Annotated in this window: 48 protein-coding genes and 2 pseudogenes (1 of these 50 cut by a window edge); 38 read left to right on the top strand and 12 right to left on the bottom strand. The window is 73.5% G+C overall.

The genetic code is table 11. The features are described from left to right. On the top strand, window positions 1–375 hold the end of the coding sequence (locus tag LWC33_RS08505; RefSeq protein WP_233303700.1) for a class I adenylate-forming enzyme family protein. The gene continues 1191 nt to the left of window position 1, outside the view; 375 of the gene's 1566 nt are visible here — the last part of the coding sequence; the start codon falls outside the window, past its left edge; its stop codon occupies window positions 373–375. 3 nt (window positions 376–378) lie between these two features. Here the strand turns inward: LWC33_RS08505 and LWC33_RS08510 are convergent, their stop codons facing one another. Beyond that, entirely contained in the window at window positions 379–1602 is a 1224-nt protein-coding gene (locus tag LWC33_RS08510; RefSeq protein WP_233303701.1) for a beta-ketoacyl-[acyl-carrier-protein] synthase family protein, read from the bottom strand. Window positions 1603–1703: 101 nt separating this feature from the next. Between LWC33_RS08510 and LWC33_RS08515 the strand changes: the two genes are divergently transcribed. From LWC33_RS08515 to LWC33_RS08525, 3 genes are read left to right on the top strand one after another with little or no spacing between them, the layout of a single operon-like run. Next, window positions 1704–2624 carry an SDR family NAD(P)-dependent oxidoreductase gene (locus LWC33_RS08515; RefSeq protein WP_233303702.1) on the top strand — a complete coding sequence of 307 codons (921 nt, stop codon included), beginning with the start codon at window positions 1704–1706 and terminating at the stop codon, window positions 2622–2624. A gap of 43 nt (window positions 2625–2667) precedes the next feature. Next, entirely contained in the window at window positions 2668–4179 is a 1512-nt protein-coding gene (locus tag LWC33_RS08520) for a class I adenylate-forming enzyme family protein (protein ID WP_233303703.1), read from the top strand. Between the two features lie 13 nt (window positions 4180–4192). Then, window positions 4193–5455: a beta-ketoacyl-[acyl-carrier-protein] synthase family protein gene (locus LWC33_RS08525; protein WP_233303704.1), complete on the top strand. Its 1263-nt coding sequence runs from the start codon at window positions 4193–4195 to the stop codon at window positions 5453–5455. A 159-nt stretch (window positions 5456–5614) separates the two neighbouring features. Here LWC33_RS08525 and LWC33_RS08530 read toward each other — a convergent pair whose 3' ends face one another. Beyond that, entirely contained in the window at window positions 5615–6100 is a 486-nt protein-coding gene (locus tag LWC33_RS08530; protein WP_233303705.1) for a MarR family winged helix-turn-helix transcriptional regulator, read from the bottom strand. Window positions 6101–6158: 58 nt separating this feature from the next. Here LWC33_RS08530 and LWC33_RS08535 point away from each other — a divergent pair, with 58 nt between their 5' ends. The 9 genes from LWC33_RS08535 to LWC33_RS08575 all read left to right on the top strand — a co-directional run bounded on the left by LWC33_RS08535 (window position 6159) and on the right by LWC33_RS08575 (window position 14595). Beyond that, the gene (locus tag LWC33_RS08535) at window positions 6159–6635 is read left to right on the top strand and encodes a MarR family winged helix-turn-helix transcriptional regulator (RefSeq protein WP_233303706.1); all 477 of its coding nucleotides are present in this window, start codon (window positions 6159–6161) and stop codon (window positions 6633–6635) included. Between the two features lie 75 nt (window positions 6636–6710). After that, on the top strand, window positions 6711–7121 hold the full coding sequence (locus LWC33_RS08540) for a hypothetical protein (RefSeq protein ID WP_233303707.1): 411 nt from the start codon (window positions 6711–6713) through the stop codon (window positions 7119–7121). After that, complete coding sequence (locus tag LWC33_RS08545; RefSeq protein ID WP_233303708.1) at window positions 7118–8086, top strand: CobW family GTP-binding protein; 969 nt, start codon at window positions 7118–7120, stop codon at window positions 8084–8086. Before LWC33_RS08540 ends, LWC33_RS08545 begins: the two co-directional genes overlap by 4 nt. 236 nt (window positions 8087–8322) lie before the next feature. Then, complete coding sequence (locus LWC33_RS08550) at window positions 8323–9237, top strand: polysaccharide deacetylase family protein (RefSeq protein WP_233303709.1); 915 nt, start codon at window positions 8323–8325, stop codon at window positions 9235–9237. Between the two features lie 116 nt (window positions 9238–9353). Continuing rightward, window positions 9354–10352, top strand: coding sequence for an asparaginase (locus tag LWC33_RS08555; RefSeq protein ID WP_233303710.1), 999 nt, complete (start codon window positions 9354–9356; stop codon window positions 10350–10352). 149 nt (window positions 10353–10501) lie between these two features. After that, window positions 10502–11911: an MFS transporter gene (locus tag LWC33_RS08560; RefSeq protein WP_233303711.1), complete on the top strand. Its 1410-nt coding sequence runs from the start codon at window positions 10502–10504 to the stop codon at window positions 11909–11911. Further along, on the top strand, window positions 11911–12618 hold the full coding sequence (locus tag LWC33_RS08565) for an SDR family NAD(P)-dependent oxidoreductase (RefSeq protein ID WP_233303712.1): 708 nt from the start codon (window positions 11911–11913) through the stop codon (window positions 12616–12618). The genes LWC33_RS08560 and LWC33_RS08565 overlap by 1 nt, the downstream gene beginning before the upstream one ends. Before the next feature lie 71 nt (window positions 12619–12689). Then, window positions 12690–13490, top strand: a complete 801-nt coding sequence (locus LWC33_RS08570; protein ID WP_233303713.1) for an SDR family NAD(P)-dependent oxidoreductase — start codon at window positions 12690–12692, stop codon at window positions 13488–13490. 91 nt (window positions 13491–13581) lie between these two features. Next, window positions 13582–14595, top strand: a complete 1014-nt coding sequence (locus LWC33_RS08575; RefSeq protein WP_233303714.1) for a LacI family DNA-binding transcriptional regulator — start codon at window positions 13582–13584, stop codon at window positions 14593–14595. Here LWC33_RS08575 and LWC33_RS34955 read toward each other — a convergent pair. Both LWC33_RS34955 and LWC33_RS34960 read right to left on the bottom strand, forming a co-directional pair. Continuing rightward, the gene (locus LWC33_RS34955) at window positions 14585–15028 is read right to left on the bottom strand and encodes a LacI family DNA-binding transcriptional regulator (protein WP_308190922.1); all 444 of its coding nucleotides are present in this window, start codon (window positions 15026–15028) and stop codon (window positions 14585–14587) included. The genes LWC33_RS08575 and LWC33_RS34955 overlap by 11 nt on opposite strands. Window positions 15029–15123: 95 nt before the next feature. Then, window positions 15124–15693, bottom strand: a pseudogene (locus LWC33_RS34960) (LacI family DNA-binding transcriptional regulator); the annotation flags it as partial. A 50-nt stretch (window positions 15694–15743) separates the two neighbouring features. On the opposite strand from LWC33_RS34960, the gene iolG reads away from it, so the two are divergent. Next, window positions 15744–16742, top strand: a complete 999-nt coding sequence (gene iolG / locus LWC33_RS08585; RefSeq protein WP_233303715.1) for an inositol 2-dehydrogenase — start codon at window positions 15744–15746, stop codon at window positions 16740–16742. Between the two features lie 121 nt (window positions 16743–16863). On the opposite strand, the gene LWC33_RS34965 is transcribed toward iolG, so the two are convergent. Further along, entirely contained in the window at window positions 16864–16998 is a 135-nt protein-coding gene (locus tag LWC33_RS34965) for a hypothetical protein (protein ID WP_255691267.1), read from the bottom strand. Window positions 16999–17027: 29 nt separating this feature from the next. Here LWC33_RS34965 and LWC33_RS08590 point away from each other — a divergent pair, with 29 nt between their 5' ends. Both LWC33_RS08590 and LWC33_RS08595 read left to right on the top strand, forming a co-directional pair. Beyond that, a complete protein-coding gene (locus LWC33_RS08590; protein WP_233303716.1) occupies window positions 17028–18191 on the top strand; it encodes a Gfo/Idh/MocA family protein in 1164 nt (387 codons plus the stop codon). 2 nt (window positions 18192–18193) lie between these two features. Then, complete coding sequence (locus LWC33_RS08595; RefSeq protein WP_233303717.1) at window positions 18194–19141, top strand: sugar phosphate isomerase/epimerase family protein; 948 nt, start codon at window positions 18194–18196, stop codon at window positions 19139–19141. A gap of 96 nt (window positions 19142–19237) precedes the next feature. Here LWC33_RS08595 and LWC33_RS08600 read toward each other — a convergent pair whose 3' ends face one another. Continuing rightward, entirely contained in the window at window positions 19238–20617 is a 1380-nt protein-coding gene (locus LWC33_RS08600) for an MFS transporter (RefSeq protein ID WP_233303718.1), read from the bottom strand. A 203-nt stretch (window positions 20618–20820) separates the two neighbouring features. Between LWC33_RS08600 and LWC33_RS08605 the strand changes: the two genes are divergently transcribed. From LWC33_RS08605 to LWC33_RS08630, 6 genes are all read left to right on the top strand, one after another. Continuing rightward, a complete protein-coding gene (locus LWC33_RS08605; RefSeq protein WP_233303719.1) occupies window positions 20821–21600 on the top strand; it encodes an HpcH/HpaI aldolase family protein in 780 nt (259 codons plus the stop codon). Continuing rightward, entirely contained in the window at window positions 21597–22073 is a 477-nt protein-coding gene (locus tag LWC33_RS08610) for a Rieske (2Fe-2S) protein (protein ID WP_233303720.1), read from the top strand. Before LWC33_RS08605 ends, LWC33_RS08610 begins: the two co-directional genes overlap by 4 nt. Beyond that, window positions 22070–23161, top strand: coding sequence for an amidohydrolase family protein (locus LWC33_RS08615; RefSeq protein ID WP_233303721.1), 1092 nt, complete (start codon window positions 22070–22072; stop codon window positions 23159–23161). The genes LWC33_RS08610 and LWC33_RS08615 overlap by 4 nt, the downstream gene beginning before the upstream one ends. Before the next feature lie 170 nt (window positions 23162–23331). Further along, window positions 23332–24549, top strand: a complete 1218-nt coding sequence (locus LWC33_RS35875; protein WP_233303722.1) for a PucR family transcriptional regulator — start codon at window positions 23332–23334, stop codon at window positions 24547–24549. Between the two features lie 133 nt (window positions 24550–24682). Continuing rightward, window positions 24683–25834, top strand: a complete 1152-nt coding sequence (locus LWC33_RS08625) for an alpha-hydroxy acid oxidase (protein WP_233303723.1) — start codon at window positions 24683–24685, stop codon at window positions 25832–25834. After that, window positions 25831–26997, top strand: a complete 1167-nt coding sequence (locus tag LWC33_RS08630) for an amidohydrolase family protein (RefSeq protein ID WP_233303724.1) — start codon at window positions 25831–25833, stop codon at window positions 26995–26997. Before LWC33_RS08625 ends, LWC33_RS08630 begins: the two co-directional genes overlap by 4 nt. A gap of 71 nt (window positions 26998–27068) precedes the next feature. On the opposite strand, the gene LWC33_RS08635 is transcribed toward LWC33_RS08630, so the two are convergent. Beyond that, window positions 27069–28403: an MFS transporter gene (locus tag LWC33_RS08635; protein WP_233303725.1), complete on the bottom strand. Its 1335-nt coding sequence runs from the start codon at window positions 28401–28403 to the stop codon at window positions 27069–27071. 138 nt (window positions 28404–28541) lie between these two features. Further along, window positions 28542–29792 (bottom strand): LLM class flavin-dependent oxidoreductase, encoded by a 1251-nt coding sequence (locus LWC33_RS08640; RefSeq protein WP_233303726.1) that lies wholly within the window; start codon window positions 29790–29792, stop codon window positions 28542–28544. Window positions 29793–29901: 109 nt separating this feature from the next. Between LWC33_RS08640 and LWC33_RS08645 the strand changes: the two genes are divergently transcribed. The 4 genes and pseudogenes from LWC33_RS08645 to LWC33_RS08660 all read left to right on the top strand — a co-directional run bounded on the left by LWC33_RS08645 (window position 29902) and on the right by LWC33_RS08660 (window position 33045). Continuing rightward, window positions 29902–30684, top strand: coding sequence for an SGNH/GDSL hydrolase family protein (locus LWC33_RS08645; protein WP_233303727.1), 783 nt, complete (start codon window positions 29902–29904; stop codon window positions 30682–30684). 114 nt (window positions 30685–30798) lie between these two features. Beyond that, window positions 30799–32214 carry a proline--tRNA ligase gene (gene proS / locus LWC33_RS08650; RefSeq protein ID WP_233303728.1) on the top strand — a complete coding sequence of 472 codons (1416 nt, stop codon included), beginning with the start codon at window positions 30799–30801 and terminating at the stop codon, window positions 32212–32214. Window positions 32215–32368: 154 nt separating this feature from the next. Then, window positions 32369–32638, top strand: a pseudogene (locus tag LWC33_RS08655) (WCX domain-containing protein); the annotation flags it as partial. Between the two features lie 53 nt (window positions 32639–32691). Further along, window positions 32692–33045 (top strand): hypothetical protein, encoded by a 354-nt coding sequence (locus LWC33_RS08660; RefSeq protein WP_233303729.1) that lies wholly within the window; start codon window positions 32692–32694, stop codon window positions 33043–33045. On the opposite strand, the gene LWC33_RS08665 is transcribed toward LWC33_RS08660, so the two are convergent. Together LWC33_RS08665 and LWC33_RS08670 are read right to left on the bottom strand one after the other, a co-directional pair. Then, window positions 33014–35812 (bottom strand): FAD-binding and (Fe-S)-binding domain-containing protein, encoded by a 2799-nt coding sequence (locus LWC33_RS08665; protein WP_233303730.1) that lies wholly within the window; start codon window positions 35810–35812, stop codon window positions 33014–33016. The genes LWC33_RS08660 and LWC33_RS08665 overlap by 32 nt on opposite strands. A gap of 73 nt (window positions 35813–35885) precedes the next feature. Beyond that, window positions 35886–37130: a hypothetical protein gene (locus tag LWC33_RS08670; protein WP_233303731.1), complete on the bottom strand. Its 1245-nt coding sequence runs from the start codon at window positions 37128–37130 to the stop codon at window positions 35886–35888. Between the two features lie 165 nt (window positions 37131–37295). On the opposite strand from LWC33_RS08670, the gene LWC33_RS08675 reads away from it, so the two are divergent. The 11 genes from LWC33_RS08675 (at window position 37296) to LWC33_RS08735 (ending at window position 48468) form a co-directional block, all read left to right on the top strand. After that, complete coding sequence (locus tag LWC33_RS08675) at window positions 37296–37958, top strand: GntR family transcriptional regulator (protein WP_233303732.1); 663 nt, start codon at window positions 37296–37298, stop codon at window positions 37956–37958. A gap of 151 nt (window positions 37959–38109) precedes the next feature. Beyond that, a complete protein-coding gene (locus LWC33_RS08680; protein ID WP_233303733.1) occupies window positions 38110–39462 on the top strand; it encodes an MFS transporter in 1353 nt (450 codons plus the stop codon). An 11-nt stretch (window positions 39463–39473) separates the two neighbouring features. Beyond that, entirely contained in the window at window positions 39474–40325 is an 852-nt protein-coding gene (locus tag LWC33_RS08685; RefSeq protein ID WP_233303734.1) for a transketolase, read from the top strand. Then, window positions 40322–41311 (top strand): transketolase family protein, encoded by a 990-nt coding sequence (locus LWC33_RS08690; RefSeq protein ID WP_233303735.1) that lies wholly within the window; start codon window positions 40322–40324, stop codon window positions 41309–41311. Before LWC33_RS08685 ends, LWC33_RS08690 begins: the two co-directional genes overlap by 4 nt. Before the next feature lie 9 nt (window positions 41312–41320). After that, window positions 41321–42082: an SDR family NAD(P)-dependent oxidoreductase gene (locus tag LWC33_RS08695; protein ID WP_233303736.1), complete on the top strand. Its 762-nt coding sequence runs from the start codon at window positions 41321–41323 to the stop codon at window positions 42080–42082. A gap of 94 nt (window positions 42083–42176) precedes the next feature. Further along, window positions 42177–43454, top strand: coding sequence for an MFS transporter (locus tag LWC33_RS08700; RefSeq protein WP_233303737.1), 1278 nt, complete (start codon window positions 42177–42179; stop codon window positions 43452–43454). Window positions 43455–43467: 13 nt separating this feature from the next. Then, window positions 43468–45138, top strand: a complete 1671-nt coding sequence (locus tag LWC33_RS08710) for a UGSC family (seleno)protein (RefSeq protein ID WP_443719700.1) — start codon at window positions 43468–43470, stop codon at window positions 45136–45138. Continuing rightward, window positions 45135–45944, top strand: coding sequence for an NAD(P)/FAD-dependent oxidoreductase (locus LWC33_RS08715; protein WP_233303740.1), 810 nt, complete (start codon window positions 45135–45137; stop codon window positions 45942–45944). Before LWC33_RS08710 ends, LWC33_RS08715 begins: the two co-directional genes overlap by 4 nt. Continuing rightward, complete coding sequence (locus LWC33_RS36710; RefSeq protein ID WP_443719699.1) at window positions 45941–46486, top strand: UGSC family (seleno)protein; 546 nt, start codon at window positions 45941–45943, stop codon at window positions 46484–46486. The genes LWC33_RS08715 and LWC33_RS36710 overlap by 4 nt, the downstream gene beginning before the upstream one ends. A gap of 13 nt (window positions 46487–46499) precedes the next feature. Further along, window positions 46500–47516 (top strand): hypothetical protein, encoded by a 1017-nt coding sequence (locus LWC33_RS08730; protein WP_233303743.1) that lies wholly within the window; start codon window positions 46500–46502, stop codon window positions 47514–47516. Next, window positions 47503–48468 carry a hypothetical protein gene (locus LWC33_RS08735; RefSeq protein ID WP_233303744.1) on the top strand — a complete coding sequence of 322 codons (966 nt, stop codon included), beginning with the start codon at window positions 47503–47505 and terminating at the stop codon, window positions 48466–48468. The genes LWC33_RS08730 and LWC33_RS08735 overlap by 14 nt, the downstream gene beginning before the upstream one ends. Here LWC33_RS08735 and LWC33_RS08740 read toward each other — a convergent pair. Together LWC33_RS08740 and LWC33_RS08745 are read right to left on the bottom strand one after the other, a co-directional pair. After that, window positions 48465–49256, bottom strand: a complete 792-nt coding sequence (locus LWC33_RS08740) for a FadR/GntR family transcriptional regulator (protein WP_233303745.1) — start codon at window positions 49254–49256, stop codon at window positions 48465–48467. The two genes, LWC33_RS08735 and LWC33_RS08740, sit on opposite strands and share 4 nt — an antisense overlap. 103 nt (window positions 49257–49359) lie before the next feature. Next, window positions 49360–50304: an MBL fold metallo-hydrolase gene (locus tag LWC33_RS08745; protein ID WP_233303746.1), complete on the bottom strand. Its 945-nt coding sequence runs from the start codon at window positions 50302–50304 to the stop codon at window positions 49360–49362. Between the two features lie 590 nt (window positions 50305–50894). Here LWC33_RS08745 and LWC33_RS08750 point away from each other — a divergent pair. Next, window positions 50895–51440: DUF222 domain-containing protein (locus LWC33_RS08750; RefSeq protein WP_233303747.1), on the top strand; the 546-nt coding region annotated here is incomplete at its 3' end.

Genomic DNA, 51440 nt, shown 5'->3' on the forward strand with positions numbered 1-51440 from the left:
TGGCTGTACTCCGGCGACCTCGGCCGGATGGACGCCGAGGAGTACCTCTACGTCGTCGACCGCAAGAAGGACCTGATCATCACGGGCGGGGCCAACGTGGCCAGCACCGAGGTGGAGGCCGCGCTCTACGACCACCCGGCGGTACAGGAGGCGGCGGTGATCGGGCGCCCGGACCGCGAGTGGGGCGAGGCCGTGCACGCCGTGGTGTCGCTGCGGCCGGACGGCACGACCTCGCCCGCGGAGCTGATCGCCTGGTGCCGGGAACGGTTGGCGCACTTCAAGTGCCCGAAGTCCGTCGAGATCCGGGCCGAGCTGCCCCGCACGTCGACCGGCAAGCTGGCCAAGGCCGTGTTGCGGGCCGAGCTCACCGGGTGAGCGTCAGACGGGCGTGAGCACCAGCGACGCGTTCTGGCCGCCGAACCCGAAGGCGTTGACCTGGACCGCCGGGGCCGTGAGCCCGGCGGGTGCCTTGGTGACGATCTCGAACCCGGCGTCCGGGTCGGGCTCGGTGGTGCCGGCGTTCATCATCAGCGTCCCGGTCCGCAGGGCCTGGATGCCCGCGACCGCGGACATCACGGCCGCGGCGCCGGAGGAGTGCCCGACGTGCCCCTTGATCGACGCGACCTCGACCTGCGGGGCGTGCCCGCCGAGGTAGGCGTTGAGCGCGCGGATCTCGGACGTGTCGCCGATGCGCGTCGCGGTGCCGTGCGCGACGACCCCGCCGACGGCCTCGACGGCCAGTCCGGCGTCGTCGAGGGCCTGGCGCATGGCGAGGGCCTGCCACTCGCCGCTGGGGTCGGGGGAGGAGGGGTGGTAGGAGTCGGCGAGCGAGCCGTAGCCGGCGACGGCGGCCAGCGGGGTGGCTCCCCGCGCGGCGGCGTGTGCGCGGCTCTCCAGGACGAGCACGGCACCGCCCTCCCCGACGACCATGCCCGATCGGTGCACGTCGAACGGCAGCGAGGCGCGGGTCGGGTCCGGCTCGGTCGACCCGGCACCGAGCGCCCCGGCGGACAGCAGCACGAGGGGGCGGAGCTGGGCGTCGGACCCGCCGACGATCGCGACGTCGACGAGGCCGGACTCGACGAACCGGGCGCCGGTGCCGATCGCGTCGGCCGACGAGGCGCACGCGGTGCACAACGTGAGCTGCGGCCCGTGCAGCTTCCAGTGGTAGGCCAGCCGCGCGGCACCCATGTTGGGCCACATGGTGATCTGGACCTTGCGCGGCAACGCCTCCGGGCCGCCGCGGTCGTAGGCGGCCTGGGCGTCGATCACGGACTGGAGCCCGCCCATGCTCGTGCCGGTGACGACGGCGGTGCGCAGCGGGTCGAGCCCCTCGAGCCCCGCGTCGGCCACGGCGTCCTCGGCGGCGACCATGAGGATCTGGGCGAACCGGTCGGTGCCGGCCAGGGTGCGCGCGTCGAGCCGGGCGGCCGGGTCGAAGTCCGGCATCGGGGCCCACACGACCGGATCGTCCGTGCCGGCGTCCTCGCGCGGGGCGCGCCGCACGGCCACGGTCCCCGCGCAGAGCTGCTCCCAGAACGAGTCCGGGGTGTGCCCGAGAGCCGACACGACTCCCATCCCGGTGACCACGACGTCCCGCATCCCTGTCCTCCTCGACGATCGACCGCTGTGAGCCGGTTCACTCGGTTCGCAGTGCTGTGAAATATTGTCCGCACTGCGACTTCGCCTGTAGACCAGGATGCATGACCTTCGATCTGCAGGGCAGGGTCGCCCTGGTGACCGGTGGCGCCCGGGGCCTCGGGCGGGCGCACGTCCTGGCCCTCGCGAGCCGTGGCGCGGCGGTCGTCGTGGCCGACGACGGTGCCGCACTCGACGGCGCCACGGGTGACCCGGGTGCGGCCGCGGCGACGGTGGAGGAGGTCGCGGCCGCCGGCGGGCAAGCGGTCGCCTGCGTGGCCGACGTCGGCACCGAGGCCGGGGCGCGGATGGCGGTCGAGACCGCGCTCGCGGAGTTCGGCCGGCTCGACGCGCTCGTGGCGAACGCCGGGGTGCTGCGGGACCGCTCCGTGGCGAAGATGACGGCCGACGACGTCGACACCGTCCTGCGGGTGCACCTCGCCGGCAGCATGTACTGCGTCCTGCAGGCCTGGCCCGCGCTCAAGGAGTCCGGCAGCGGCCGGATCGTGCTCACCTCGTCGGCGTCGGGGCTCTACGGCAACTTCGGCCAGGCCAACTACGCCGCGGCCAAGTCCGGCATGCTCGGCCTCGGCTCCACGCTCGCCCTCGAGGGGGAGCGGTACGGGATCCGGGCCAACGTGATCGCGCCGGTGGCGCGGACCCGGATGACCGAGCCGCTGATGCCGCCGGAGCTGCTGGCGGGCCTCGACCCCGCCCGGGTGAGCGGGCTCGTCGCCTACCTGACCTCGGCCGAGTGCGGCGAGTCCGGCTCGGTGTTCGAGATCGGCGGCGGGCTGGTCGCGCGGGTGCGGATCGTCGAGTCCGACGCCGTCGCGCTGCCCGATCCCGCGGACCCGGCCGGCGACGCCGCGATCGTCGACGCCGTGGCGGCCCTGGCGGAGCTCCCGCCCGGCCGCGCCTACCCGTCGTCGTCGGCGGCCCTGGCCCGGATCATGGAGGCCGCCGGCTCCGTCCCGGCGTCCTGACCGGCCCGACCGCCCCTGATCGTCGCGACCGGATCGAGGACCCGTGTTCCAGACGTCGATCGTGAACGAGGTGGGCGTTCACGCCCGCCGGCACCCGGACCGGCCCGCGCTGGAAGTGGTCGACGGGCCCGCGCTCACCTACGCGCAGGTGTGGGACCGGATCCACGCCCTGGCCGCCGTGCTCGCCGACGTGCCGGAGCGCAACGGGCTGCGCCTGGTCACCTTCCTGCTGCCCAACGGCGTCGACGCGGCCCTGGTCTACCTCGCCTGCCAGCTCGCCGGGTGCGTCGCCATCCCGCTGAACTCCCGGCTCGCCCACGCCGAGCTGCGGTTCGTCCTGGAGGACTCGGGGGCGGAGGTGCTCCTGACCGGGGCACCCTTCCAGGACCGGGCGGCGGCGCTCGTCCGCGACCGCGGGCTGCGGACCATCGACTGTGACGCCGTGCCGACCGCGGCGAGGGTGCCGGCGGAACGGGTGGCCGTGGACGGGTCGACGCCCATGGTCGTCGGCTACACCTCCGGCACCACGGGCCTGCCGAAGGGCGGGCTCTACCGCGGCGACCTGCTGCTGTTCAGCTACCTGCAATGGGCCCGGTCGTACCGGCTCGACGAGTCCAGCACGGTGCTCACCCCCGGGCCGATGTTCCACCTCTCCTACGCGGGCCTGACCCTGACGGCGCTGATGCTCGGGGCGCGGGTGCGCATGATGACCGAGTTCGACGCGCCGCGCGCCTGCCGGGAGCTCGACCGCGAGGCCACCTTCGCGTTCCTGGTGCCGACGATGGCCGCGGCCGTGATCGCGCAGGCGCGGGCCGAGGGGCGCAGCGCGCTCGACACCGTCCGGTTCGTGCTGTCCTCCGGCGCACCGGTGTCCGCGGATCTGCTCGCGGACATGCTCGCCTTCTTCCCGCGGGCGACCATCGCCGAGGCCTACGGCTGGAGCGAGGCCGGGTGGATCACGTTCGAGACGAAGACCCCGGAGACGCTGCTCCCGCAGTGTGTCGGCAGGCCGGTCACCGGGAGCGACCTGGAGGTGCTGCGCGAGGACGGGACACCGTGCGCGGCGGGGGAGCCGGGCGAGATCGCCGTGCGTCCGGTGCTCCCCTTCGCCGGCTACCTCAACCACCCGGAGAAGACCGCCGAGGCGGTCCGGGACGGGTTCGTGCTCTCCGGCGACATCGGGATCTGGACGGACGACCACCGGCTGCTGGTCGTGGACCGCAAGAAGGACATGATCGTGACCGGTGGGGAGAACGTCTACTCGGCCGAGGTCGAGCAGGTGCTCGCGCGGCATCCCGCGGTCGTCGAGGTCGCGGTGATCGGCCGCCCGGACCCGCGGTGGGGCGAGGCGGTCACCGCCGTGGTCGTGGTGGACGGGCCGGGCCCGACCGCCGACGAGCTGCGGGCGTTCTGCCGCGAGTCGCTGGCCGGTTACAAGGTGCCCAAGACCGTCGAGTTCACGGACGCGTTGCCGCGCAACGCGATGGGCAAGCTCCAGAAGTTCCTCCTGCGCGACGCCGGCCGCCGCGCGGGGTCCACCGTCCCGGCGTCCTGAGGAGGAGGCGGACATGTCGCAGATCGTGGTGACCGGGGCGGGGATCGTGTCGCCCCTCGGGTCGAGCGTGGAGACGTTCCTCGCCGGGCTGGCCGACAACGAGGTGGCGACCCGGCCCTCGCCCTGGCGGGACGCCGAGGGCATGCCGTTGGGCTGGTGGGCGGGGGTCCCCGACTTCGATCCGGACGAGTGGGCCGACGCCCGGGTGCAGGCCGGCTCGGACCTGTTCACGCTCTACGCGCTGGCCGCGGCCCAGCAGGCGGTCACGCAGGCCGGACTGGCCGAGCTCGATCCGCTGCGCACCGCCGTGGTACACGGCAGCAGCATGGGCGGGATGCGGGCGCTGATGCGTGCCCAGCACGACCTGGAGCGCAGCGGGCCCGGCGCGATCGACCGCAAGACGATGATCAAGATCTGGCCGAACATGGCGGCGGCGCAGATCGCGATGCGCTGGGACCTGCACGGCCCCTCGCTCACGGTCTGCACCGCCTGCGCCTCCGCGCTCGACGCGATCGGCACGGCCACCGCGCTGTTGAAGGCCGGCCGCGCGGACGTCGCGATCGTCGGGGGGACCGAGGGTGGCATGCCGCTGGCCGACGGCCGGGCCGAGGGCGAGTTCGTCCCTGCGACGGTGCACGGGCAGACCGCCTACGGCATGTCCGACCCGACCGCGGCCGACCGGTTGCTCGCGAGCATCCCGTTCGACGTCCGCCGGTCGGGCATCGTGACGGGGGAGGGGTCGGCGATGGTGATCCTGGAGACCGCCGAGCACTCCCGGGCGCGCGGCGCGACCCCGCTCGCGGAGATCGCGGGGTTCGGCTCGCTGTCGGACAGCTACCACCCGTCGTCGCCCGAACCGACCGGGCGGTGGGAGGCGCTGGTGATGCGGCAGGCGCTCGACGACGCCGGGGAGACGCCCGACCGGGTCGACATGGTCGTCGCGCACGCGACCGCCACGCCCAAGGGCGACACCGCCGAGATCCACGCGCTCAACGACGTCCACGAGGGACGCACCCGGCCGTTGCCCGTCACCGCCCTGAAGGGCCACACCGGACACACCGGGGCGTCGTCGGGCGCGATGAACCTGATCGTCGCGATGAACGCCATGGACCGCGGCTGGCTGCCGAACGTCGCGGGCACGAGTCAGGTGGACCCCCTGTGCCGCTTCGACGTGGTGACCGGCAAGCCCGCGGACGTCACGGTGGACCTCGCCCAGGTCAACGCCTTCGGCTTCGGCGGCCAGGACGCCTCCCTGGTGGTGCGGCGCCTTCCCTAGTGCGGTGACCACAAACGTTCACCGGTCCTCGCGTGCCCGGGCGGCCCCTCGCGGCGTTGCCCCCGCACCCCGGTACGCCCGGTACAGGCGGTGCGGGGGCGCCTTGCGAGGAACCCCCCGGATCACGCGATCACCCGGCGAACGTTCGTGGTCACCGCACTAGGGACCGAGTCGCTCGGCCATCAGGTCGCGCATCCGCCGCACCTGCTCCGGGCCCCAGCCGGCGAGGCCGAACCCGATGACGGACAGCTCGTCCAGCGCGGCGTCGAGTGCCCGGGCGCCCCGCGGGCTCAGCACCGCGGTGACCACCCGGCGGTCGTGCGCGTCCCGGCTCCGACTGACGAGGCCGGCCTCCTCGAGCCGGTCCAGGGCCTTCTTGACGTTCGTCGGGTGCCGGGCGAGGCGACGCCCGAGCTGGGCGATCGGGGCGGCCCGCAGCTGCCGGAGCGCGACCATCAGCTGGACCTGCCCCCAGGTCAGGCCGAGCGGCTCGAGCCGCTCGTCGACCCGCGACCGCAGCAGCTGGTGGGCCTCGACCAGCGCGGTGGCGGCGAACACCTGGTCGCCGTCCGCGCCGAACAGGGCCCGCCCCGAGTCGCGCACCCGGGAGAGAAGATCCCGGTCGGGCGCGGGTACGCGGGCCATCGCGCCACGATATCGAGCGCCGGTCTCCTAGACTCGGCCCGTGCCGGGGGAACGTCCAGTGAGCGCCCCGGCCGGGCCGCGCCGGGGCGGCCGCGCCGACATCGACCGGGAGGCGCTGGCGGCGGCCATGGAGCTCTCGCGCCGCACGCGTCTCGCCACGACCGCGGTCAACCGGGCGCTCGCGCCGCACGGCCTGAGCTTCACCCGCTTCGGCATCCTCCTGCTGCTGTCGATGGCCGAGCCCGGCTCGTACTCGATGTCCCGGCTGGCCGGCTCGGTGCTGCTGCACCCGGGCGGGGTCACCAACGCGATCTCGCGGCTGGAGCGCGAGGGGCTCGTCCACCGCGTGCCGGCCGCCACCGAGGACCGGCGCGTGGTGATCGTGACCATCACCGACGAGGGCCGGCGGCGGGTCGACGCGGCCCGCGGCACCGTCTTCGCGGAGGTGGGACTGGGTGCCGGACCCGAGGACCTGGACGAGCTGTTCGAGCTGGTCCAGATGCTCCGCGACGCGGAGCACGACGAGGGCCCCTGACCCGGCGCCGGCGCTTGGCCTCGGGTTCCGGACGTCGTACGGTCGGCGCAAACGATTGTCCCTGGAGGTGTGCGCATGTGCGGACAGTGCCGCGCGCCGGGATCGCGGGAGGACTGGTTCGCCGCGGGGGCACCGGACTCGCTCGGCGGTCGCCGGCGGGCGCGGGCCGACCTGGCCCGGGCCGCGAGCGCGCTCCTCGCGCCGCTGGGCCTGCGCGTCGAGGCCCACCCGGGTTCGCTGTCGCTCGCGGTCCGCACCGCGACCGGGCGGACGGTGATGGTGTCGCGCCTGGACCAGCTCGCCGACGCCGCCCGCACGCTCACCGGGCGGGTGCCGGACCCGCTCGATCCCGCCCTGCTGGGGACCCCACCCGGCACCGTGCCCGCCACCGTGCCCGCCACCGTGCCCCCCACCGTGCCCGCCACCGTGCCCCCCACCGTGCCCGCCACCGTGCCCGCCACCGTGCCCCCCACTGTGCACGGATGATCGAGGCGACCCTGGTCTCCGGGTTCCTCGGCGCGGGGAAGACCACCTGGCTCGCCGCGCACCTCGGGTCCGCCGGGCCGGTCGACCTGGTCGTGGTGAACGACTTCGCCGACGAGGGCGTCGACCACCTCCTCCTGCGGGACGCGGCCGGCCGGGCCGGCGCGCGGATCGCGGCGGTGGTCGGGGGGTGCGCCTGCTGCGAGCGGCTCGAGGACCTGCGCCGGACCCTGCTCGACGCCGTCAACCGGCACCACCGCACCGGTGCCGGGCGCGCCGGGCACGTGATCGTCGAGACCTCCGGGCTCGCCGAGCCCCAGCGGATCGCCCGCCTGCTCGACCAGGACCCGGTTCTGCGGACGAACGTCGCCCTGCGCACGCTCGTGATCGTGGTCGACGGCCTCGACGGGCGTCGCCTGCTCCGCCACCGGGCGGCGGTGCGCGCCCAGGTCACCCTGGCCGACCGGATCGTGCTGACCCGCGCCGACCTCGCCCGCGACGACGAGCTCGGCGAGCTGGCGGCCACCGTCCGCCGGTTGAACCCGTCCGCCGGGACGGTGGCGTCGGGCCTGGGGCACGAGCGGCCGGTCGTCCCGGTCGAACCGCCGGTCCCGGACGTCTTCGACGACACCGGTCCCGAGGCCCGGGACCTCCGGTCCTGGAGCGTCCGGCTCGGGTCCGGCACGAGCTGGGCGGAGTACGCGCTCTGGCTCGACGCGGTCTGCCGCGCCCATCCACAGCGGCTGCTTCGCAGCAAGGGCCGGGTACCCACCGCCGACGGCCCGCTGCTGGTGCAGTCGATGGGGGCGGAGATCGCCCGGCCCGTGCCCGCCGACGATACCGCGGGCACCTCGATGGTCTACATCCTCGACGGTCTCGCGCCGGAGGTCCTCGAGCGGTCGCTGCGCACCTTCGTGCCCAGTGCCTTCCCCGCGCGACCGGAACCGGCCGCGGATCCCGTGGCCTGAGGGACGGAACCTGCACTGACGAACCTCCGCGGACAGCAAATGTTTGCGTGGGTTCTGCTCGGCGGGATCGGTCCAGTTCTCGCTGATCACGAAGCACGTCGTTGACGTGACGGCGACAACATGCCTACCGTTGCGCAATCGTTCGCGTGGTCGGCGTCACGCCGCCGCGGAGGGGCCCGAGGGGCCGCGGACGAGCGCACTCACGACGACCGCACTCACGACGTCAGGAGATCTGCATGCCCAAGGAGATCAAGGTCTGTGTCGGCGCCGACATCGACGCGGTGGCCGGGTGGCTCGGGTCGTACGGCGGCGAGGACTCCCCGGCCGACATCCAGCGCGGGATGTTCGCCGGTGAGGTCGGCGTCCCGCGGTTGCTGAACCTCTACCGCAAGTTCGACGTGACGACGACGTTCTTCGCCCCCGGGCACTCCATCGAGACGTTCCCGCACCGGATCGAGCAGATCGTCGCGGCCGGGCACGAGCTGGCCGCGCACGGCTACTCGCACGAGAACCCCATCCTGATGAGCCCGCAGCAGGAGGAGGACGTCCTCAACAGGTCGATGGACCTGATCGAGAAGTTCTCCGGGCGGCGCCCGCGCGGCTACATCGCCCCGTGGTGCGAGCTGTCCGCGGTCACCGCGGACCTGCTGCTGAAGAACGGTTTCCGCTACGACCACAGCCAGGCCTTCCACGACTTCCAGCCGTTCTACGCCCGCACCGGCGACACCTGGACCAAGATCGACCTGTCGGGTCCGGCCGGGAACTGGATGAAGCCGCTGGTCCGGGGCGAGGAGATCGACCTCGTCGAGATCAACTTCAGCTGGTACATCGACGACCTGCCCCCGATGATGTTCATCAAGGGCAGCCCCAACAGCCACGGGTTCGTGAACCCGCGCGACATCGAGCAGATGTGGCGCGACCAGTTCGACTGGGTCTACCGCGAGTACGACTACGCGATCTACCCGATCACCATCCACCCGGACGTCTCCGGCCGCCCGCAGGTGCTGCTGATGCTCGAGCGGCTCTTCGAGCACATCCTCGGGCACGAGGGCGTCAGCTTCGACACCTTCGAGAACATCGCCGAGGACTTCCGGCGCCGGTTCCCGTTCGCGGAGAACAAGCGCTACCCGTTCGACCGCGACCTGCCCTGATCCGCTCCCGCCCGCCCGGTCCCGGGACGGGCCGGCCGGCCCGTCGGCGACCTCGCCGCGGGCCGGCCGCCGCACACCGGCGTCGTGAGCCGACGTCCCGAGTCGAAGGAGACAGCGTGATCCCGCACCTCCCACGCGTGCTGGTCGTGACCATGGGGGGGACGATCGCGTCGGTCCCGGCGGCCGACGGCCGGGACGCGGTGCCGCGGCTGGGCCCGGCCGAGCTCCTCGCGTCGGTGCCCGGTGCGGAGCACGTCGCGGCCGTGCGGACCGAGTCGTTCCGGCAGTACCCGTCCGGTGACCTGAGCATCGCCGACGTCGTCGAGCTCGCCCAGCTGGTGCACAAGCGGTCCGGCGAGGTCGACGGGGTCGTGGTCACGCAGGGCACCGACACGCTGGAGGAGACCTCCTTCCTGCTCGACCTGCTGCTCGACGCGGAGGCCCCGCCGGTCGTGCTGACGGGGGCCATGCGCAACCCGGGCCTCGCCGGCCCGGACGGCCCCGCGAACCTGCTGGCGGCGCTGCGGGTCGCGGCGGCGCCACAGGCCCGCGGCCTCGGCCCGCTGGTCGTGTTCGCCGACGAGATCCACCTGCCGCGGTTCGTACGCAAGCTGCACAGCTCCAGCGTCCACGCGTTCGGCTCGCCGAACACCGGGCCCGTGGGCTGGGTGACCGAGGACCGGGTCCGGATCCCGCTCGTCCCGCGGCACCGCGAGCCCCTGTGTGCCCCCGCGTCGCTGCCGGCCCGGCTCCCGTCGGTCGGCATCGTCCGGATCGGCCTGGGGGCCGACCCGCTGCGGCCCGAACACGTCACGGGGCTGGACGGCCTGGTCGTGGAGGTCTTCGGCGGGGGGCACGTCCCCAGCGCCATCGTCGACTCGCTCGTCCAGATCACCACCCGGATCCCGGTCGTGATGGCGACCCGGACCGGAGCCGGTGAGCTGTACGAGTCGACCTACGCGTTCCCCGGATCCGAGCGTGACCTGCTCGACCGGGGGATACTCAGCGCCGGTGCGCTCGACGGCACGAAGGCCCGGCTGCTGCTCATCCTGCTGATCGCCGCCGAGGCCCGGACGGAGGTGATCCGCGAGCGGTTCACGGCAGCGACCGCCTGATCGGCCCCTGACCGACCGCTCGATCCGACCCCCTGGCCCGACCCGGGCGGATCACCTCGTACGGCCCGCCGGGTCCTCCCGGCACCGGTTCGGCCAGCTCGACCGCAGTCCACCGTCATGCAGTACGAGTACGCGAGGAGTCCTCCGACATGTCATCGCCCATGTCCCTGTCGCCCTCGGCCGAGGCGGAGCGGATCAATTCCGCCGTCTCCCTGGTCGACGTCCGGCGGGCCACCATCATCTGCTTCTTCGCGTGGACCTTCGCCGTCTACGACTTCGTCCTGTTCGCGAACCTGCTCCCGGTCATCGCGAAGGAGCTGGGATGGAGCGGCGCGGAGACCACCGGGGTCAACACCTGGGTCACCCTCGGCACCGCGATCGTCGCCTTCGCGATCGGCCCGTTCGTCGACCGGATCGGGCGCCGCACCGGCATCGTGGTGTGCGTGGTCGGGGCCGCGATCGCGTCCCTGCTGACCTGGCTGGGCGGGTACGCCGCCGGGGCGCTCGGCCTGGGCGGGCTGGTCCTGCTGATCCTGATCCGCTCGCTGGCCGGTCTCGGGTACAGCGAGCAGGCGGTCAACGCCACCTACCTCAACGAGATGTACGCGCACGTCTACACCGACGAGCGGTCGATCAGGCGGCGCGGGTTCATCTACTCCGTGGTCCAGGGCGGCTGGCCGATCGGGTCGGTGATCGCGGCCCTGTCGATCTACATCCTGCAGCCGATCGGCGGCTGGCAGCTGTGCTTCATCGTCGCCGTCTTCCCGGCGATCTTCATGTTGCTCGCGGCGCGCAAGCTCAAGGAGAGCCCGGTCTTCACGGCGCAGAAGCGCATCCACGCGCTGCGCGAGGAGGGCCGCACCACCGATGCCGAGGAGCTCGCCCGGCTCACCGGCCAGGACCACACCCCGCGCAAGGCCGGCTTCGGCGCGCTGTTCCACGGCGAGTCCCGCCGGGCGACCCTGGCCCTGTCCGCGGCCTTCCTGCTCAACTGGCTCGGCATCCTGGCCTTCGCCTTCCAGGGCACCCTCATCCTGGTCAACGGCAAGGAGGTCTCCTTCACCGGCGCCCTCGAGGTCCTGATCGTGTCCAACGTCGCCGGGTTCTTCGGCTACCTGTTCCACGGCTGGCTCGGCGACCGCATCAGCCGGCGCAACACCATCGCCATCGGGTGGACGATCTCCGCGCTCTGCTTCGGCGTCATGGTCCTCGGGCCGAACGGGAACTTCCCGCTGCTCGTGAGCGCCTACGCGCTGGGCACCTTCTTCCTGATCGGCCCGTACGCGGCCGTGCTGTTCTTCAACAGCGAGTCCTTCCCGGTCGAGACCCGCGCGACCGCCGGCACCCTGATCAACGCCCTCGGCCAGATCGGTGCGATCATCGGCGGCATCCTGTTCACCGCGACCCTGGCCGCCGCCGGGCAGACCGCCGGCGAGCAGGCCGCGGCCTGGATCCGGGCCGGCCTGTTCTGGGGCTGCCTGCCCATCCTGATCTCGGCCGGTGCCATCCTCTGCGCCCGCAAGGCCAAGCCGCTCACCAGCACCCGCGTCCTCGACTGATGAGGATCACGGGTAGGCGGGCCCTGGTCGTCGGCGGGGCCGGGGGCATCGGCGCCGCCATCGCCGACACCTTCGCCGACGCCGGCGCCACCGTCCTCGTGGCCGACCGGCGACCGCCGGGCCGACACCCGGGCATCACGCTCGACGTGACCGACGAGCAGTCCGTCGCCGACGGTGTCGCCGAGGCGGTGGCCCGCCTCGGCGGCATCGACGTCCTCGTCAACAGCGCCGGGGTCCTCGACCAGGCCGAGGTCGCGACGATGCCGACGGAGACCTGGCGGCGCACGATCGACGTCGACCTCACGGGGGTCTTCCTGGTCACCCGTGCGGTGCTGCCGCACATGACCGCGCAGCGGTGGGGGCGGATCATCACCATCGCCTCCCAGCTGGGCATCAAGGGATCGCCCTCGATGGCGCACTACGCCGCGGCCAAGGCCGGGGTCATCGGCTTCACCAAGTCGCTGGCCCAGGAGGTCGCCGGGGCCGGGGTCCTGGTCAACGCGATCGCGCCGGGCCCGGTGGAGACCGAGATGACCGCGGACCTCACCCCGGACTGGCGGGCCGGCAAGACCGCGGAGCTGCCCCTGGGCCGCTTCGGCGCCGCCGCCGAGGTCGCCCCCACCGCCCTGCTGCTGGCCAGCGAGCCCGGCGGGAACCTCTACGTCGGGCAGACCCTCCACCCCAACAGCGGCGACGTCATGCCCTGACGGGCACGAGCACGAGCACGGCCACGAGCACGGCCAGGTACCCACCCGTCGCTCCGAGGAAGGAAGGCACCATGTCTCGTTCCGACCCCACCCCCGGCCGCGACGACGGGCTGGCGGGAAAGGTCGCCGTCGTCACCGGTGGGGCCAGCGGCATCGGCCGCGCGTTGGCGGTCGCCTACGCCCGGGCCGGAACCCGCACCGTCGTCGGCTACTACCCGCGCGACCCGCACGACGTCTCCGAGACGGTCGCCGCCGTCGCCGCCGCGGGCGGTGAGTGCGTGCCGGTGGCGGTCGACGTCGCGCGACCCGCCGAGGTCGACGCGCTGGCCCGGGCGGCGGTGTCCGAGTTCGGGCGTCTCGACATCACGGTCGCGGGAGCCGGGATCCTGCGCCGGGCCGAACTCGCCGAGCTGACCGACGACGCATGGGAGGAGATGCTCGCCGTCGACCTCACCGGCGTCATGCGCACCTTCCGGGCCTGCGCCGCCCAGATGCGCGACGGCGGGGCGATGGTGGCGATCTCGTCGATCATGGGTGGCGTGTACGGCTGGGAGGACCACGCCCACTACACGGCCGCCAAGGCGGGTGTCGTCGGGCTGTGCCGCGCCCTGGCCGTCGAACTGGCCCCGCGCGGCATCCGGGTCAACGCGCTGTCGCCGGGCCTGATCGAGAGCCCGCAGTCGCTCGATCCCGTCAACTCGCTGGGACCGGAGGGGCTGGCCGAGGCCGCGAAGGCCATCCCGGCCGGGCGCGTCGGCCAGGTCGACGAGGCCGCTCGGGTCATCCGGTTCCTCACCGGCGACGACTCCAGCTACATCACGGGCCAGCACCTCGTCGCCGACGGCGGCCTGTCGATCCGCTACCCGGGCTGACGGCGGCACGCGAGGGCACGGACCGAGGGCCGGGGGCCGGTGCGTCCGGCCGACGATACGATGCTCCCGCCCAGTGCGACGAGGAGGCCAGTTGGCGGCACCAGAGCCGGTCACATTGGCCCAGATCGCCAAACGGGCCGGCGTCCACGTCTCGACCGTCTCCCGGGCCCTCGCCGACAACGCCACCGGTGTCGGCAGCGCCACGGCCTCCCGGATCCGCGCGCTGGCGGAGGAGATGGGCTACCACCCCGATCCGGCCGCGTCGGCCCTGCGCACGCGGCGCAGCGGAGCGTTGGGGATCATCATGCCGCGGCTCACGGACTACGTCCTGGCGCGCATCTACGAGGGCGCCGACGAGGCCGCCCACGACATCGGCTACACCACGCTGGTCGCGAACTCCAACGACGACCCCGCCCTGCGCATGGAGCGGCTGGACAAGATGCTCGCGCGCCGGGTGGAGGGCTTCCTCATCGGCGACGCCCGCCTCGACGGCGACGACCTGATCCAGGCCCTCAAGCGGCGGGGGATCCCGTACGTGCTGGTCAACCGGCGGTTGCGGGGGCACCCGTCCGTGACCACGGACGACGTCCGCGGCGGGCGGCTCGCGGGCGAGCACATCCTCGGGCTCGGGCACCGGGTCGTCGGCGTCGTCGCCGGGCCGGAGTACGCCAGCACCTGCGTCGAGCGGACCCACGGCTTCGTGGAGCGCTTCCTCTCGGCCGGGATCACCGTCCCGGACACCTGCATCCAGACCTCCGCGCCCGACGGCGAGGGGGGGCACGCCGCCGCCGACGCGCTGCTGCACCGGCACCCCGACATCACCGCGATCTTCGCCATCAACGACTTCGCGGCCATCGGCGCGATGGGCGCCGCCCGCGAGCACGGCCGCACGGTGGGCCGCGACATCGCCGTCATCGGCTACAACGACATCCCGCTGGCCAGCTGGCTGCCGGTGCCGATGAGCTCGATCAGGTCGCCCATGGTCGAGATGGGACGCGGCGGTTCCCGGGCGCTGCACGACATCATCGCGGGCGGCCGTCCCGGGCCGGTGCTCCTCGAGCCGACGCTCAGCGCGCGCGACTCGACGCTCGAGGTCAGCGTCTGACCGTCCGGTCCGTTCGGACGGACTCGGTGGCCGGGGCAGCGGCCGGGGCCCGTCCGGTTGTGCCGCGCTCCACGAGCCGGGGGGCGAGGGAGAGGTCGCGCGGGGGTGCCGCGCCGTCGCCCTCGAGCCGCGCGACGACCGCCTCCACGGCGAGGCGGGCCATCTCCCGGGTGTCCTGGGCGACGGTCGTGAGGTCCATGTGGGTGAGGCGGGCGAGCCGTGAGTCGTCGTAGCCCATCACGGAGATCTCCGTCGGCACCGCGACGCCCGCGCGGCGCAACGTGTCGAGGACGCCGACCGCGCACCGGTCGTTGCCGGCGAGCACCGCGGTGACCTCGCCGGGGGCGTCGAGGAGGGCGCGCGCGGCCTGCACCCCGGACTCCTCGGTGTGGTCGCCCGGGACGACGTCGGGGGTGAGGCCGTGGCGGCGCACGGCCGACCGGTAGCCGCGCCGCCGTCGACGTGCCGGATGTGGCGGTGCCCGAGGCCCACGAGCAGGTCCACCGCGGCCGCGGCGCCGCGGGTGTCGGCGGCCCGGACGGCGTCGACGCCCTCGGCGCGCCGGCCGACGACCGTGACCGGCAGCCGGCCGGCGAGCTCCCGGAGCCCGGCGGCCTCGGCCTCGGTCGCGATCAGCAGCAGCCCCTCGCACCGCGAGCGGACGAGCCCCTCGACGACGCGGTGCTCGGGGTGCGACGGCACCCGGGCGCCGAGGACGACCTCGTAGCCGTGGTGCTCCGCGGCCGGGTAGACGCCCTCCAGGAGATCGGCGTGGAAGGGGTCGCCTGCGTCGAACACCACGCCGAGCAACCGGGGCCGGTGTTCGCGCAGCATCCTGGCCGCGGGGTCGGGGCGGTAGCCCAGCTCCTCCGCGGCGCGCAGCACGGCCGCGCGCGAGGCCGCACCAGGACCGGGCGCCCCGCGGATCACCAGGGAGGCCAGCGACTTGGAGACGCCGGCCCGGGCCGCGACCTCGACGAGCGTGGCCCGGCGCGGGCCGGCCGGGCCGTCGGGGGCAGACACGGCGGCATCGTAGCCCGACTTGGACCGTTCCAAGAAGACCCTTGACGCAGGGCCGCGCCGCCCCCACACTCCCACACGGCGCTTGGACCGTTCCAAGTCGTCTTCCGTCGGCGAAGGAGCAGGGCATGGTGCGGGTCGGTGTGATCGGCTGCGGCCGGATCGGCAGGGTGCACGCGGACGCGATCGCGGTACACCCCCGCGCGGAGCTCGCCGCGGTGTACGACCCGGTCGAGCAGGCCGCCCTCGAGGTGGGCACGCAGTTCGGCGCCGCCTGGGGGACGGACGTCGACGCCATCCTCACGGACCCGGCGATCGACGCGGTCGTGGTCGCCTCGCCCACCCCCACGCACGTCGACCTGCTGACGCGGGCCGTGCGGGAGGGCAAGGCCGTGCTGTGCGAGAAGCCGATCGACCTCGACCTCGCTCGGGTCGACGCCTGCCGGGCCGAGATCGGCGCCCTGACCGACCGGGTGATGGTGGGCTTCAACCGCCGCTTCGACCCGTCGTTCCGCGACATCCGCACGCGGGTGGCGGCGGGGGAGATCGGCGGCCTCGAGCAGGTCGTGATCATCAGCCGGGACCCGTCCCCGCCGCCCGCGGGCTACGTCGCGACCTCCGGCGGGCTGTTCCGGGACATGACGATCCACGACTTCGACATGGCCCGCTTCTTCCTGGGCGAGGTCGTGGAGGTCACGGCCACCGGGTCGACCCTGGTCTCCGAGGAGATCGCCGCCGCGGGCGACATCGACGGGGCCGTCGTGGTGCTGCGGGGCGCGAGCGGTGCGCTGTGCTCGATCACGAACTCGCGCCGCTGCGCGTTCGGGTACGACCAGCGCCTGGAGGCGTTCGGCGAGCTGGGCATGCTCACCGCGGCCAACCAGCTCCCGACGAGCGTCCGTTTCTCCGGCGCGACGCAGACCGAGGTCGCCGCGCCGTACCACAACTTCTTCCTCGACCGGTACACCCCGGCCTACCGCGCCGAGATGGACCACTTCGTGACCGCCGTCGAGACGGGCTCGGTGCCCTCGCCGGGGTTCGGCGACGGCCGGGCCGCGCTGGTGCTGGCCGAGGCGGCGAACGAGAGCCTGCGCACCGGGTCGACCGTGAAGGTGGTCGAGGGATGACCGTGCGGTGGGGGATGCTGTCGACGGCCGGGATCGGCCGGGTCGTGGCGTCGTCGATCGCGGGCTCGGCGGAGGCCGAGCTCGTCGCGGTCGCGGGCCGGGACGGCGGGAAGGCCGCCGCTTACGCCGCCGAGCTGGGGGTGCCGCGCAGCGTCGGCTCCCGCGCCATCGCCACCGGCGCCGCGCCGGCGTTCGGCCGCACCGACGCCGTCGAGCAGGCCGCCGTGATCGAGGCCGTGCGCCAGGCTGCCGCCACCGGCGCCACCGTCTCCTCGGAGGGAACCAGTGACCACACCCCTACGGGTCGGCATCGTCGGGTGCGGCAATGTCGCCCTGAACTTCCACGTCCCGGCCTACCAGGCGCTGCCCGAGCGGTACGAGATCGTCGGGCTGGCCGACCCGACGCCCGAGCGACTGGAGCTGGGCCGCGAGACCGCGGGGCTGACGGCTGAGCAGGTGCACCTCGACGCCGCCGCGCTGCTGGCTCGCGAGGACGTCGACGTGATCGACGTCTGCACCCCGCAGCACCTGCACCGCGACCTCGTCGTGGCCGCCGCGGCGGCGGGCAAGCACGTGCTGTGCGAGAAGCCGATCGCGGCCCGTCCCGCGGACGCCGCCGCGATGGTCGAGGCGGCCCAGCAGGCCGGGGTGGTCCTCGGCGTCATGCACAACTACCTGTTCTTCCCCGAGGTCGTCGCGCTCACGGCACTGATCGGCTCCGGGGAGCTGGGCGAGGTCCGCACCGTCACGGTGAACATGCTCGGCGTGGTCGACTCGCCCGGCGCCGCCGGCTACCGGCCGCAGTGGCGCCACGACCCCGCCGCCGCGGGCGGCGGCGTGCTGATGGACATGCTGCACGGCGTCTACCTCGCCGAACACCTGCTCGGCGCCCCGGTGACCGGGGTGTCGGCGTTCGTCGACAGTGCCACGGACGGCGACGCCGTCGAGGGTCTCGCCCTGTGCCGGCTCGAGGCCGGCCGGCGCGCCGGCCTGGTCGACATCGGCTGGGGGATGGGGCAGGGCGGCATCGCCGTGCACGGCACCCTCGGCCGCGCGGTGGCGCACTACCGCGCCGACGGCACCATGCCGTGGGCACCGTTCGAACGGCTGACCGTCACCACCGCCGCGGGCACCCGGACCGCCGACCTGCCCGCGGGCCAGGAGCTGGGCCCGCTGATCGCCGACGCGATGCGGGACACAGTGGCCGACCTCGCCGAGGCGATCGAGGCCAAGCAGGACCCCGCGGCCGACGGAGCCGCCGCGCTGCACACGCTGGAGACCACCGTCGCCGCCTACGCCTCCGCCGCGCTCGGCCGCACCGTCGCCGTCCCGCTGCCCACGGACGGACCGCTTCACCAGGCCGGCGTGCTCGGCCTGCAGGACATCGACGTCCCCGCCGACTCCCCGCTGCGCCGCCGCGGGCTGTTCGGCCTCACCACCGGAGCCTGAGAATGCAGATCGGTCTGCTCACCGACAGCCTGTCCACCCTGACCCGGGCCGAGGCCCTCGACACCGCCGCCGAGCTGGGCGTGGAGACTGTCGAGATCGGACTCGGCGGGGAGCACGGTGGCTGGTCGCCCGCCCCGCACGCCGACCTGCCCGACCTGCTCGCCGACGCCGACGCGCGGGAGGCGCTGCGCCGGGACGTCACGAGCAGGGGCCTGCGGCTCGGGGCGTTCAACGCCGCGGGCAACCCGCTGCACCCCGTCGAGGGGGAGCGCGACGACCGGGTGCTGCGCGGCGCGCTGCAGCTGGCCGAGGAATTCGGGGTCGGGACCGTCGTCACGATGTCCGGGCTGCCCGCCAACCCGGGCGACACGTTCCCGGCCTGGATCACCACCGTGTGGCCGCCGGAGAACCTGCGGCTGCTCGAGCACCAGTGGAGCGTCGCCGTCGACTACTGGGGCGGGATCGCGGACGAGGCCCGCCGCCGCGGCGTGCGCATCGCCGTCGAGATGCACGCCAACCAGCTCGTCTACGGCGTCCCGGGCCTGCTGCGGCTGCGCGAGGCGGTCGGCGACGTCGTCGGGGCCAACTTCGACCCCAGCCACCTGTGGTGGATGGGTGCCGACCCGCTCGCCGCGATCGCGGCGCTCGACGGCGCGATCCACCACGTCCACGCCAAGGACACCCGCATCGAGGACCGCGCCGCCGTCGCCTCCCGGCTGGAGACGATCCCGAACGAGCGGACCGGCGAACGTGCCTGGAACTACGTCGCCGTCGGGACCGGCCACCCCGACGACTTCTGGGCCCGCTTCGCCGACGCCCTCCGCGCCGCCGGCTACGACGGTCCGCTGTCGATCGAGAACGAGGACTACACGCTGGGCCAGCGCGAGTCCGTGGCCCGTGCGGTGGGAACCCTCCGCAGCGCCCTGTCCGCGTCGGTGCCGGCGCGGTAGGGCGCCCGCCGAACAGTAGCGCCGACGGGAATGCCGACCGGCGGCCGCCCAGGTGAGGGCGGCCGCCGGAGAGCGTGCTCAGGGGGCTCGGATGGCTCAGGTGGCGATCGAGTCCAGCTGCTTGCCGGCGTAGTCCATCCGTGCGATCAGCAGGCCGATCAGCTGGATCACCAGGAGGACCGGGATCAGCATGAAGGCCGCGGTGAACGAACCGGTCGCGTTGCGGACCCACAGGGCGCCGTAGGGGACCAGCACGCCGAGGAAGCCCGCCACCATCCAGGTGAGCCCCATCCCCACCCCGCGCATGCGGGTCGGGTACAGCTCGGCGGTGTAGGTGAGGACGGTGCCCCAGACGCCGATCAGGCCGAAGTTCGAGGCCAGCCCGAACACCCAGAGCTGCCAGGACTCGGTGGCCAGCGCCCACGGGATCAGCGTGACGATGAAGATGACGTTGCCCGTGAGCATCGCGCGGAACCGGCTCCACCGGTCGGCGATCCACCCCATGAGGTAGTAGCCGAAGGCACCGGCGACGCCCCACCAGATGTACCAGTTGCTGTACTCGGCGGTGGACCAGCCGTGGGTCTCCTTGAGGTAGAAGGGCGCCCAGTACCCGAGGGTGTACCAGGACATGGTCGCGGTGGCGGCGACGAAGAGGGCGACGTAGGTCCGCTTGCGCTGGCCCGGCTCGAACAGCTGGCCGACCGACGCCTTGCGGGCGCGTTCCGCCCAGGTCGGCCGGTTCTCCGGGGGTGCGTCCTCGGTGCGCGCCAGGACGGCGTCGCGGTTGCGGATCCACGCCGGCGACTCGGGGCAGAGGAACCGGACGTAGATCGCCAGCAGGCCGATCGCGGCGGGCACCAGGAACGCCCACCGCCAGCCGTGCGGCGCGATGATGTAGGTGCCGGTCAGACCGGCGATGACCACGCCGTAGCCGTAGAGCGACCGGGCCGCGCTGAGGATCTTCGCGCGGTGCCGGGCGGGCCAGGTCTCCACCGTGAGCAGCGATCCGATCGCCCACTCGCCGGCGATCGTCACCCGCATCAGCGTGTAGAAGAGGATGAAGAACAACCAGTTCCGTGACACCACGATGAGCACCAGGAACACGCACGTCAGCGCCACGTTGACGATGAACGCGGTGCGGCGGCCGATGCGGTCGGCGAGCCACGGCCAGAAGTAGGCGGCGAACGCGGCCAGCACGCCGGTGATCGTGACCGCGAGGGTCAGCGAGTTCAGGCTGATCCCGAAGTCCTCCAGCAGGTACGGGACGATCAGCGCGTAGAGGGCGATGACGATCCCGTCGAGCATCCAGCCCAGGCCGAGCGCGGTCGCGATGTGCCAGTGCGTGGAGGTGAGCGTCTCCGACGCGTCGCCGTCGCTGACGTTGCGGAAGGACCGCGACCGCAGCTGGCGTTCTTCCAGCGGTCCGGGCGGGCCGACCACGCGTCCGCTGACGCTCACGGGTTCTTCGACGGTCACGGCGTCATCTCCTCGAGTCGCACCTCGTCGTGCGCGGATGTGAGCTGGGACACTGCGTTGCACGAAGTTAGGGCGGTTCGTCCGGCACTGTCGCTGTCGGAACCGCCAAGGGTCCCCGGCCCGGTTGTGGAGGTTCTGCCGATGCGTCGGCCGTCCGACTGAGCGAACGTTCAGCACGATTGTCGACGCTCCGGAGGTTGCCCATGCCGACCAACGCGATCCGTGACCGATGGGCGGCGGGCGAGGCCGCCGTGGACTGCTGGGTCTCCGGCTCCTCGGTGCTGTCCGTGGAGGCCGTCGGCCGGCTCGGCTACGACTCGGTCGTCATCGACATGCAGCACACGATGGCGGAGTACCGCGACGTCGTCACCGCCGTGATCGCCCTGGCGGCCACCCCGACCGTGCCCGTGGTGCGGGTGCCGGGCAACGACCCGATCCTCGTGGGGCGGGTGCTCGACGCCGGGGCCCGGGGCATGATGTGCCCGATGGTCAACACCCGCGAGCAGGCCGAACGCTTCGTCGCCGCCTGCCGCTACCCCCCGCAGGGGTCCCGCTCGTACGGGCCCTACCGGGCCGCCGACGGCGCGCGCTACTTCAGCGAGGCGAACGCCGACATCGTGACCTTCGTGCAGATCGAGACCCTCGAGGCCCTGGCCAACCTCGACGAGATCGCTGCCGTCCCGGGGCTGGACGTGCTGTTCGTCGGGCCGACGGACCTGTCGATCTCCGGGGGCGGCCGCCCGTCGATGTCCTACACGGACCCGCTGGTGGACGAGCGGCACCGGGCGATCGTCGACGCCGCGCACCGCGCGGGCAAGCGCGCCGGGATGCTGGCCCTCGGCCCGGGCGACCCGGAGATCGGCCGGGGCTGGGGGATGGACTTCCTCTCGGTCGCGATGGAGCAGCGGCTCGTCGCCACGGGCGCCGCGGCCGCGCTGAGGCACGGCCGCACGGTCGCCGGGCCGGCCCTCGCGCAGGCATGAGCGGCCGGTACGTCGTCGCCCGGGCCGCCGACATCCCCGAGGGCGGGCGGGTGCTCGTCGAGGTCGGCGGGCGGCAGGTCGGCGTGTTCAACGTCGGCGGGTCCTTCTACGGGCTGATCAACCGCTGCCCCCACAAGGGCGCCGAGATGTGCAAGGGCAACGTCGTGGCCGGGCTGACCTCGGCCCGGCCGGGCGAGTTCGACTACGACGAGGACACCGCGCTGCTGATGTGCCCGTGGCACGGCTGGGAGTTCGACGTCCGCACCGGACGGTCCTGGTTCGACCCGCGGACCCGGCTGCGGACCTACGACGTCGAGGTGACCGGCGCCGACCGGCTCGAGGGGGTGCCGCGGGCCGGCCGGGTGCCGGGCCCGTACACCGCCGAGACCGTGGAGGTCTGCGTGGAGGACGAGTACGTGGTGGTCGACCTGCGCAAGGCCCGGAAGGCGGCACAGACGGGGGAGGGTCGATGACGACCGCGCTGCTGGAGAACACGAGCCGGGACGAGCTGTGGCCGGGCCCGGTGATCGACTGCGACGTGCACGCGAACGTGCCGTCGCTGGAGGCGCTCTTCCCCTACATGTCCCGGCACTGGATCGCCTGGTGCACCGAGCGCGGCTGGCACGGGCCCGTCGGCGGGGTGAACCTGGCCTACCCGCCGGGCTCGGACCGCTCGTGCCGCCCCGAGTGGCGGCCCGCGGACCGCCCGCCGGCCTCGGACCTCGGGCTGCTGCAGCAGCACGTGCTCGACCCCTGGCGGGTCGAGCGCGCGATCCTGACCTGCTACTACGCCGTCGACGCGCTCCGGCACCCGGACTGGGCCGCGGCGCTGACGCGCGCCGTGAACGACTGGCTGGTCGCCGAGTGGCTGGACCGGGACCCGCGGCTGGTCGGCACGCTGGTGATCCCGGCGCGCGACCCCGCCGCGATGATCGAGGAGATCCACCGGGTCGGCGACCATCCCGGCTTCGTCCAGGTGCTGCTGCCCGTGCGGCACGCCGCGCTGTGGGGGCAGCGGCAGTTCCACCCGGTCTTCCAGGCCATGGCCGAACACGGCCTGGTGGCCGGGCTGCACTTCGGCGGGGTCACCACCGACGCGCCGTCGTCGAGCGGGTACTCCTCCTACTACGTCGAGGAGTACGCCGCGGAGTGGCAGTCCTTCACCGCCCAGGTCACGAGCCTGGTGTCGGAGGGCGTGTTCCAGGTCTGCCCGGAGCTGCGGGTCTCGGTGCTGGAGGGCGGGTTCGCCTGGCTGCCGGTGTGGGGCTGGCGGATGGACAAGGAGTGGAAGGGCCTGCGCCGCGAGGTCCCCTGGCTGGACCGGCGGCCGCTGGAGATCATCCGTGACCACATGCGGTTCTCCGTCGCCCCCGCGGACCTGGGCACCCGGGAGCAGACCGCCACGGTGCTGGAGTGGCTCGGCTCCGACGACATGCTGATGTTCGCCACCGACTACCCCCACGGCTACGACGACGACATCGCCGGGCTCCTCGCGGCGGCGCCGCCGTCGATGCGCCCGCGGCTGATGGCCGGGACCGCCCGCGACTGGTATCGCCTCTGAGTTCGGTATCGCCTCTGAGTTCGGTATCGCCTCTGAGTTCTGCTCGTCCGGTTCGTCGGCGGCGCCCGAACGGAGGTCGACGCCGTCAGTCATGCGGTTGCATCATCGAACGGTGCCCCGCCGGTTCGTGGCCGAGGCGGGCACGGGGCGAGGCACGAGGAGGTGCTTCCGTGGGCCGTCGCGACGCCGCGACACGGGACGTGACACGGGACGAGGCGTGGGACGCCCTGATGGCGCGGCTGCAGGAGACCGGGCTACTCGACGGGCACGGCCCGATCGCCGACCGGATGCACGCGCGGGTGTTCACGCACGCCGCGTACCGGCACGTCGACGAGGAGGTGCTGCGGGAGAGCTGGCGGCGCAACCTCTCGGTGTCCGTCGACGGGGTGCGGGCCCGCCGGCACCCGGGGCCGGAGGACGACGACGGCCCGCTGCGGGAGGTCGGCGAGGAGCGCGCCCGGCAGGGCGTCGGCGTGGCGGAGATGCTGCAGACCTCGATGCAGCACCAGAAGATCTTCGTGGACCTGGTGCGCGAGCTCGCGCCGCCGTCGCCGTACCGGGACAGCCTGCTGCTGGAGCTGTTCGCCATCAAGCAGGCGTGGTCGGCCTGGAGCATGGTCGCGCTCGCCGCGGGCCACCGCGAGGCCGAGCTGGAGATGCAGCGCCGCGCGCAGCAGCACCAGGACGGGTTCGTGCGGCGCATCATCTCGGGCTCGATGGCGGCGTCGGAGATCGGGAGCGGGGCGGCGGGGTACGGCCTGGACCGCGACCGGGACTACCGCGCCTTCCGGGCCCGGCCGGAACCGGGGCCGGACTCGTCCCGCGTCATGGAGCGCTATCTGCGCGTGGCGGCCACCCCGGAACGCCGCAACGGAATGATGACGGTGGTCGACGGCGACCTCTGCGGGTTCCTCGCGGTGCTCCCGGCCGAGCCGCCGCCGACCGCGGTCGGGGTCTCGCCGCCCGTCCCGCTGCACGAGCTGCCCGCCGTGTTCCGGCTGGCCACCCGCGCCCTGGAGACCGCGCTCGCGCTGGGCCGCACCGAGGTGGTGAGCGTGGCGGACCTGGGCCTGCACCCCGCCGTCGTCGCCGACCACGATCTCGGGGAGCTGATGCACGACCGTTTCGTGAAGCCCTTCGAGCGGTTCGGCGCCTCGGGCGCGGCCATCCTGGAGACCGTCGAGCGCTACCTGCGCAACGGCAGCCGCCTCGAGACGACCCGGCAGCAGCTCTTCCTGCACACCAACACCGTCCGGTACCGGCTCTCCCGCTTCGAGTCGATCACCGGCTGCTCCCTGCGCGACTACGACGACCTGGCGCAGGTGTGGTGGGCGCTGGCGTGGGACCGCCTGCACGGCAGCCGCGACGGGGCGACCGTGGCCTCCTGAGGGCCGAACTTTGTGGGGTCGTACAACGGCGGCGGACCGCAGTTCGGCAGCCGCGCCGTAGTCGCCCGGCACCCGCGCCGGGCAGCGTGGGAAGGGCGGGCACCGTCGCCCGCCCGGAAGGGGGACGTCGCGGATGAGGATGACCCGGGCCCACAGCGTCGAGGACCTGCGCCGCGCCGCCCGCAGGCGGATGCCGAAGGCGGTGTTCGACGTCGTCGACGGCGGCGCCGGCAACGAGCACACCCTGCGGTGGAACACCGAGTCGTTCGAGCGCATCCGGCTGCGGCCGCGGGCGCTGGTCGACGTGGGGCACGTCGACACGACCACCACCGTGCTGGGCGACCCGGTGTCCATGCCGCTGCTGCTCGCACCCTGCAGCTTCGCGCGGATGTGCCACAGCGACGCCGAGCCCGCCGTGGCCCGGGCCGCGGGGCGTGCGGGCACGATCTACGCCGTCCCCGGCGGAGCGGGGGAGCGGCCGGAGGTCGTGATCCGCTCGGCGAGCGGGCCGCTGTGGTACCAGCTCTACCTCAAGCCCGACCAGGCGCAGAACGACGAGCTCGTCGACCGGGTCGCCGGCGCCGGCTACCGGACCCTGTGTGTCACGATCGACACGCCGATCAAGCCGTACCGGGAGAAGGACCTGCGCAACGGCGTCACGCTGCCGGTGTCTCCGTCGCCGCGGCTCGCGCTGGCCGGCCTGGCGCACCCGCGCTGGTCGCGGGACTTCCTCTTCGGCACCGGCGGCGCCGGCCTGGACCTGTTCGCCGCCAAGCGGGCCTACGACAACTTCACCGACGCGATCATGCACAGCCGGTCCGTCACCGCCGGGGAGATCCGCCGGCTGCGGGAACGCTGGTCGGGCGCCCTGGTGGTGAAGGGGGTGCTGCGCGGCGACGAGGTCCGGGAGATGGCCGATCTCGGCGTCGACGGCGTCGTGGTGTCCAACCACGGCGGCCGCAACCTGGACGGGGCCCCGGCCACGATCGACGTGCTCGCCGAGGTCGTCGAGGCGGCCGCCGGTCGGCTCGAGGTCCTGCTGGACAGCGGGGTCCGGCGGGGGACCGACGTGGTCCGTGCGCTCGCCCTCGGCGCCCGCGCCGTGCTCGTCGGGCGGCCGTACATGTTCGCCCTGGCCGCGGGTGGGGAGGCCGGCGTCGACCGGGCCCTCGAGCTCCTGCACAACGAGATCATCCGGGCGATGTCGCTGGTCGGCGCCACGTCGGTCAAGGAGATCGACCGGTCGCTGATCGCGCTCGCCGACGAGCGGGGAGGGACGGCATGACGCTGGAGGCCACCGTCGCGACGGCCGCTGCTCCGGCACCGACCGGCGCGAAGCTGGGGATCATCGACGCGGACGTCCATCCGTCGATGAACCCCGCGATCCCCGGCGTGCTGCGGCACCTGCCGCAACGCTGGCAGGACTACCTGGTGCACACCGGCCTGCGGGCCGGCGCGCCCGGCGGGGACCGGCCGCGGCACCGGGAGTTCGCCAGCCGCTGGGACGCCGTGCCGCCAGGCGGCGGCGCGCCCGGGATCGACCCGGCCTTCGCGCGGGAGCAGCTGCTCGACGCCTACGACATGAGCGCCGCCGTGCTCAACGACATCGGCGGGTTCCCGATGAGCGGCGGCCTGCGCGTGCCCGCCGAGCTGTGCGCGGCCTTCTGCTCGGCGATCAACACCTACCGCGAGGAGACGTGGTTCGCCGACGACCCGCGCTGGTACGGCTCGATCAACCTGCCCTACGAGGTCCCGGACCTCGCCGTGGAGGAGATCGTCCGGCGCAAGGAGGGCCCTGCGGGCGACCGCTGGGTGCAGGTGATGCTCGCCCCGGACAACGAGCGGGGCATCGGGCACCGCCGGTACTGGCCGGTGCTGGAGGCCTGCGAGCACTACGGCCTGCCGGTCGGCTTCCACGTGCTCTCGGGCCGGCGGATCACGCCGTCGGGCCCGGCGAACTTCTACTTCGAGGAGCACTGCGACTTCGCCGGACTGAACTTCCCGGTGATCGCCAGCCTGGTCTTCGAGGGCACGTTCGACCGCTTCCCGGGCCTCAAGGTGGCGATGGTCGAGCTGGGCTGGTCCTGGGTCGTCCCGCTGGCCTGGCGGATGGACCACGCCTACCGGATGATGCCGCGCGAGGTGGACCTGCAGCGGCTGCCGTCGGAGTACATCCGCGACCACCTCTGGTTCACCACGCAGCCGATGGAGGAGCCGGAGAACCCCCGCTGGTTCGACGACGTCCTCACCCTCTTCGAGTCCTCCGGCATGGCCGACAAGCTGATGTTCTCCTCGGACTACCCGCACTGGGACTTCGACGAGCCGGACTCCTTCCCGCTCTCGGTGCGCCGCGACCACGACCGCTTCGGCCGGATCCTGGGCGAGAACGCCGGCGCGCTCTACGGCCTGCCGTTGCTCCCGGGGACCGGCTACGACCTGGACTACTAGGACCGGGTTCCGGGAGCACGGACGGCGCGAGGTCCCGGCCGGGTGGGCCGGGACCTCGTCGTGCGGTGCGTCTACTCGGCGGTGAGGGAGGTGTCACGCGTCTCCGGGAGGGCCCACAGGCACCCGACCGAGATCAGCAGCAGCGCCGCTGTGCAGACGCCGAGGGCGATCGGGCCCCAGGCGGAGGCGGCCAGCGGGGCGGCGGCCACCAGGATGCCCGCGCCACCGACGACCCCGCCGAGGTTGTAGCTCAGGCCGGCGCCGGTGTAGCGGTGCCGGGTGGAGAACATCTCGGGCAGGTAGGCGCCGAGCGGACCGTAGGCCAGGCCGATCAGGCCGAGCAGGACGACGATCCCGGTGCCGATCGCGAACGTCGAGCGCGTGTCGATGAGCGGGAAGAGCACCAGCGACCACACGGCCAGCGCGACGCATCCGGCCAGGACGAGCGGACGCCGTCCGAACCGGTCGGACAGGACGGCGGCGGTGGCGGTGATCGCGACCGTGGCGAGGGACCCGATGACATCGATCAGAAGGATGCCGGCCGTGCTCATCCCGAGGGTGCTCGTCGCGTAGCTCGTCAGGTAGACGGAGGCGATGGACATGGCGGCGAACACCCCGGTGGTGAGGCCGGTCGCCAGCAGCATCGTCCGGGGCTGGCGCCGCCACACCTCGAGGAACGGCACGCCGCGGTGCCGGGGCGCGCGGGCGGCGGCGGTGAAGACGGGCGTCTCCTCGGTGTGCAGCCGCACGTACAGCCCGACGCCGATCAGCAGCGCGCTGAGCAGGAACGGCACCCGCCAGCCCCAGCTGAGGAAGGCCTCGCTGGTCTCGCCGATCCCGAGGTCGACGGCGAGGAAAGTGGCGGCGGCGAGCGCGAAGGCGACGGTCGCGCCGACCTGCGGGTAGAGCGCGAAGCGCCCGCGCCGCCCGTCGGGAGCGTTCTCCGACGCGAACAGGGCGGCCCCGGCCCATTCCCCGCCCACGGCCAGGCCCTGCACGGCGCGCAGGACGACCAACAGGATCGGGGCGGCGACGCCGAGCGTCGCCGCGCCGGGCAACAACCCGACTGCGACGGTGCACAGGCCCATCGTCATCAGCGTGACGATCAGCGTGCGCTTGCGGCCGAGACGGTCGCCGATGTGCCCGAACAGGATGGACCCGACGGGCCGGAACACGAACGCCACGGCGAAGGTCCCGAACGCCGCGAGTGCGCCGACGACCGCGCCCATGTGGGGGAAGAAGACCTTGTTGAAGACGAGCGCGGCGGCCGTGCCGTAGATGAAGTAGTCGTAGTACTCGATCGTGGTGCCGGCCATGCTGGCGAGGTTGATCCGGCGGACGGCCCGGCGGTCGGGCGGCAGGCCGGCGGGCGCCGGGCCCGGCGGGGTGAGGACGGCGGTGGTCATGGTTCCCTCTTCCGGTCGGTGTGCAGCGGTGATCCACAGGGTCGTCCGGTGCGGACGCCGCCGGGATCGACCGGCCGACCGGGCCTCGGGGGGATCCGGGGCTCGGGTGACCAGGGGACGTGCCCGTCCCCCGGGAGGTCAGCCGAAGCTCGACTCCCGCCCCACCTCCGGGCGCGCGCCGTTGCCCGCCGGGCCGTCCGACGGGCCGTCCGATCCGTCGCCCGACCGGCTGCCCGACCGCTTCGCGGCCCACTCGGCCTCGTGCTTGTCGAACATCGCCCGGGCCGCGGCGGTGCGCTTCTCCGTGAGCTCGGCCTGGTGTTGCGTGACCCATCGGTAGGAGGCCTGGCGGGGCGCGTTCGACCGCTCGAAGTGCGGGATGACGTAGCGGGCGTAGAGCTCGTAGGAGCGCTTCGTGTTCTCCCAGGTGGCCCAGTCGTGGGCGTTGAGGAGCAGGGCGCCGAATCCGGGCATCTTCTGCTGCAGGCGCTCGATCCGGGCGATCGCGTCGTCCGGCGTGCCGATCACGCCGGCCCCCTGCTCGGCGTACCACTCCACCAGGTCGACGCCCTCGGGGACGAAGATCCGCGGCATGTTGTTGTTCAGGTAGTCGACCTGGGCCTGCAGGCCGTGCCGGGCCTGCGCCATCGCCTCCTCGCGGGTCTCGGCGAGGTGCATCCCGACCACCAGCCGCAGCCGGCTCGGGTCCATCGTGCGGCCGTGCTCGGCGGCGACCTCGTTCGCCACCCGCCAGTTGACGTCGAGCGCGTCGAACCCGGCGTTCTCGCCCGCCGCGACGCACAACATGCCGAGGTCGTACCGGCCGGCCAGCCGGCCACCCGACGGCGTCACGGCGCTGGCCACGCACACCTCGGGGTGCGGGTCGGAGTAGGGCGGCAGGTGCAGGCGCGCCTCGACGAGCTCGTACCAGTCCGTCCGCTCGGTCACGACCTCGCCGCGGAACAGCCGGAGGATCACGTCGAGCGCCTCGGCCATCCGGTCGCGCTGGACCGCCGGGTCGATGCCCAGCATGAGCGCGTCCGACGCCAGCAGGCCCGGCCCGGCGCCGAACATCACCCGGCCCTGCGTCATGTGGTCGAGCTGCACGATCCGGTCGGCCACCATGAGCGGGTTGTGGTACGGCAACGACACCACCCCGGTGCCGAGCCGGAGGCGCCGCGTGCGCTCGGCCGCCGCCGCGATGAACAGCTCCGGGGACGCGATGGTCTCCATCCCCGCCGAGTGGTGCTCACCGATCCAGGCCTCCTGGAAGCCGAGGTCGTCGAGCAGCTCCATCAGCTGCAGGTCCTGCCGGAAGAGCAGGGTCGGGTTCTCGTCCGTCCGGTGGAAGGGGGCCATGAAGACGCCGTGCCGGAGCTTGACCGCCATCCGTTCCGCCTCCTGTCATCGGGGTGCTGACCGGGCATGACCCTACTTGACGAACGTTCGCTCAGCGAGGCCATTCGAGCGCTGATCGTGGCGCGAGGACAATGGGCCCGTGCGGTACGTAGCGATCGGGGACAGCTTCACGGAGGGCGTCGGGGACGAGCAGCCCGACGGGTCGACCAGGGGATGGGCCGACCGGGTGGCCGCGGGGCTCGCGGCGACCCGACCGGACGGCATCCACTACGCCAACCTCGCGGTCCGCGGGCGCCTGCTCGAACCGATCGTCTCCGACCAGCTCGACGCCGCGCTGGCGCTCGACCCGGCGCCCACGCTGATGACCCTCAACGGGGGCGGCAACGACATGCTGCGCCCGCGGGCCGACGTCGACAGCCTGGCCGCCCTGATCGAGCGCGCCCTGCGGCGGTGCGCCGACGGCGGGGTCCGGCTCGTCCTGCTCAGCGGCGCCGACCCCTCCGCCCAGCTCCCGTTCGGACGGGCCGTGCACGCCCGGGCCGAGCTGCTCACCACGCGCGTGACGGAGCTGGCCGCGCGGTACGGCGTCGAGCTCGTCGACGTCTTCCACGACACCGAGATCCGCAGGCCCGGGTACTGGTCCCCGGACCGGCTCCACCTCAACGCGGAGGGCCACCGGCGCGTCGCCGCGCTGGTCCTCGCCGCCCTCGGCGAGGGCGCCGCCCTGCAGGAGGTGCGCACCGACTCGCCGCGCAACCGCCGGCTGGCGACGGAGCTGCGGTACTACCGCGAGCACGTGCTGCCCTGGGTCGGGCGGCGGCTGCGCGGCCGCTCCTCCGGCGACGGCCGCACGGGCAAGTACGCGGGCTGGGTCCCGGTGGCGGCGCCGCGCCGGGAGGCCGGGGCGGACAGCCGCGCGTAGCCGTCGCCGGGGCGGCCGGGCCTCCGGTCCCGATAACCGATTGCCCTGCCTGGCTAGCGTTCGCGGTGTCCCCGTTCCCGACGTGCCGCGCGCGTCCGACCGGAAGTTCCCACCGTGGCCGAGGCAGTGCTCACCCCGCAGGCGGAGTTCCCCGCCTGGTACCAGGACGTCGTCGCCCTTGCCGAGCTGGCCGAGACCGGCCCGGTGCGCGGGAGCATGGTCGTCCGACCGTGGGGCTACGCGATCTGGGAGCTCGTGCAGGCCGACATGGACCGGCGGATCAAGGCGACCGGGGCCGTGAACGCGGCGTTCCCGATGTTCATCCCGATGAGCTTCCTGGAGAAGGAGCAGGAGCACGTCGAGGGCTTCTCGCCGGAGCTGGCCGTGGTCACCCACGGCGGTGGGGAGGAGCTCGCCGAGCCGCTGGCCGTGCGCCCGACCTCGGAGACGGTCGTCCACCACTACTTCGCGCGGTGGGTGCAGTCCCACCGGGACCTGCCGCTGCTGCTCAACCTGTGGAACAACGTGGTCCGCTGGGAGCTGCGCCCGCGGCTCTTCCTGCGCACCACCGAGTTCCTCTGGCAGGAGGGGCACACCGCCCATGCCACCCGGGACGAGGCGGCGGCGGAGACCCGGCGCATGCTCGAGGTCTACCGCCGGTTCATGGAGGAGACGCTGGCGATCTCGGTGGTGACCGGCGAGAAGTCGCCGGGCGAGCGGTTCGCCGGGGCCGAGCACACCTTCACGTGCGAGGCGCTGATGCGCGACGGCAAGGCACTGCAGATGGGCACCAGCCACGACCTGGGGCACAACTTCGCCCGGGCCTTCGACATCCGGTACTCCGACGCCGCGGGGGAACGCCGGCTCGCCGCCACCACCTCGTGGGGCACGTCGACCCGGATGGTCGGCGGCGTGATCATGGTCCACGGCGACGACCACGGGCTGCGCCTGCCCCCGGCGATCGCCCCGCACCAGGTGGTGGTCCTGCAGCTCGACGCGCGGGCCGAGGTCGCCGCGGCCGCCGCGCGGGTCGTGGCGGGGCTGCGTGCCGCGGGGGTCCGCGCGCACCTCGACGACCGGACCCACGCGTCGTTCGGCCGCCGCTCGGTCGAGTGGGAGATCAAGGGCGTCCCGGTGCGGATCGAGCTCGGCGCGCGGGAGATCGCGTCGGGGCGGGCCACGGTGGTCCGCCGGGACGACCGCACCACGAGCACGGCCCCGCTCGACGGCGCCGCGGGCGCCGCCGCCGGCCTGCTCGACGAGATCCAGCAGGCGCTGCTCGCGGAGTCGCGCGCCTTCCGCGAGGAGCACACCCACCCCGTCACCGACCTCGACGAGCTCGCCCGGCGCCTCTGCGACGGCGGGCTCTTCCTCGCCGCCTGGTCCGGCGCGGAGGGATCGGAGCAGGTGCTGGCGGAGCAGACCGGCGCCACGATCCGCTGCATGCTCGACGCCGACCCGCCCGCCCCGACCTGCCTGGTCACCGGGGAGCCGGCCCGGCACGCGGTGCTGATCGGCCGCGCCTACTGATCCCTGCCGGTCAGGGCGGCGCGCCACCCGGACCCGGTGATGCTCGGGGCCCGGGCGGAGAACGGGTCGTCAGCTCGCGGTACGGCCGTCGATCGCCCACTGCGGGTACTCGCGCGCGGTGCCCGCCGCGAAGTCCGCCCAGGTCACGCCCTCGGGGTCGACGGGCGACGGCGGCTGGCCCTGCCGCGGCGAGGTCGTCCTCGGCCGGCCGGCCGCCGACGTGGCGCCGTTCGCCGGCGACGGGATCGTCGAGGAGCTGGGTCCGGACCGCTGCCGGCTCGTCCTCGGAGCGTGGTCGTGGGTGGGGCTGGCCGCCACCCTCGGCCGGTTCGACGCGGGCGTCGAGGTCGTCGGGCCGCCCGAGCTGCGGGACGCCTTCGCCCGGCTCTCCCGCCGCTTCGCCCACGCCGCCCGTCCCCGCTGAGCTCCGGGGATCACGACGTGCGTCGGCCCTGCGGAACGGGTAGGACGGCCGCCGTGACCGTCCCTAGTTCGATCCTGCTGTGGTCGGCCGACGAGCTGTACGACCCGCCCGCCGCGCCCTGCTGCCTGCGGTCCACCCGCGCCGGGGACCGGGCGGCGGTCTACCGGACCGGGGCCGGCGGGGGCGTCGTCGCGCTGGTCGAGTTCACGACCGACGCCGAGCCGCGGGCGGAGGGCGGCTGGCACGCGGGCGCGGTCGTGCGCCCGCTGCCGCACCCGTTACCGCGACCTGTGCTGCTCGCCGACGAGCTCCTCGGTCCCGTCTTCCGCCACCTCCGGACCCGGCGACGACTGCCGGAGGCGGCGGGGGAGCGGCTCACGGCGTTGCTGGCACCGACGCCGCGCTGACCCGGTCGAGCACCTCCAGCACGTGCTCGTAGGGCCGGCCGGTGGCGCGGGTCATGCCGAGCTCGCAGGTCCGGTTGCAGGAGGCGTGGGCGTCGAACGACCGGCCGGCGAGCTCGGCGGCCTGCGGCGCGGTGGCGGCGGCGGTGAGCTCCGGGTGCAGCAGGCCGCGGTCGCCGGCGAAGCCGCAGCACCCCCAGGTGGCGGGGACGGTGACCGAGCGGGCGACGGCCGCGGCGACCGTCCGCAGCGGGCCGTCGAGGCCCATCCTTACCGCCGAGCACGTGGGGTGCAGGGCGAGCGAGTCGAGCGGGGTGATCGTCAGCCGGTCGAGCAGGTGCTCGGCGGTGAAGGCGACGGCGTCGACCACCCGGATCGCCTGGTAGCGCCGGTCCGTGGCCTCCTCGACCAGGTGCCGCAGGCCCTCGGTGCAGGACGCGGCGTCGCCGACGACGGGTAGTTCACCCCCGCGGCTGGCCTCCCACAGCGCAGGCAGCACGCGTCGGGCCATCTCGGTGTACCCCGCGGTGAGCCCCTTCGACTTCCACGGCGTGCCGCAGCAGAGCGAGGCCAGCCCGGCCGGACGGGTGAGGGTGACCCCGGCGCGGGCGCAGAGCCGTTCGAACGCCGCGGCCGCACCCTGCTCGCCGGACCGGTCCCCGCCCGCCGGGCCGAACATGGTCCCGGTGCAGGAGGCGAACAGGACGGCCTCGGCATGCCGCCGCGTGGTGTCGGACCGCGGACGCCCGCCGCCGGGCAGCTCGGGCGACCAGGCGGGCAGCACGTCCGGGTCGACGACCCGGCGACCGAGCGCCGTGGCGCCGGTGACGAGCCGGTCCGGGAGCGCATCGGCCACGGTCAGGGCGGTCGCGGCGGCGCGCGTCGTGCCCGCCCAGTGCTTCGCCGCCAGGGCCCAGCCCCGCTGCGCGAGCGGGCCCGCCTGCTCGGCGCGCAGCCGCTTCATCAGGTCCCCGGTGTTGATCAAGACCGGGCAGGCCGTCTGGCACATCCCGTCCGCGGCGCAGGTGTCGACGGCCGCGTAGTCGTAGTCCCGCTCCAGCTCGGCCAGCGTGGCGGTGTCGCCGGCCTCGCGCGCCCGCTGCATCTCCCGGCGCAGCACGATCCGTTGCCGCGGGGTAGTCGTGAGGTCCCGGCTCGGGCACACGGGCTCGCAGAACCCGCACTCCACACAGCGGTCGACCTCCTCCTCGACGGCCGGGGCGCTCTTGAGGTGCCGCAGGTGCCCCTCCGGGTCCTCGTCGATCAGCACGCCCGGGTTGAGCACGTTGCGCGGGTCGCACAGCCGCTTGATCTCGCGCATGACCTCGTAGAGCTCGTCGCCGTACTGGCGGCGGACGAACGGGGCCATCATGCGGCCGGTGCCGTGCTCGGCCTTGAGCGAGCCGCTGTGGCCGAGGACCAGGTCGACCATGTCGTCGGTGAACCGGGCGAAGCGGTCCAGCGGGACGTCGCCGCCGAGCCGCTCGGTGAGCATGAAGTGGATGTTGCCGTCCTTGGCGTGGCCGAACGTCACGGCGTGGTCGTAGCCGTGCTTGTCGAACAGCCGGGCCAGCGACTCGCAGGTCGGCAGCAGGGCCGGGACGGGGACGACCACGTCCTCCAGCAGCGCCGTGGTGCCGGTCGGGCGGGCCCCGGCGACGGTGGCGTAGAGGCCCTTGCGGATGTGCCACAGGGCGGCCCGGGCGGCGGGGTCTCCGGCCAGCGTGCGCGGCCCGATGACCGGTAGCGTGCCCAGCACGCCCGTGGCGCTCCCGGCGAGCTCGTCCGCCTCCTGCGCGCTCGCGGCCTGGTACTCGACGAGCAGGGCGGCGTGCCGGTCGACCTCGAGCGACCGCAGCGTGACGTCCGCCCGCGGGTCGGCCTGCCCGACCCGCAGGGACGTCGCGTCGAGCAGCTCGATGGTGGTCGCCCCGGTGCCGACGATCTCCGGCAGCGCACCCGTGGCGCCGGCGAGGTCCGAGAAGACCAGCAGCCCGGTGCGGGCGTGCGGGAGCAGCGGGACGGTGCGCAGCACGATCGACGCGATGAACGCGAGCGTGCCCTCGCTGCCCACCACGAGATGGGCCAGGACGTCGGCCGGGCGGGTGTGGTCGAGCAGCGAGTTCAGCCCGTAGCCCATGGTGTTCTTCATCGAGAACTGCTGCTCGACGCGGGCGCGCAGGGTCGCGTCGTCGCGGACCCGGTCACGGAGCCGGGCCAGCCCGGCGTGCAGCTCGGGCTCGAGGGCCCGCAGCCGGTCGTCGGCGTCGGGGGCGGCGGTGTCCAGCACGGTGCCCGACGGCAGCACCAGCACCAGCGAGTCCAGGGTCGCGTAGCTGTTGGCCGTGGTGCCGCAGGCCATCCCGCTGGAGTTGTTCGCGACGACCCCGCCGAGGGTGCAGGCGGACTCGCTCGCCGGGTCCGGGCCGATCTTGCGGCCGTACGGCGCGAGCCGGGCGTTGACCTGGCGGACCGTGGCCCCCGGCCCGGTGCGCAAGCGGGCCCCGTCGTCGAGCACCTCGATGCCGCGGAAGTGCCGGCGGGTGTCGACGAGGATCCCCTCGGTCCCGGCCTGTCCGGACAGACTGGTGCCGCCCGAGCGGAAGGTCAGGGGGACGCCGGTCAGGGCGGCGTCGGCGAACAGCGAGCCGACGGCGGCCGCGTCGGCGGGCACGGCCACGGCCTGTGGGACGAGCGCGAAGTGCGAGGCGTCCCGGGACCAGGCGAGCCGGTCGACGAGCCGGGTACGCAGTTCGGTGGTGGTGGGCACCGGCTCCTGCTCCTCGGGTGGATGCTGCGGGGGTCGCCGGAGACGCTAGCGCGCCGACCCCGGTCCCGAGGGCTCAGACCGCCTGACGGGCCTCGGCCGCAGCCGGGGCCTCGGCCTTCGCGGCGGTCTGCTCGACGATCTCCCGCATGAGGGCGCGGCGGATCTTGGGCTGCTGGGACAGGGCGACGGCGAAGACCGTCAGCAGGAACCACATGGCGAGGCTGCTGAGCACGACGAGCAGGACCGGGATGACCCACCCGCCCAGCCGGGCGGCGAGTCCCTGGGCGGCGAGGATGCGCCACAGGAGCATGAGGTTGACCAGGTAGCCGATGGCATAGGCGACCACGAAGGCGACGGCGAACTGCTTGAGGCTGCCGGACTGCTTGCGCCGGCGGATCGGCTCGTCGCGCACGGGCAGCAGCACCGACAGGACGTTGCCGACCCCGAGCCAGAGCAGGATGAAGCAGACGACCAGCGCACAGGCCTTGACCAGCGCGCCGAAGTCACCGGCCCGCCACGCGAGCAGGACGCTGAGCAGGAACCCGATCGGTGCGACGAGCGCCGCGACGGCGAGGTTCTTGATCACGAGCAGGTGCCAGAGCCGGGAGCCGCCCTCGAGCGCGGCCCGGACCCGCATGGCGTCGAAGCACATCGCGTTGATGCACACCGCGCCGCCCATCATCACCGAGATCACCCAGAGCCCCAGGTAGGGCAGCCACTTCTGATCCCGGTCCCATTCGAAGACGCGGATGAAGCCGAGGTAGAGCAGGCCCAGGGCCAGGCTCACCGCCAGGCTCTTGACCGCGGTGCGCGGGCGGCGCCGCAGGACGTACGCGATCTCGCCGCGCAGGCCGTGGGCCAGGGCGGGGCCGTGTCGGCTGACGGCATTGCGCCCCTGCAGCGGGAGGTGCCCGTCCACGGCCGCGGCCCCGGGTTCGTCCTCGCCGGCGTCGATGCGGGCGAGGCGGGCGTCGAGGACGGCGAGGTGGGCCTCGAGCAGGGCCAGCCGCGCGACGGCCACCGCCGCGGCCGCGTCCCGCTCGACGCGGGCGGCGTCGGCGTGGGTGGCCGGTTCCCCCTCGACCGTGGGCGGCGGATCGGAAGCGTCGAGGAACGCCTCCCGCTGGGCGGCGCGCCGGGGGGCGAGCCCGCTGCCGTCGGTACGCCGCTCGGCGGCGAGGTTCTCGTCGACGGCCCGCCGGACCTTCTGCCGCAGGGCGTCGACCTCCGGACGGTCCTTCCACTTCGAGGCGAGCGCGGCCCGTTCCGCCGCGCCCGCACGCTCGACCAGCTCGCTCAGGTCGTCCACCGCGGACATCGGTCACTCCTGCACCTCGACCGCCCCGGCGGGGCGTGTTCGTGTCGACCGTCGGCGAGTCGGGGCCGGCCGGCACCGCCCGGTGTGGGTGAGTCGGGCTTTCCGGGTCGTGCGCCGGTGATGCGGATGTCGGCAGGTAGTCTGTCGACAGTCGGAGGGAGCCCCGTGTCCGTCGAGCCGTTGCCGAACATCGACCGCAGCACGCTGCGGGAGCGCGTGTTGCGGGCCCTGCGCTCGGCGATCACCTCCGGGGCGTACCGGCCGGGTGACCACCTGGGCGAGGTCGAGCTCGCGGGCCGGCTCGGGGTGAGCCGGGGAACCGTGCGAGAGGCGCTTCGGCACCTTCAGCAGGAGGGCCTGGTGACGGCGGGCAACCGCGGGATGCTCCGGGTGAACTCCTTGTCCGCCGAGGAGATCCGAGGTCTGTTCCGGGTGCGGGCGGCGCTCGAGGGACTGGCGGTCACGGAGATCATCGCGCGGCCGGACCGCTCGGCGGCCGTGGCCGCGTTGCGGGCCGCGGTCGACGAGCTGGCCGGCGCGGGGGAGGACTTCGCGGCGAAGGTGGAGGCCGATCTCGGCTTCCACGTCCGGCTGTGCGAGCTGTCGGGCAATCCGATGCTGGTCGAGTCCTGGCGGCACCTGGAGGGCCGGATACGGGTCACGATCATGAACCGGGACCCGGAGGAGGCGCCGGCGATGATGACGCCGGGCCGCCACGCGCCGATCATCGAGGCGATCGAGCGGGGCGACCTCCCGGGCGCGCTGGCCGTGGTGGAGGAGCACATGGCCGCGGCAGCCGACCACTTCACGAGCACTCGCGCGTGCTGAGCCCCGGCTCGTCCGGATTCGGGAAAGTTCTGTCCGACTGTTGACAGTGGGCCCGTGAGGTCGCATGGTTTCTCCATCACTGCCGAGTGTTAACAGTCGGACTGTCGGGAGACATCCACTGCTCGGCCGACAACGGATCAGCGGAGATCACATGTCCGGAGAACACGCGGCCGCGCCGGCGGTCCGGGGAACACCGGCCCGCAGGCGGGTCGCCGTCGGGTCGTCGATCGGGGCGACGATCGAGACCTACGACTTCATCGGCTTCGGCACGGCCGCGGCCCTGTACTTCAACCACGTCTTCTTCCCGTCGACCGACCCGCTGTCGGGGACGTTGCTGTCCTTCGCGACGCTGGGGATCGGGTTCGCGGTGCGCCCGCTGGGCGGCATCATCGGCGGGCACCTCGGCGACCGGATCGGCCGCAAGCCGGTGCTGGTCGGGTCGCTGCTGCTGATGGGCGTCGCGACCGTCCTGATCGGTGTGCTGCCTACGTACGCGCAGGTCGGCGTGTGGGCGGGGATCCTGCTCGTCGCCGTCCGGGTCGTGCAGGGCCTGGCGTTCGGCGCCGAGTGGGGCGGTGCGATCCTGATGACCTTCGAGCACGCGCCGTGGCGCAAGCGGGGGCTCTACACCGGCATCACGCAGGCGGGCTTCCCGGTCGGGCTGCTGCTGGCCAACGCGGCGTTCCTGCTGTCGGTGCCGCTGGGTGACCAATGGGCCTGGCGGGTGCCGTTCCTGCTGTCGGCCGTGCTGATCGTCGTCGGGATCGTGATCCGGCTGAAGGTCGAGGAGTCCCCCGAGTTCGAGACCCTCCGGTCGGAGGGCGAGGTCGCGAAGAACCCGCTGCTCGAGGTGCTCCGTGACGACTGGCGCAACGTCGTGCGGGCGTTCTGCCTGCGGATCACCGAGACCGCCGGCTACGCCATCTCGGTCACCTTCGTGCTGTCCTATCTCGCGAGTGAGAAGCTGGCCGAGCGCTCGACGACCCTGTTCGGGCTGATGCTCGCCGCGGCCCTGGGGATCGTCGCGACCGTGCTGTGGGGTGCGCTGACCGACCGGATCGGCCGCCGCCCGGTCTACCTGATCGGCACCGTGATCTCGGTGGCCTGGGGCGTGCCGCTGTTCCTGCTGCTCAACACCGGGCAGGCCGTGGCGATCGTGCTGGCCTTCGTCGTGAGCTACGCGGTCTGTCAGAACTGCCTGGCGGGCGTGCAGGGCGCCTGGTTCTCCGAGCTGTTCAACGCTCGCACCCGTACCAGTGGCGCGTCGCTCGCCTACCAGCTCTCGGCCGTCGTCTCCGGGTTCACCCCGCTGATCACCACCGCGCTGTTCGTGAGCACCGGCTGGGTCGGCCCGGCGCTGCTGTTCAGCGCGTACGGCGTGCTCGGCCTCGTCGCGACGCTGCTGACCCGCGAGACCTGGGGCCGCACCGAGCGCGCCGAGGTGGCCGCCCTGGAGCAGACCCTCGCCACGTCCGAGACCGCGGCACAGCCCGCTCGCGCCTGAGAAGGAGAGGAATGACCACCACCATCGAGGTCACCAAGGCGGATCGGGTCCGCGCGGCCGCGACCCGCATCCGGCACCACGCCCTGACCATGGGGGAGGTGCAGGGGCAGGGCTACATCGGCCAGGCCCTCGGCGTCGCCGACGTGCTCGCCGCCTTCTACGCGAAGGGCGACGGCGAGCTGCGGCTGCGCCCCGAGGACCCCGAGTGGGACGGCCGCGACCGCTTCCTGCTCTCCATCGGGCACTACGCGATCGCGCTCTACGCCGCCCTCGCCGAGGCCGGGACGATCCCGCTCGCCGAGATCGACACCTACGGTTCGGACGACTCCCGGCTGCCGATGTCCGGTATGGCCTCCTACACCCCGGGCATGGAGATCTCCGGTGGCTCGCTGGGCCACGGCCTCGGCGTGGCCTGCGGGATGGGGCTCGGACTGCGCCACCGCGGCAACCCCGCGCGCGTCTTCAACCTGCTCTCCGACGGTGAGCTCGACGAGGGCTCGACCTGGGAGGCCGCCATGGCGTGCGCCCACCACGGCCTGACGAACGTGACCGCGATCGTCGACGTCAACGGGCTGCAGGCCGACGGCCCGACCCCCGGCGTGCTGAAGACCGAGCCGGTGACCGAGAAGTGGCGGGCCTTCGGCTGGCACGCCGTACGCGTCGACGGGAACGACGTCGACGCACTGCTGGTCGGCCTGGACGAGATCCGCGACCACACCACGGGCCCGTCCGTGCTGATCTGCGACACCCGCACCGGCCGCGGCGTCCCGTTCCTCGAGACCCGGGAGAAGGCCCACTTCATGCCGGTCGCCGAGCACGAATGGTCCGCCGCCCACGACGCACTGGACGGAGTTCAGCGATGAGCGCCCCTGTGAAGAAGCGCCTCACCACCTCGGCGATGATCGCCTCGTTCGCCGACCCCGGTCAGCGCACCGCGTCCGCACCGTTCGGGCACGCCCTGAACCGGCTCGCCGAGCAGCGCCCCGAGATCGTCGGGCTGTCCGCGGACCTGGCGAAGTACACCGACATGCACGTCTTCCGGGACGCGAACCCCGACCGGTTCTTCCAGATGGGCATGGCCGAGCAGGCGATGCTCGGCGCCGCCGCCGGACTGGCCGAGGTCGGGCTCGTCCCGTTCGCCTCGACCTACTCGGTGTTCGCCACCCGCCGGGCCTACGACTTCCTCTGCCTGGACATCGCCGAACCCGGGCTGAACGTCAACGTCGTCGGCGCGCTGCCCGGCCTCACCACCGGCTACGGGCCCAGCCACCAGGCCACCGAGGACCTCGCGATCCTGCGCGCCTGCCCGAACCTGACGATCGTCGACCCCTGCGACTCGGTCGACATCGAGCAGGCCGTGCCGCAGCTGGCCGATCACGCCGGGCCGACCTACCTGCGCCTGCTGCGCGGCAAGGTCCCCACCGTGCTCGACGAGTACGACTACCGCTTCGAGCTCGGCAAGGCGGCCCTGGTCCGCCCGGGCAAGGACGTCCTGTTCGTCTCCACCGGGCTGATGACCATGCGGACCCTGCAGGCCGCGGCCCGCCTCGAGGCCGACCACGTCGACGCGGCCGTCCTGCACGTGCCGACCATCAAGCCGCTGGACACCCAGACGATCGTGCGCGAGCTGCGCACCGACCGGCTCGTCATCACCGCGGAGAACCACACCGTGGTCGGCGGGCTGTCCGAGGCGGTCGCCGCCACCGCCGCCTACGCCGGGATCGCCACCCGGATCCAGCCCGCCGCGCTGCCGGACGAGTTCCTGGCCGCCGGTGCCCTGCCCACCCTCCACGACCGCTACGGCCTGTCGACCGACGCGCTCTGCGCGCGGGTCAAGGCCGCCCTCTAGGAGAGCTCCATGTCCGTCTCGAACCACACCGCCGTCGTCACCGGGGCCGCGTCGAAGCGCGGCATCGGCCGCGCCACCGCCCACGCCCTCGCCGCCGCGGGCTGGAACGTCGCCGTCCTCGACCTCGACGAGGCCGCGGCCAAGGCCACCGCCGACGAGATCGCCGGCGCCCACCCGGTCCAGGCGTTCGGCCTGGCCTGCGATGTGACCGACGAGGCCTCGGTCGCGACCGCCGTCGAGACCCTGGTCGCGGACGCCCCGCCGGTCGGGGCGCTGGTCAACAACGCCGGCATCACCTCGCCCACCCGGTTCCTCGACGTCGACGGTGCCGAGTGGGACCGCATCTTCGCGGTGAACGTCCGCGGCGCCTACAACATCACCCGCCGGCTCGCGCCCGCCATGGCCGAGCGCGGCTTCGGCCGGATCGTGTTCCTGTCCTCGGTGTCCGCCGAGCGCGGGGGCGGGGTGTTCGGCGGCGTCGCGTACTCCGCGGCGAAGGCCGCCCAGCTCGGGTTCTGCCGGGCGCTGGCCCGCGAGATCGGCGAGCACGGCGTCACCGTCAACTCCGTCGCACCGGGTCTGATCGACACCGACATCACCGGCGGTGCGCTGGAGGGCGAGCGCAAGCAGGCCCTCATCGCCGGGATCCCGGTGGGGCGCAACGGCCGGGTGGCCGACGTCGCCGACCTGATCACCTACCTCTGCCGCCCGGAGTCCGGCTACATCACCGGCGCCACCTACGACGTCAACGGCGGCTCGCACATCCACTGAGCTCCGTCGGAGCGTTCCGCCTCGCTCCTATGATTGTTACGGTGCGGTCATGCCAGGAGGCCGGGCAGGGACGCCCGGCCGCAGGGGGTGACCCATGACGACCGGCCAGGCACGATCCGCCGCCACCGGCTCGCTCGCCTACACACCGGGGGAGCGGCGCCGGGTCCTCGCCGCCGCGTGCCTCGGCTGGGGCATGGAGTACTTCGACTTCATGCTGCCGTCGCTGCTGGCGGCGCCGATCATGGCGGCGTACGGGATCGGACCCGGCACGTTCAGCGTGGCGATCCTGGTGCAGCTCATCGGGTCCGCCGTCGGCGGGCTGGCGTTCGGCTACCTCGGGGACCGGTTCGGCCGTCGTCGGACGCTGATCTGGTCGATCCTCATCTACTCGGTCGCCACGGGGCTGGTCTTCCTCGCCCCGAACTTCTGGGTGTTCGTGGTGCTGCGGTTCTTCACCGGCGTCGGCACCGGCGGCGAGTGGGCCGTCGGGTTCGCCTGGCTCAACGAGGCCTGGTCGCCGAAGCGCCGCGGGCTGGGCGGTGGGCTCGTCCAGTCCTCCCTCTGGCCGGCGTACGCCCTGGCGATCCTGGCCGCGCAGCTGCTGCCGGACTGGCGCTACGCCTTCCTGATCGGCGTGCTGCCCGCGCTGGCCTGCGTGTGGGTGCGGTACGCGACACCGGAGTCGAAGCAGTGGACGGAGCTGCAGCGGCGCAAGGCGGCGGGCGAGCTGTCGTCGGACGTCGCGGCGATGGCGCAGCGCTCCGGCTGGCGGCAGCTGTTCATGAAGGACAGCCTGCCGATCATCCTGGTCGGGCTGGTGGCGGCCTTCGGCGCCCAGTGGGTGCCGTACACCGCGACCACCTGGATGCCGTCGCTGCTCAAGAGCGACCTCGGGTTCGACGCGAACGCGGCCAGCCTGGTGCTCTACCTCGCCTCGGCGATCTCGTTCGTCGGGTTCATCCTGGCCGGCTGGCTGTCCGACAAGCTCGGCCGGCGCCCGGTGTTCCTCGTCTTCTCCGGGCTGCAGGCCGTGGTGTTCCTGGTGATGTTCGGGCTCGCCGTGGGCGGCACCGGCCTCGGCGCCTTCACCTGGATGTACCTGCTGAGCAGCCTGTTCCTGGGTTACTTCGGCATCTTCGGGGTGTGGTTCGGCGAGCTGTTCCCCACCCGGATCCGGTCGCTGGGCTCGGCGGCGGCGTACAACGTCGGGCGCGGGCTCTCCGGGTTCGGCACCTTGATCGGCGGGATCGTCGCGGCGGGCTCGGGGTACGGCATCGCCGTGTCCATCGCGGGCTTCGGCGCGGCGCTGGTGTTCCTGTCCGCGTTCTTCCTCAAGGACCGGGCGGGACGCGAGATCACGGCGGAGGACTGACGTGTTCGAGGCGGTGTGGCCCCTGGGCCGCAAGGTGCTGGAGGCGGTCGAGGCGGGGGAGCGCCCCGCGGAGCTCGGCGGCCGCACCGTGGCCTACCTGTGGGACGAGCTGTTCCGCGGGCCCGAGATGTTCGAGGTGATCAGCGAGGTCGCCCGCGAACGCCACGGTGACGTCTCCTTCGTCGGGTGGGAGGCCTTCGGCAACTTCCACGCCTCCGCCGCCGAGGAGAAGCGGGTCCTCGGCGAGCTGCCCGAGCTGCTCCGGGCCCACCGCGTCGACCTGGTGGTCGCCGCCGTCGGTGCTTGAGGCTCCTGCATGCCTGCCGTGATGCGGGCCGCAGCCGCCGCCGAGCGGGCCGGGGTCCCGGCCGTCGCGATCGGCGGAGCCTCGTTCGAGCCGATGGGCCGGGCCATCGGGAAGTCCCTGGGCATCCCGCACGTGCCGATCGTCAGCTACCCGGGCGTGATCCTCACCGACGAGTCCGACGTGTTCCGGGAGAAGATGCGCGAGATCGTCGCACCCGCCGTCGTCGACGCGCTGACCAGGACGTACCCCGCCGAGGCGGCGGCGACCGAGGCCGAGCCGGGGCCCCGGGACGTCGTCGTGCGCGGGGACCTCGACGCCGTGCTCGACGCCTTCGAGGAGCACGGCTGGTCGGACGGGCTGCCCATCGTGCCGCCCACCGTCGAGCGGGTCGAGGAGTTCCTGCGGCACACCCGCAGGGACCCGGACGAGGTGCTCGGCGTGCTCCCGCCGGACCTGCGCGAGGCCACCGTGTGGTCGGTCGCGGTCAACGGCGTCATGGCCGGCTGCCGCCCGGAGTACATGCCGGTGCTGCTGGGGATCGTCGAGTGCGTGGCCGCGCCGGAGTTCCGGGTCCAGGACGCCGGCTCGACGCCCGGGTGGGAGTCGCTGATCGTCCTGTCCGGACCCGTCGTCGAGCGGCTCGGGTTCAACTCGCGCACCGGCGCGCTGCGCGTGGGAAACCGGGCGAACACGTCCGTCGGCCGGTTCCTACGGCTCTACCTGCGCAATCTGGCGGGGCTGCGGATCCTGCCGGAACACACCGACCAGGGGGCGATCGGCGCGTCCTTCCACGTCGTCCTGGCCGAGAACGACGACGCCGTGCGCGAGCTGGGCTGGCCGTCGCACCGCGAGGACCTCGGGTTCGCCGCCGAGGACTCGGTGGTGTCGGTGCGCAGCTGCCTCACGGTGAGCGCGCCGATCTACACCGGCGGGGACTCCGTGGCGGACCACCTGGAGCCGCTGGCGCTGGTGTTCGGCAACGCGATGGGGCCGTGGTCGTACACGGGGATGGAGTTCGGGGCGTGGCACCCGCTGCTGGTGCTCGGCCCGTCCATCGCGGCGGCTCTTGCTCGCCACGGCTACGACAAGCCCGCGCTGCGCCGCTACCTCGCCGAGCACATGCTGATCTCCGTGGCGGAGCTGGAGCGGTGCGCGTGGGCCGTCGGGTCCACGAGCTTCCGGGTGTCGTCGCTGGTCGAGCGGGGGGAGCTGGACCCGCGCTACGCCGGGGACGATCCCGGGCGGCTCGTGCCGATGTGCCCGCGGGCCGAGGACATCGCGATCGTCCTGGCCGGGAACGAGGGCCGCAACCAGTCCCGCGGCTACGTCCAGAACCACGTACAGGGGGTGCCGGTGAGCCGGCGGATCGAGACATGAGCGCCCGAGAGGATCATGACTGGGATCTCGCGGTCGTCGGGGCCGGGATCGCGGGCCTGACGGCGGCGCGGGTGGCCGCGTCACGAGGCCTGCGGGTCTGCGCGTGGGACGCCCTCTCACCCGGCGGGCGGCTGGTCAACATCGGCGAGGTCGTGGGCTACCCGGGCGTGAAGACGACCGGACCGGACCTGATGAGCGCCCTGCTCGAGGAGGCGATGGCCGCCGGCGTGGAGATCGCGTACGGGGAGGTCACCGCGGTCGCCCCGGGGTTCGCGGTCACCTCCGCCGAGGGGGACGCGGCCGCACGGGCGGTGGTGGTGGCGACCGGGCTCACCGACGGCGGGCTGGACGTGCCGGGTGACTGGACCGGCCGTGGCGTCGCGACGTGCGCGACCTGCGACGGGCCGCTCCACGCCGGGAAGCCGGTCGTGGTCGTCGGCGACGACGAGTGGGCGGCCCACGAGGCCCGCGAGCTCACCGCGTTCGCCTCCCGGGTCACGATCGTCGCGCCCGGGGAGCCGCGGTGGTCGGCCGCGCCGGACGGGATCGAGGTCCGCAGGGGCACCGTCACCGGTGTGCTCGGCGAGGACCGGATGACCGGCCTCGCGCTGGCCGACGGCACCGAGCTCGACGCGGGCGGGGTGTTCGTCTACACCGGCGCCCGTCCGCGCGCGGAGCTGATCTCCGACGCCCCCGGCCTGTTCGCTGCGGGGGACGTCGCGGGCACCACCCCCTACCTCGTCGCCGCCGCGGCGGACGGCCTGCACGCGGGCCTCGCCGCCGTCGAGTACCTGGAGGAATCGTGAAGATCGTCGACCCCACCTCCGGCCTGCCCGGCGACGCCGAGATCGCGTCCGTCGCGCACGACGGGATCCCGGAGGACGCGCTCTGCCTGCTCTCCAACTCCAAGCCGGGGGCGACCGAGCTGCTCCGCGGGGTGGCGGCGCGGCTGGAGGCCGAGCGCGGGTTCACCGACATCGGGTTCGCGTCGAAGCCGCAGGCCGCGCACCCGACCGCGGAGGAGACCCTCGACCACCTCGCCGCCCAGTACCGGATGGCGATCGTCGCCATCGGCGATTGAGGCAGCTGCTCGTCGTGGAGTCTCCACGACTCGGTGGAACTGGAACGCCGTGGCGTCGTCCCGTTCCTGATCGTCACCTCGACGTTCCTGCCCTTGGTCCGCGCCCAGGCCAAGGCGCGCAAGGTGGAGCCGCGGGTGGTCGTCGTCGACCATCCGATCGGCGGGCTGGACGGGAGCGAGTTCGCCACCCGGATCGATGCCGCGTACGCCGGGGTCGCCCGCGCCCTCGACGAGATGAGAACGGACGAGATGAGACGGACGAGATGAGGACGGAGGACCCGTGACCGACGTGCTCGACGTCCCGGACCTGAGCCCCGCCGAGTGGTTCGGCTGGGCCGAGGAGAAGGGCTGGAGCGACGGGCTGCCCACCATCCCGCCGACCGAGGACCTGGTCGACGCGATGCTGGCCGCGTTCGGTGGCGACCCGCCGGAGTTCGCCCCGATCCCGCCCGCCCGGATGATCCCGACGCTCCGCTCGGTCGCCGCCAACGCCGTCATGGCCGGGTGCCGGCCCGCGGACCTGCCGGTGGTCGTGGCGGCGCTGCTCGGGACCATGGCCCCCGCCTACAACCTGCACGGATCGCTGGCGACCACGCACCCGTGCGCGCCGATGGTGCTGGTCAGCGGGCCGCTGCGGGAACGGCTGGACTTCAACTCCGGGGGCAACTGCTTCGGGCAGGGCACCCGGGCGAACGCCGTCGTGGGCCGGGCGTTGTCGCTCGTGCTGCGCAACGTGGGCGGTGCGATCCCGGGCACCATGGACCGCTCGACGCAGGGCTCGCCGGCGAAGTACACGTTCTGCTTCGCCGAGGCGGACTCGCCGTTCCCCTCGCTGGCGGTGCAGCGCGGGTTCGCCGCCGACGAGTCCGTGGTGTCGGTCATGGCCGCCGAGCCACCGCACAACGTCAACGACCACGGCAGCCGCACCGGCGAGGAGATCCTCGTGACGATCGCCGGGACCATGGCCGAGTCCGGCTCCAACAACGTCTACGTCCGCGGCCCGCACCTGCTGGTCCTCGGCCCGGAGCACGCGGACACCCTCGCCCGGGACGGCTGGACCGTCGAGACGATCCGGGAGCGGCTGTGGGAGCTGGCCCGGATCCCGCTCGAGCGGATCTCCGAGGGCAACCACGTGCAGTTCGACGAGTCCGGGATCAAGCCCGAGCAGGACGGCTACACGATCTCCGACGGCGCCGGGCAGCTGCACATCTGCGTCGCCGGTGGCCCGGGGAAGCACTCGGCATGGATCCCGTCCTTCGGGGCGACGGAGCTGGTCAGCACCCGTGTCGCCGGATGAGGTCGAGGCGCTCCTGGCCGAGGGGGTGGGGGACGGGCTGCCCGTCGTCGAACCGACCGAGGAGCGGCTCGCCGCGATGGGCGGCGACGACGTCGAGCTCGGGCCGGTCCCGCCCCTGTTCGGCGCGCTGACCAGCAGGAAGGTCGCGTACTACGCGGTCCTCGCCGGCTGCCGGCCCGCCGAGCTACCGGTCGTGGTCGCGGGACTGCGCGCGTGCCTCGAGCCGGAGTTCAACCTGCTCGGCGTCCAGACGACCACGGGCACGGCCGCGGTGTGCATCGTCGTCGGCGGTCCGGTTGTCGAGCGGCTCGGGTTCCACCCCGGGGCGAACGTCCTCGGACCCGGTAACCGGGTGAACGCCTGCGTGGGTCGGGCCGTGGCGCTCGCGCTGGCCGGGATCGGCGGGGCGCGCCCGGGCGAGACGGACATGGCGACGACCGGCCAGCCCGGCCGCTACACCTTCTGCCTGCCCGAACATCGCACCCCGTTCGGCGGCGTCGCCGGGCGCGGCGGCACCGGACGCGACGGATCCGGGCTCGACGGCAGCGGGTTCGACGGCAGCGCGGTCAGTGTGCTGGCCGTCGGCGGGACCGCCGAGGTGCTGCCGCGCGGCGGCGGCGGGACGGTCGCCGAGATCCTCGACCCCCTCGCCCACGCCCTGGCCGGCGCGGTGCGCGCGGCCGGTGACCCCACGCGGATGGCGTCCGGCGCGCAGGCCGTGGTGCTGCCCCCGGAGGTGGCCGGACGGCTGGCGGGTCTGGGGGAGACAGCCGGGTCGATCGCCCGCGCGCTGTACGAGGGCGGCACCGCGCGCGCCGGGCACCCGGTCGCTGCCTCTCCCGCCGACGTTCACGTGATCGTCTCCGGTGGACCGGGGATCAAGATGCTGCACCTGCCCGGCTGGATCGGCGGGTCCCGGGCCGTCCACCGCGTGCTCGACCGGCGCTCCTAGGGGGCGACGTCGCGCCAGCGCACCGGCCGCTCGTACACGCCTGGGAACTTGGTCTCGACGTAGCGCCGGAACTCGGCCATGTGCCGGCGCATCGCGGTGCGGGCACCGTCCGGGTCGCGCGCGAGCAGGGCGGCGTGGATCGCCTCGTGGGCCCGCAGGACCGCCGCCCGCCGCCGCGGTGGGTAGCTCACGCCGAGCGGCATACCGTCCGTGATCAGGTGCAACGACGAGATCAGCAGCTCGAACAGCTCGTTGCCGGCCGCGGCGGCGACGGCGAGGTGGAAGCGGTCGTTCTCGGCGAGGAAGTTCTCCTCGTCGTCGAGGAAGGCGCGCATGCCGGCGATCGAGTCGGCGATCGCGGCGGCCGCCTCGTCGTCCGCCCCGGTCGCTGCCAGAGCCGCCAGCTCCGGTTCGAGGAGCTCGCGGACCTGGATCACCGAGCGGAACGACACGGTCCGCAGCTGCAGGAACAGACCGAGCACGCCGGCCAGGTCGGTGCCGTCGGGCTGCATCACGACGGGGCCGCCGCGCGGGCCGGCCTTGACGGTGATCACCCCGGTGAGCTCGAGGAACCGCAGGGCCTCCCGGAGGGTGCCGCGGCCGGCGGCGAACCGGGCCATCATGTCCCGCTCGCCGGCGAGCCGGGTCCCGGGCTGGAGCGCGTCGCCCGTGATGTCGTCGACGATCCGCTGCGCGATCATCAGCGGCACCTTCTGCGGGCGGCGCAGGTCCGGCCGCCGACGCGGGGACCGGGGGTCGGCGCCGGGATCGGGCGACTCCGTCGTCATTGTTGCACCGCCTCCCGCTCCTACGATGCGCAGGATTGTAGGAGCAGGAGACCCTCCGTCGGCGGTGTCCTCCGTACTCGCTCGAGCCCGGTGGCGGGTCCTCTCAGGCCAGGCAGGTCAGGGGCCGCCCGCCGTTGTAGGCGACCATGTCGCCGAGCGCCGCGATCACGTCGATCGGCGCGCCCCGCTCGGCCCCGGCCAGCTCGGCGTAGGCGCGGTGGAGGTTGCCGACGATCCGCTCGGCGTCGGGCCAGTCGGCGAAGCGCCCGAGCTCGGTGTCCCGCGCGGCCTGCAGCGGCGCGACCCCGGCGGCGCGCCCGCGTTCGGCGAGGTCGAGGACGAACCGCAGATAGTCGAGCGTCGCGTCCAGCGGTGCGCGGTCGTGGAACACCGGACCGTGGCCGGGCACCGTGGTCGTCGCCCCGAGGGGCGCGACGACCGTCTCCAGTACCTCGACCGCCCCGACGACCGAGCCCATCAGCAGGAACGGCGTGCCCCCGTTGAAGACCAGGTCGCCGCAGAACAGGGTGGAGCGCCCGGGGAACCACACCAGCGAGTCGTTCGTGGTGTGCGCGGGCATTCCGACGTGCAGCACGTCGGCGCGCAGGTCCCCGAAGTGCAGCGCGATCCGGTCGGTGAAGGTGAGGAACGGCGGGTCGAGCGGCAGCGAGCCCCAGTCGGGGTTCTCCCAGAACGGCAGCTCCCGCGGCGGCCCGAACGCGATCATCTCCTCGCGGGCGCGCTCGTGCGCGACGATCGTCGCCGTGGTGAACAGCGCGTTGCCCCAGGTGTGGTCGCCGTGATGGTGGGTGTTGACCAGCGTCCGGACCGGCGCCGCGCTGACGGACGCGATCGCGGAGGCGAAGGCGCGGGTGCGCCGCTCGGTGGAGCAGGAGTCCACGGCGACCACACCCTGCGGGCCCACCGCGAACCCGGTGTTGTTGATCCACCAGGTGCCGTCGGGCTGGACGTAGGCCCAGATCCCGTCGGACACCTCCTCCAGCGTCGGCCGCCCGGGGATGGTGATGTCGTGGGGGTGGGCGCTCATGCGCGGGCCTCCGTTCTCGCTCCGTTCCCCCACCCTGGCAGGCGGGGAGCGGGTCGGCGGGTGGGAATGGGTGGCAGGTGCCTCGTCTGACGTTCTGATCGTTCCGGTGTCCGCGACCGGGCCGCGGTCGTGCCAGACGACGGTGGCGCTTCGTGACAGGGGAGGGACAGTTTGCTCAGGCTCGTCGTGCATCCGTGGCGCGATTGGCGAGCCGCATCGGAACGAGGCCTGCAGGACGATCTCGGCCGTGTCCAGGTACGGCGTGGCCTCCGCGGCCGACGTCTGGCCACCGGTGGTCTGAACGGTTGCCTGGTCGGCATAAGCGCTGACGCACCGAGAGGCCGGACGGCTTGGCGTGCTCACGGGCGTTTCCAGCCGGGCGGGCCGGAGTCTGCAACCAGAGCGGCCGGCTGATCGAGAAGGCTCGCCTTCGGTTGTAGCCGTTCGCGACGGAGCAGCGGCTCGGCTGACAACTCCGGCTGCTGTCGCGACGCCTTGGGTCGTCCAGGCGGCTCGGGCTGTACAAGCGAGGGCCTCTGAGCTGCAGACTTTACCTTGTGTTCGAAGAGATGTTCGAGTAAGGTCGGGGCATGCTCCCCAGCCCGATCGCCGACGCGTGGGGCCTGCTCGACCAGGCCGTCGACGCGCTGGTCGCCGCGACCGGACCGGGCGCGGCTGCGAGCGAGTTGGTGCAGACGCTGCGGGTGCGCGAATCGGTCACCCGGCGCCTGGAGCAGCTCGGCGTGCAGGTAGTGGCCGAACTGGACCGGCGCGGCACGTTCGCCGAACACGGCTACGCCTCCCCGACCCGGGCGCTGCAGGATCTGCTGTGCCTCGACCGTGGGGTGGCCGCGCAGCGGGTCGCCGTCGCCGACGCGGTCTGCCCGCGGATCGGGCTCGACGGCGCCGCGCTGCCCGCCCGGCTGCCCGCGACGGCGGAAGTGTTCGCCGCCGGGAACACCTCCCTGGCCCACGTCGCCGTGCTCACCCGGCTGCTGGCCTCCCCGCCCGCGGCCCGGTTGGCCCCGGAGATCTGGGCCGGCGCGGAGATCCAGCTCGCCGACGCCGCCACCAGCTACACCCCCCGCGAGCTGCAGCAGTGGGGCACCGCGCTGCTCGAGGCCCTCGACGAGGAC

It is taken from the genome of Pseudonocardia terrae, assembly GCF_021343995.1.
GTDB classification, from domain to species: domain Bacteria; phylum Actinomycetota; class Actinomycetes; order Mycobacteriales; family Pseudonocardiaceae; genus Pseudonocardia; species Pseudonocardia terrae.

Bases quoted from the DNA above. Each gene is read 5' to 3' on its own strand.
- LWC33_RS08510 (WP_233303701.1), bottom strand. From the start codon at position 1,602: ATGCGGGACGTCGTGGTCACCGGGATGGGAGTCGTGTCGGCTCTCGGG.
- LWC33_RS08515 (WP_233303702.1), top strand. From the start codon at position 1,704: ATGACCTTCGATCTGCAGGGCAGGGTCGCCCTGGTGACCGGTGGCGCC.
- LWC33_RS08525 (WP_233303704.1), top strand. From the start codon at position 4,193: ATGTCGCAGATCGTGGTGACCGGGGCGGGGATCGTGTCGCCCCTCGGG.
- LWC33_RS08530 (WP_233303705.1), bottom strand. From the start codon at position 6,100: ATGGCCCGCGTACCCGCGCCCGACCGGGATCTTCTCTCCCGGGTGCGC.
- LWC33_RS08540 (WP_233303707.1), top strand. From the start codon at position 6,711: ATGTGCGGACAGTGCCGCGCGCCGGGATCGCGGGAGGACTGGTTCGCC.
- LWC33_RS08545 (WP_233303708.1), top strand. From the start codon at position 7,118: ATGATCGAGGCGACCCTGGTCTCCGGGTTCCTCGGCGCGGGGAAGACC.
- LWC33_RS08550 (WP_233303709.1), top strand. From the start codon at position 8,323: ATGCCCAAGGAGATCAAGGTCTGTGTCGGCGCCGACATCGACGCGGTG.
- LWC33_RS08560 (WP_233303711.1), top strand. From the start codon at position 10,502: ATGTCATCGCCCATGTCCCTGTCGCCCTCGGCCGAGGCGGAGCGGATC.
- LWC33_RS08565 (WP_233303712.1), top strand. From the start codon at position 11,911: ATGAGGATCACGGGTAGGCGGGCCCTGGTCGTCGGCGGGGCCGGGGGC.
- LWC33_RS08570 (WP_233303713.1), top strand. From the start codon at position 12,690: ATGTCTCGTTCCGACCCCACCCCCGGCCGCGACGACGGGCTGGCGGGA.
- iolG (WP_233303715.1), top strand. From the start codon at position 15,744: ATGGTGCGGGTCGGTGTGATCGGCTGCGGCCGGATCGGCAGGGTGCAC.
- LWC33_RS08595 (WP_233303717.1), top strand. From the start codon at position 18,194: ATGCAGATCGGTCTGCTCACCGACAGCCTGTCCACCCTGACCCGGGCC.
- LWC33_RS08605 (WP_233303719.1), top strand. From the start codon at position 20,821: ATGCCGACCAACGCGATCCGTGACCGATGGGCGGCGGGCGAGGCCGCC.
- LWC33_RS08610 (WP_233303720.1), top strand. From the start codon at position 21,597: ATGAGCGGCCGGTACGTCGTCGCCCGGGCCGCCGACATCCCCGAGGGC.
- LWC33_RS08615 (WP_233303721.1), top strand. From the start codon at position 22,070: ATGACGACCGCGCTGCTGGAGAACACGAGCCGGGACGAGCTGTGGCCG.
- LWC33_RS08625 (WP_233303723.1), top strand. From the start codon at position 24,683: ATGAGGATGACCCGGGCCCACAGCGTCGAGGACCTGCGCCGCGCCGCC.
- LWC33_RS08630 (WP_233303724.1), top strand. From the start codon at position 25,831: ATGACGCTGGAGGCCACCGTCGCGACGGCCGCTGCTCCGGCACCGACC.
- LWC33_RS08635 (WP_233303725.1), bottom strand. From the start codon at position 28,403: ATGACCACCGCCGTCCTCACCCCGCCGGGCCCGGCGCCCGCCGGCCTG.
- LWC33_RS08640 (WP_233303726.1), bottom strand. From the start codon at position 29,792: ATGGCGGTCAAGCTCCGGCACGGCGTCTTCATGGCCCCCTTCCACCGG.
- LWC33_RS08670 (WP_233303731.1), bottom strand. From the start codon at position 37,130: ATGTCCGCGGTGGACGACCTGAGCGAGCTGGTCGAGCGTGCGGGCGCG.
- LWC33_RS08680 (WP_233303733.1), top strand. From the start codon at position 38,110: ATGTCCGGAGAACACGCGGCCGCGCCGGCGGTCCGGGGAACACCGGCC.
- LWC33_RS08685 (WP_233303734.1), top strand. From the start codon at position 39,474: ATGACCACCACCATCGAGGTCACCAAGGCGGATCGGGTCCGCGCGGCC.
- LWC33_RS08690 (WP_233303735.1), top strand. From the start codon at position 40,322: ATGAGCGCCCCTGTGAAGAAGCGCCTCACCACCTCGGCGATGATCGCC.
- LWC33_RS08695 (WP_233303736.1), top strand. From the start codon at position 41,321: ATGTCCGTCTCGAACCACACCGCCGTCGTCACCGGGGCCGCGTCGAAG.
- LWC33_RS08700 (WP_233303737.1), top strand. From the start codon at position 42,177: ATGACGACCGGCCAGGCACGATCCGCCGCCACCGGCTCGCTCGCCTAC.
- LWC33_RS08715 (WP_233303740.1), top strand. From the start codon at position 45,135: ATGAGCGCCCGAGAGGATCATGACTGGGATCTCGCGGTCGTCGGGGCC.
- LWC33_RS08740 (WP_233303745.1), bottom strand. From the start codon at position 49,256: ATGACGACGGAGTCGCCCGATCCCGGCGCCGACCCCCGGTCCCCGCGT.
- LWC33_RS08745 (WP_233303746.1), bottom strand. From the start codon at position 50,304: ATGAGCGCCCACCCCCACGACATCACCATCCCCGGGCGGCCGACGCTG.